The organism is Williamsia sterculiae, from assembly GCF_900156495.1.
Lineage (GTDB): Bacteria > Actinomycetota > Actinomycetes > Mycobacteriales > Mycobacteriaceae > Williamsia_B > Williamsia_B sterculiae.
Genome location: NZ_FTNT01000009.1, coordinates 57,672 through 115,342 on the forward strand (window position 1 = coordinate 57,672; position 57,671 = coordinate 115,342).

General features: G+C 68.4%; 26 protein-coding genes (1 of these 26 only partly in view). 13 read left to right on the forward strand and 13 right to left on the reverse strand.

Going from position 1 to position 57,671, the window contains the following annotated elements:
* The 3 genes from BW971_RS14675 to BW971_RS14685 all read left to right on the forward strand — a co-directional run.
* Positions 1 to 1,128, forward strand: partial view of a carboxylesterase/lipase family protein gene (locus BW971_RS14675; protein WP_076480894.1) — the 3' portion only. The gene continues 342 nt to the left of window position 1, outside the view; only the last 1,128 of its 1,470 coding nucleotides appear in the window; the start codon falls outside the window, past its left edge; its stop codon occupies positions 1,126 to 1,128.
* A 3-nt stretch (positions 1,129 to 1,131) separates the two neighbouring features.
* The gene (locus BW971_RS14680) at positions 1,132 to 2,115 is read left to right on the forward strand and encodes an o-succinylbenzoate synthase (RefSeq protein WP_076480896.1); all 984 of its coding nucleotides are present in this window, start codon (positions 1,132 to 1,134) and stop codon (positions 2,113 to 2,115) included.
* A gap of 71 nt (positions 2,116 to 2,186) precedes the next feature.
* Entirely contained in the window at positions 2,187 to 2,792 is a 606-nt protein-coding gene (locus tag BW971_RS14685; protein ID WP_076480898.1) for a TetR/AcrR family transcriptional regulator, read from the forward strand.
* A gap of 79 nt (positions 2,793 to 2,871) precedes the next feature.
* Here the strand turns inward: BW971_RS14685 and BW971_RS14690 are convergent, their stop codons facing one another.
* The 3 genes from BW971_RS14690 to BW971_RS14700 all read right to left on the reverse strand — a co-directional run bounded on the left by BW971_RS14690 (position 2,872) and on the right by BW971_RS14700 (position 5,841).
* Positions 2,872 to 3,240 carry a helix-turn-helix domain-containing protein gene (locus tag BW971_RS14690; protein ID WP_076480899.1) on the reverse strand — a complete coding sequence of 123 codons (369 nt, stop codon included), beginning with the start codon at positions 3,238 to 3,240 and terminating at the stop codon, positions 2,872 to 2,874.
* Between the two features lie 274 nt (positions 3,241 to 3,514).
* Positions 3,515 to 4,390 (reverse strand): universal stress protein, encoded by an 876-nt coding sequence (locus BW971_RS14695; protein ID WP_076480901.1) that lies wholly within the window; start codon positions 4,388 to 4,390, stop codon positions 3,515 to 3,517.
* Positions 4,387 to 5,841, reverse strand: a complete 1,455-nt coding sequence (locus tag BW971_RS14700; protein WP_083710064.1) for an amino acid permease — start codon at positions 5,839 to 5,841, stop codon at positions 4,387 to 4,389. The genes BW971_RS14695 and BW971_RS14700 overlap by 4 nt, the downstream gene beginning before the upstream one ends.
* A 64-nt stretch (positions 5,842 to 5,905) precedes the next feature.
* Between BW971_RS14700 and BW971_RS14705 the strand changes: the two genes are divergently transcribed.
* Genes BW971_RS14705 through BW971_RS14720 form a run of 4 tightly spaced genes read left to right on the forward strand, consistent with a single transcriptional unit; the run spans position 5,906 to position 8,152 of the window.
* A complete protein-coding gene (locus BW971_RS14705) occupies positions 5,906 to 6,415 on the forward strand; it encodes a hypothetical protein (RefSeq protein WP_076480903.1) in 510 nt (169 codons plus the stop codon).
* The gene (locus BW971_RS21530; RefSeq protein WP_159441870.1) at positions 6,412 to 7,020 is read left to right on the forward strand and encodes a hypothetical protein; all 609 of its coding nucleotides are present in this window, start codon (positions 6,412 to 6,414) and stop codon (positions 7,018 to 7,020) included. Before BW971_RS14705 ends, BW971_RS21530 begins: the two co-directional genes overlap by 4 nt.
* Entirely contained in the window at positions 7,017 to 7,493 is a 477-nt protein-coding gene (locus BW971_RS14715; protein WP_076480907.1) for a hypothetical protein, read from the forward strand. Before BW971_RS21530 ends, BW971_RS14715 begins: the two co-directional genes overlap by 4 nt.
* Positions 7,490 to 8,152 (forward strand): hypothetical protein, encoded by a 663-nt coding sequence (locus BW971_RS14720; protein WP_076480908.1) that lies wholly within the window; start codon positions 7,490 to 7,492, stop codon positions 8,150 to 8,152. Before BW971_RS14715 ends, BW971_RS14720 begins: the two co-directional genes overlap by 4 nt.
* Before the next feature lie 111 nt (positions 8,153 to 8,263).
* On the opposite strand, the gene BW971_RS14725 is transcribed toward BW971_RS14720, so the two are convergent.
* Complete coding sequence (locus BW971_RS14725) at positions 8,264 to 9,316, reverse strand: ferredoxin--NADP reductase (RefSeq protein ID WP_076480910.1); 1,053 nt, start codon at positions 9,314 to 9,316, stop codon at positions 8,264 to 8,266.
* Positions 9,317 to 9,479: 163 nt separating this feature from the next.
* The gene (locus tag BW971_RS14730) at positions 9,480 to 10,595 is read right to left on the reverse strand and encodes a CaiB/BaiF CoA transferase family protein (protein ID WP_076480911.1); all 1,116 of its coding nucleotides are present in this window, start codon (positions 10,593 to 10,595) and stop codon (positions 9,480 to 9,482) included.
* 166 nt (positions 10,596 to 10,761) lie between these two features.
* On the opposite strand from BW971_RS14730, the gene mftF reads away from it, so the two are divergent.
* Together mftF and BW971_RS14740 are read left to right on the forward strand one after the other, a co-directional pair.
* Entirely contained in the window at positions 10,762 to 12,228 is a 1,467-nt protein-coding gene (gene mftF, locus BW971_RS14735; protein WP_076480914.1) for a mycofactocin biosynthesis glycosyltransferase MftF, read from the forward strand.
* A 45-nt stretch (positions 12,229 to 12,273) separates the two neighbouring features.
* Complete coding sequence (locus BW971_RS14740) at positions 12,274 to 12,699, forward strand: PPOX class F420-dependent oxidoreductase (RefSeq protein WP_076480916.1); 426 nt, start codon at positions 12,274 to 12,276, stop codon at positions 12,697 to 12,699.
* A gap of 8 nt (positions 12,700 to 12,707) precedes the next feature.
* Here BW971_RS14740 and BW971_RS14745 read toward each other — a convergent pair whose 3' ends face one another.
* The 4 genes from BW971_RS14745 to BW971_RS14760 form a co-directional block, all read right to left on the reverse strand.
* Positions 12,708 to 14,123: a wax ester/triacylglycerol synthase domain-containing protein gene (locus tag BW971_RS14745; RefSeq protein WP_076480919.1), complete on the reverse strand. Its 1,416-nt coding sequence runs from the start codon at positions 14,121 to 14,123 to the stop codon at positions 12,708 to 12,710.
* An 89-nt stretch (positions 14,124 to 14,212) separates the two neighbouring features.
* Positions 14,213 to 15,463, reverse strand: a complete 1,251-nt coding sequence (locus BW971_RS14750) for an ABC transporter permease (RefSeq protein ID WP_327201534.1) — start codon at positions 15,461 to 15,463, stop codon at positions 14,213 to 14,215.
* Positions 15,460 to 16,278 (reverse strand): ABC transporter permease, encoded by an 819-nt coding sequence (locus BW971_RS14755; protein WP_076480922.1) that lies wholly within the window; start codon positions 16,276 to 16,278, stop codon positions 15,460 to 15,462. Before BW971_RS14755 ends, BW971_RS14750 begins: the two co-directional genes overlap by 4 nt.
* Positions 16,275 to 17,447 carry an ATP-binding cassette domain-containing protein gene (locus BW971_RS14760; RefSeq protein ID WP_083710067.1) on the reverse strand — a complete coding sequence of 391 codons (1,173 nt, stop codon included), beginning with the start codon at positions 17,445 to 17,447 and terminating at the stop codon, positions 16,275 to 16,277. The genes BW971_RS14755 and BW971_RS14760 overlap by 4 nt, the downstream gene beginning before the upstream one ends.
* A 257-nt stretch (positions 17,448 to 17,704) precedes the next feature.
* Here BW971_RS14760 and BW971_RS14765 point away from each other — a divergent pair, with 257 nt between their 5' ends.
* The 4 genes from BW971_RS14765 (at position 17,705) to BW971_RS14780 (ending at position 53,115) form a co-directional block, all read left to right on the forward strand.
* The gene (locus BW971_RS14765; protein ID WP_143690399.1) at positions 17,705 to 18,058 is read left to right on the forward strand and encodes a hypothetical protein; all 354 of its coding nucleotides are present in this window, start codon (positions 17,705 to 17,707) and stop codon (positions 18,056 to 18,058) included.
* Positions 18,059 to 18,087: 29 nt separating this feature from the next.
* Complete coding sequence (locus tag BW971_RS14770; RefSeq protein ID WP_076481184.1) at positions 18,088 to 18,309, forward strand: MbtH family protein; 222 nt, start codon at positions 18,088 to 18,090, stop codon at positions 18,307 to 18,309.
* Between the two features lie 258 nt (positions 18,310 to 18,567).
* A complete protein-coding gene (locus BW971_RS14775; protein ID WP_076480932.1) occupies positions 18,568 to 18,996 on the forward strand; it encodes a hypothetical protein in 429 nt (142 codons plus the stop codon).
* Between the two features lie 369 nt (positions 18,997 to 19,365).
* Complete coding sequence (locus BW971_RS14780) at positions 19,366 to 53,115, forward strand: non-ribosomal peptide synthetase (protein ID WP_076481187.1); 33,750 nt, start codon at positions 19,366 to 19,368, stop codon at positions 53,113 to 53,115.
* Positions 53,116 to 53,159: 44 nt separating this feature from the next.
* Here BW971_RS14780 and BW971_RS14785 read toward each other — a convergent pair whose 3' ends face one another.
* From BW971_RS14785 to BW971_RS14800, 4 genes are all read right to left on the reverse strand, one after another.
* Positions 53,160 to 54,029: a glycosyltransferase family 2 protein gene (locus BW971_RS14785; RefSeq protein ID WP_076480934.1), complete on the reverse strand. Its 870-nt coding sequence runs from the start codon at positions 54,027 to 54,029 to the stop codon at positions 53,160 to 53,162.
* A gap of 87 nt (positions 54,030 to 54,116) precedes the next feature.
* Complete coding sequence (locus BW971_RS14790) at positions 54,117 to 55,046, reverse strand: esterase/lipase family protein (RefSeq protein ID WP_076480936.1); 930 nt, start codon at positions 55,044 to 55,046, stop codon at positions 54,117 to 54,119.
* Between the two features lie 315 nt (positions 55,047 to 55,361).
* Positions 55,362 to 56,099, reverse strand: a complete 738-nt coding sequence (locus BW971_RS14795; RefSeq protein ID WP_076480938.1) for an aspartate/glutamate racemase family protein — start codon at positions 56,097 to 56,099, stop codon at positions 55,362 to 55,364.
* A gap of 13 nt (positions 56,100 to 56,112) precedes the next feature.
* Positions 56,113 to 57,666 (reverse strand): NCS1 family nucleobase:cation symporter-1, encoded by a 1,554-nt coding sequence (locus tag BW971_RS14800; protein ID WP_076480940.1) that lies wholly within the window; start codon positions 57,664 to 57,666, stop codon positions 56,113 to 56,115.
* Positions 57,667 to 57,671 lie beyond the last annotated feature (5 nt).

The window sequence follows — 57,671 nt, forward strand, 5'->3', positions numbered from 1 at the left end:
GTGTGGATCCACGGCGGTGCGTTCGTCCGGGGTGGTCACCGCATCCCCACCTACGACGGATCGGCGTTCGCTCGCGACGGGGTGATCTGCGTGGGCATCAACTACCGGCTCGGCGCCCTGGGGTTCCTCAGCCTGCCCGACGCCCCGGACAATCGCGGACTGCTCGACCAGATCGCCGCGCTGCACTGGGTGCGGGAGAACATCGCCGCCTTCGGGGGCGATCCCGACCGGGTGACCGTGGTCGGCGAGAGCGCAGGGGCGATGAGTATCGCCGCGCTGCTCGCCTCGCCGCTGGCCCAGGGCTTGTTCCGTCGCGCTGTGCTGCAGAGCGGTAACCCGCTGACCGCCGCCGAGGTGCCCGACGCCCGGCTGGTGGCGGCCGAGTACGCGGCGATCGTCGGATGTGACCCGACTGCCGCGGCACTCGGTGAGGTGCCGACCGACGCGCTGTTGGCGGCGCAGGTCGCGATGGCGGCCGCGCTGGTCGCCGAGCCCGACCCCGCACGGTGGGGTGCCACCATCATCGACCGCGGGTTGACCGTGATGAGCATGTTCCCCACCGTGGACGGGACCGTCATCGATGAGGTACCCCGTAACGTCATCCGCGACGGCGGTGGGACCGGGGTGGATGTGCTCGCCGGTGCCACGCGCGACGAGTTCCGGTTCTTCCTGGTGCCCAGCGGCCTGGCCGCGCAGGTCACCGACGACATGGTGCCCGCGCTGCTCGGCCGATTCGGTCTCGACCCGGCGACCGCCACCGACCACGAGCCCCGACAGCCCGGTGCGACACCCGGTGACGTGCTGTGCGAGATCCTCACCGAGCACGCCTTCGGCGCGCCGACCACCGAACTCGTCGAGACGGTGGGCGGCCGCGGTGGGGACCAGGCCTGGCAGTACGAGTTCGCCTGGCCGTCACCGATCGCCGATCTGCGGGCCTGTCACGCACTCGAACTCGGCTTCGTGTTCGACACCCTGGGGACCGCCGCGCCGCTGGCCGGCCCGAACCCGCCCCAGACCCTGGCCGACGAGATGCACGCCGCCTGGGTACGGTTCGCGACCACCGGCGACCCGGGGTGGGCGCCGGTCCGCGCGGGCGGGCCGGTGCGGGTGTTCGGCGAGAGCGTCTGAGGCGTGCTGTTCGACCTGCCAGGCATCGACGACCTGCTCGACACCGCGATCGTGGTCGCGCTGCCCATGCGCGAACGGTTCCGCGGCATCTCCGTCCGCGAGGCACTGCTGGTCCGCGGGCCCGCCGGGTGGGGTGAGTTCGCACCGTTCGTCGAGTACGACGATGCCGAGGCGGCATGGTGGCTGGCCGCTGGCCTCGAGGCCGCGTGGGTCGGCCCGCCGCCGGCGCGACGGGACCGGGTACCGGTGAACGCGACCGTCCCAGCCGTCCCCGCCGACGACGTGGCCGACATCGTCGCCCGCTTCGGCGGTGTGCGGACCGCCAAGGTGAAGGTGGCCGAACCGGGGCAGTCCCTCGACGACGATCTGGCGCGGGTGGCCGCGGTTCGTCAGCTGCTACCGCACGTCCGGGTCGACGCCAACGGGCGGTGGACCGTCGAGCAGGCGGTCGAGGCGATCGGTGCCCTCGGCGCCCTGCAGTACGTCGAACAACCGTGCGCGACCATCGATGAGCTCGCGCGGGTGCGGGCGGCGGTGGACACGCCGATCGCCGCGGACGAGAGCATCCGGCGCGCCGACGACCCGCTGCGTGTGGTGCGCGCCGGAGCGGCCGACGTCGCGGTCCTCAAGGTCGCGCCCCTGGGTGGGATGCGTCGCGTGCTACGCCTCGCCGAGCAGATCGACCTCACCGTGGTGATCTCCAGCGCTCTGGACACGGCGGTCGGGATGTCGGCGGGGGTCGCGACCGCCGCCGCGTTGCCGGTGACGCCGCCCGCCTGCGGACTGGGCACCGGCAGCATGTTCACCGCCGACGTCGCCGCGCCGTTCGTCGCGGTCGACGGGATGCTGACCCCCAGGGTCGTCGAACCGGATCCGGTCACCCCGTCGGCCACCGCCGACCGCCGCGCCTGGTGGGTGGAGCGACTGCGACGCTGTCACGCCCTGCTCGCCCATCACCACCCGGCCGGCCAGGGGTTGGTGTGCTAGACATCACACTCGGCCCGAAGATACGATTTCGATGATCTGTTTCACAGACCGGTCGACAGGAGGCGCAGGGGATGAGCACCACAGCGGAGGTGAACACGCGTAAGGCACGGACGAGTGCATCACCCGCCGACCAGCAGGACGCCATCCTGGACGCCGCCGCCGCCGAGTTCACCGAGGTGGGGGTACGACGCGCCAGCATGGACGATGTCGCCCGTCGTGCGGGGGTCAGCCGCAGCACGCTCTATCGGCGCTTCCCCAACAAGGAGGCACTGCTCGTCGGTGTCGCCGAACGGCTGTACCGCGAAGGCATGGTGCGCCTCGACCAGGCCACCATCGGCCACACCCCCCGCGACGCGGTCGCCGAGGCGTTCTCCGAAGGCGCCCGGATGATCGTCGACGACCCACTGATGCGGCGACTCGTCCTCACCGACGCCGAGATCAAGGGCATCACCGCGTCGGTGACCACGATGTTCATCGACAGTGCCACCGACCGCATCGTGCGCACTCTCCGGCGTGCAGGCGCGGTGCGCCCCGATCCGGAACTGCGCGAGGCGGTGGAGATCCACGTCCGGCTGGTGTTGTCGTTCCTGGAGATCCCGTCCACCGAACCGGGCCGCAACGATCCCGAGCGGGTCCGGCAGTACGCCTTGATGCACCTCGCCCCGATGGTGTGGTGACCGGATAGGTCAGAGCACCCGCACCGGACGGCCGGTCGAGTCGTGGCCCGGCGCCACCCGGGATACGCCCGCCGATCGCTCACCACTCGTCGAGGGTGGTGTGCCCGTCCTGGATGGCCCGGGCGAACAGGCTGGCCTTCGATTTGGCCGGGCGCCCCACGGCGACGTACTTGGCCCGGATCCGGGTCAGATGAGTGTTCACCGTCGATGCCGTGATGAACAATCGTGCCGCCGCCTGTTCCTTGGAGTCGGCCGCGAGCCAGGCGATCAGCACCTCGATCTCACGTCCCGACAACCGGGGCGCAGCGTAGGGCATCGACGGTCCGGCGGGCCCGTGGTCGTGGGGCGCCGAGCCGGTCGCGGCGGGCTGTCCCGGCGCGAGAGGTGGGCGCGACGCCCCTGTCGGATGCAGCGGAATCGCCGGTGCCAATTGTTCGGCAGTGCTCATGGTTGTGGTGCCCCCACTTTCTCTCACCCCGACCTGTCGTGTGCCGCCATTGTTCCGTAACCGCAGCTATGGTGTGGACCGAACGGCGGTGTGATCACGCGGCGATACGCACGTCGATACAACCGACCTGCGAGAACTGGTTTCGGACAAGGGGTGGCGGATGCGGCCGGACGAAGTCGATACCCGGGAGGATCTACGGCAGGCGCTGACCGATCTGCGGGTCGCGGCCGGTCCGACGGTCCGTCACGATTACGTGACGACCTGTCCGGGCACCTCAGCCGGGTAGCACCAGTACCGGCACCGGTGAGGCGGTGACGATCCGGGTAGCGGTGGATCCGAGGAAGATCCGCCGGGTCGCCCACCGTGAGGTGGTCCCGATGACCAGCATCTCACCCCGTGGCCAGTCGATGCTGCCCACCGCGTCGACCCAGGTGCGGCCGGTGGCCACGACCCGCTCGACGTCCGACCCGATCACCCCCTGACCGACCAGACCGTCCTGTTCGACGACCATCTGCTCGCGCCAGGCGTCGAGCATCTGTTGCTCGGCGTCGAAACCCACCGAGGTGGGATACATCTGCGCCGGTGTCACCCCGAATGTCGTCACCCGCAGGCGCACGCCGACCTGGGCGGCGATCTCGCCGGCCTCGGCGATCATCCCGCGCGCCGCGGTCAGACCCGACCACGCACAGGTCAGTCCGGTGATCCCGCCGTCGGGGTAGGTGAAGTCGTTCGGTGCCAACGCGATCGGCAGATCCGCGGAGTGCAGCAATCGGCTGATGGTGGAACCGATCCGGATCTTGCCGGTCTCGCCCGCCGACGAACCCAACACCAGCACCTGCGCCTCCGTCTCCCGGCTCACCCGCATCAGCGCCTCACCGGCCGAACGGTCGGGAACGCTGCGGTACGAGACCGGCACGTCGACATCGATCGTGTGGAGGTGGGCGGCGGCCGCATCGTGCGCCTCGGCGGCGAGTCGTCCCGCATAGGCGGAGAACTCGGCGTCCACCTTCGCCATCGAGGGGGTGGCCCACGGTCGGGGGACCACGGTCATCACCCCGATACCGGTGTGCAGTTCGCGAGCGAGCGCGACCGCCAGTTCGAGGGCGCTGTTCGCACCCGGTCCGGGTAGATACCCGACGGCCACGCTCATGATTCGCCCAGCGGGTCGTCGGTGACATTGAGCAGGGAGTGATGTCGGCCCCAGAACAGGTAGAAGGTCACCACCACCGCCACCCAGACCAGGAAGAACAGATACGTGTACCAGTGCAGTCCGGACAACACGTAGATGCAGGCCGCTATGGCGAGGATCGGGGTCACCGGGTACAGCGGAACCTTGAACGGTCGATGCAGATCCGGCACGCGGACCCGCAGGATGATCACACCCGCGCTGACCACGATGAAGGCCACCAGGGTGCCGATGGACACCATGTCGGCCAGATAGTCCAGCGGGATGAATCCGGCCAGGATCGACACCACCACCGCGACCACGACGGTGTTGTTCACCGGCGTCAGTGTCTGCGGGTTCACCTTGGTGAAGAACTTCGGCAGCATGCCGTCGCGGCCCATCGCGAACAGGATGCGGGTCTGGCCGTACATGGTCACCAGGGTCACCGAGAAGATGGAGATGACCGCGCCGGCGGACAGGATCAGCGACGGCCACGACGCCCCGGTCACGTCGTCGAGGATCTGCGCCAGGCCGGCCTCCTCCTGCCCCTCGAACTTCGACGCCTGCTGTGCGCCGATCGCGGCGAAGGAGACCAGCACGTAGATCGCCACCACGGTGATCAACGCCGCGATCAGGGCGCGCGGCATGGTCTTCTGTGGGTCCTTCACCTCCTCACCGGCGGTCGACACGGAGTCGAGTCCGATGAAGGAGAAGAAGATGGTGCCCGCCGCCAGGGTCACGCCGCTGAATCCCTCGGGGGCGAACGGACTGAGGTTCCCGGCGTCGAAGGCGCTGAACGCGATCGCCGCGAACATCGCCAGCACACCGAGTTTGATGAACACCATCACGGTGTTGACCCGAGCCGACTCGCTTGCCCCGCGGATCAACAGCACCGCGCACATCGCCACCAGGATGATCGCGGGCAGGTTCACCACCCCGGGGTCGGAGTCCCACGGGGCCGCGCTGAGCACGTGCGGGATGGCGGGGATGTGCAGATCTCGGAGCAGTTCGTTGAGGTAACCGCTCCAGCCGACGGCGACCGCGGCCGTCGACACCCCGTACTCCAACAGCAGGCAGGCGGCGACGCCCATCGCCACCACCTCGCCGAGGGTGGCGTAGGCGTAGGAGTAGGTGGACCCCGAGACCGGCACCGCCGACGCCATCTCCGCGTAGCAGATGGCGGCGAGCCCGGCCGCGACGCCTGCGACGAGGAACGAGATGATCACCGCGGGCCCGGCCTCCGGGACGGCTTGCGACATCACGAAGAAGATGCCGGTGCCCACGGTCGCGCCGACGCCGAAGCTGGTCAGTTGCAGGGTCGAGATGTTGCGGTTCAGACCGGTGTCCGCTTCGGCCTGATCACCCTGCGGAAGCGGTTTCAGGCGGAACAGCGTGGCGGGTGTCAGCGGTACACGCGGAGTTCGCGAAGTGGACATGCCTCATCTCACCACCGTTGGTCCTGGACGGCGCGTCGAATGACCCGTCCTATCATGGCGCCACATGGCTACGCTGCGGTTCACTCGGGCGCCCGCCGACCCGGTTCCCGCCCGGGTCGTCTGGGCCGTCGTCGTGCTCGTACTGGCGGTGACGGTGGTGACCGCCGTGTTCGTGGCCCGTTGGGTGTCGTCCTCGCCCGGATACGGCGACGACGCCCGCCGACAGGTCGTCCGCAGGGAAGTGGGGTTGCTCGTCACGCCCGACGCCGCGGATCCGGACCGGTCCCGCGAGATCCTGGCGGGCGCCACCGGGACCTTCCGTGATGCGTTCGCCCAGTCGGCCGACGCGTACACCCGGTTCGTGCGTCAGGTGGGGACGGTGTCGCGGGGCGAGGTCGACGGGATGGGGTTGGAGTCGGTCGACGGCGACGTCACGCGTCATCTGGTCACGGCCTGGGTGGCGACGACCCGCGCGGGCGAGTCCGCGGGCAGCGTGGCGCGGTTCCGGTTGCGCGTGGCCGTGGAACCGGACGGGGCACAGCTGAAGGTGTCCGACCTGCAGTTGCTCTCGTGATGCGGGTGATGGGGATCGCCGCGGCCGTGGCCGCTCTCGTGCTGACGGTCGTCACCGGGGTCGTCGCGGGTTTTCCGATCTGGTGGTTCCCGGCGGTGGGATTGGTCGTCGGCGCGGTCACCGGGGTACCGGTGCTGGGGCGGGCGGTCGGCGGAGCGGGAGTCGCGATCGTGGCCGCGGTGCTGACGGTGGTCGCCACCGCGACGCTGTGCTGTTCGGTGTGCGCGGTGCGATACGTCCAGGTGTCCGGGGTCGCGCAGGCGCGGGCGCAGATCCGCGACACGGCGGGGACCACGGTGTGCCTCGGTCTCACGCGGCGTGCCGACCACCGTGAGGCCGATGCGGCCGCCGCCGACCGGGTGGCCACGGGGGCGTTCGCCGCCCAGTTGACGGCCGCGCGGATCACCGACCCGCGGAGCACGACGTCGGTGACCTGTGTCCCGGTGCGCGCCGGGGTGGTTCGCGCCGACCGCCACAGCGCCGACGCCCTGGTGGCGGTGAACCTCACCGAGTCGGGCAGCGGTGTGCGGGGTGAGGTGGTGACCGCCCATCTGCTGCGAATCGACGGTCGGTGGCGGATCGAGCGTCTGGACACGGTCTCGTGAGGCGGTGGGTCGTCGCGGCGGGCGTGGTGTCGACTGTCGGGCTGGTGGTCGTGGTGGTGGTGCTGTCGGTGCTCGGCAACCGTGCCGACGGTCGGTCACACCGCGCCGACGACGCGCTCCGGGCCGTACGCGCGGGAGTGACCACCCTGCTGACCTCCGACCCCGGTGCGCCGCAGCGGTACGTCGATACCGCCCTGTCGGTCACCGCGGGTGAACTGCACCAGCGCATCTCGTCCTCCCGATCGGAGGTGGTGGCGGCCGTGGCGGCGCAGCGGCAACCCAGTACCGGGGCCGTGCTCACGGCGGCGCTGACGAGTGCCGACGACGCCGGGGACGTCGAGACGCTGGTGGTCGCCGCGGCCTCGGATCCCGAGCTGCTGGGCGGCACCCCGGGCCGCGCGCGACTCGTGCTGTCGGTGACCGTGTCGCCCGTCGGTGGGAGCTGGAAGATCGAACGGGCACAGGCACGATGAACGCGCGTGCGCTGTCGGCGGTGGTGTGGTCGCTGACCGTGGTGTCGGTCGTGGCCGTGGTGGCCGCCGCGGTGATCGTCGACGCGGCGAGCTGGTGGTTGGTCCCCGCGATACCGGCGGTGGTGGTGACGGTCGGCGCGGCGCTGGTGGTCGCCCGGGGCGGTGCGTCGATGTGGCTGCCGGTCGCGGGGATGACGCTGGTGATCTGTGCGGCCACCACCGCGGTGGCGGTGGCGGGGGAGTCCGAGGATCGCCCGCGGACCGACCCCGGGCTGGTGGCCGCGGCGAGTGATGCGGTGGGGGTGGTGTTCACCTTCTCGCCGGACGGCCTGGATCGGGCGCGGGTGTCGGTCGACGCCTGGGTGACCGATCCGCTGCGCACCGACTACCGGGTGCAGGGGCCCGACGTCGTGTTACCGGCGGCGGTGGAGACGCGGGCGACGATGTCCACGACCGTCACCGGCGCGGCGGTCGACCGCCGCGCCGGCGACACCGCGCGAGTGCTGGTCTTCGCCGACCAGACCATCTCGGTGCCGCAGCAGTCGGGCGGTTCCGGCACCGAGCAGGTCGTGCCGATCACCCGCTGGGCGATCATGCGCAGGGTCGACGACCGGTGGCTGCTGGCCGAACTGCAGACCGTCGGCCCCGGCGGTACCTGACCCCCACCCGCCGAGCGGGCCGAAACTCCCGCCGAGCGGGCCGCAACCGCGCAACGACGGCCCACTCGAGCGCAACGACGGCCCACTCGACGGGTGGGAGCGACGCTCGAGTCAGAAGGCGATGTGTACCACCGGTGACGTCGGATGGGCCTGACAGCCGAGGATGTACCCGTCGGCGATGTCCTCCTCGTCCAGCGCACCCGGGTTGTCCATCTCCACCGAACCGTCGGTGACCGTGCATGCGCACGAACCGCATTCGCCTTCGCGGCACGAATACGGCACGTCGATGCCCGCGTCGAGCATGATGTCGACCAGAGTCTGACTCTTCGGCCACGCGAGCTCGTGGACCTCACCGTCGAGCTCCACCTCCGCGGTCGACGCGGAGGCCACCTCGGCCGCGGTGACCTCGACGTGCTCACGCTCGGCGAAGGGGTCGCCCGACAAGGAGGTGAACACCTCGGCGTGCACGGTCGCGTGGGCGAACCCTGCCGCGGCCAACGCGTCGTGCACCGCGGCCATGAACGGCTCGGGGCCGCACATGAAGGTCTCCCGACCGCGGAACGGGGCGAACACCGACGCCAGGGTCTGCGCGGTGGGCAACCCCTGCAACGACTCCAACCAGTGCACCACGAGCACCCGATCGGGATGTGCGGCCTGCAGATGACGCAGCTCCTCGGCGAAGATCACGTCGGTCTCGCCACGGTTGGCGTAGAGCAGGGTCACCGCGGGTGAACCCGCCCGCAGAGCGGACTTCAGGATCGAGATCACCGGGGTGATCCCACTGCCCGCCGCGGCCAGCAGCAGTGGCGCGCTCAGGTCCGCCGGGGTGAAGACGCCCGACGGCGGCAGCGACTCCAGTTCGTCGCCCACCGCGACGTTGTCGCAGAGCCAGTTCGATCCGTACCCGTCCACGGTCCGCTTCACCGTCACCTTCGGGGCGGGATCCAACGACGGTGACGACGCCAGCGAATAGCACCGTGCGACAGATCCGGTGCGGTCGCTCGGGATACGCAGCGTCAGGAACTGCCCGGGTCGGTAGTCGAACGACCCGCGACTCTCCTCGGGGACCGCGAACACCAGCGACTTCGCGTCGACCGACTCCTCGATCACGTCGGTGACGGTCAGGATCACGCTGCGTGGACCGGGTGGGGTCGGCGATGACATCTGCGGAGACCTCTCGAGGTGGTGCGGGCTGGTGTCGGCCCGATGCTCGCGGGGAGTCCGACCGGGACCCCGACGAGGGTACGGACGCCCGCCGCCGACGGCTCGACGAGGTCGGGTCCACCACCGTCGGCGACGAGATTGTCACGCGCCGCTGTCCCGCGACTCAGGTCCAGACGGTGGTCACGTCGGTGGCCTCGCGACTCGGCGGGGTGGGCCGCGCGGTCGCCGTCCTGGAGAACCGCGGCGCGGGCGCGGCCTGCCGCACCCCGTCGATCTCCACCAGGTTGTCGCGGGCGGCCATGTGCGGGTCGTCGGGTGCCTCGGCGAAGGTGAGTACCGGGGTGGTGCAGGCATCGGTGCCCGCGAACACCTCCGCCCACTCGTCGCGGGTGCGGGTCTTGAACACGTCGGTGAACGTCGCACGCAATGTCGGCCACGACGCCACGTCGTTCTGCGCGGGCACGTCGGCATCCGACAACCCGAGGCCGGCCAGTAATTGTGCATAGAACTGCGGCTCGATGGCGCCGACCGCCATGTATTTGCCGTCGGAGGTCTCGTAGACGTCGTAGTACGGCGCGCCGGTGTCGAGCATGTTGGTGCCGCGTTCGTCGGTCCAGAGGTTGATGCCGCGGAAGGCCCAGATCATCTGTCCCAGCACTGATGCGCCGTCCACCATGGCCGCGTCGACCACCTGGCCGCGATCGGACTGTTGACGTTCGACCAACGCGGCGAGCACCCCGAGGACCAGGAACATCGACCCACCGCCGAAGTCGCCGACCATGTTCAGGGGCGGCACCGGGCGTTCCCCCGCTCGACCGATGGCGTGCAGCAGGCCGGTGGACGAGATGTAGTTGATGTCGTGTCCGGCACGCGCGGCCATCGGGCCGTCCTGACCCCAGCCCGTCATCCGGCCGTAGACCAGCCGCGGGTTCACGTCGAGGAGGTCATCGGGTCCGAGACCGAGCCGTTCCATCACCCCGGGACGGAAGCCCTCGAGCAGCACGTCGGCCTTGGCGACCAGTTGGGTGATCTGCGCGCGATCGTCGGGGTTCTTCAGATCCACCTCGATCACGCGTCGGCCGCGGAGCAACTGGTCGGCGGGCAGTCCCGGTGTCGGCAGGGTGCCCGCCCGCTGGACGCGCAACACGTCGGCGCCGAGATCCGCCAGCATCATCGCCGCGTGCGGTCCCGGCCCGATGCCCGCGAACTCCAGGACCCGAATGCCGGACAGCGGTCCGGCGCGTCCGGTGGTGGTGTCGGGTACGGGTTGCTGCGGCATCTTCGTCGACCTCCTGCACGGACCCGGGGACGTGTCCGGGGTCACCTCTGTAGGAACAGCATTTCATATCTGTATCAGCGCGCGGTGGCACGGGTGAGCAGGACGACGGGTTTCGACGTGGCTCGGATCGGCACGTCGCGAGGCCCGGTTGACTACCATCTGTCCGATGACCTGTGCCGCCGCGTCCGATGCCCGGACCCGGCGCGACGACCTCGATCTGCCCGTCGGCTTCCAGGTGCAGGTGGACCTGGCCGCGGTGGTCGGCGGTGATCGGCGTCGGCTACTGGGTGGGTCTCCACCGAAGCTGATGCGGTTGTCCGAACACGCCGCGTCGAGGATCTCGGCCGACGGTCGGTTGCGGGTGGCCGATCCGCAGTCGGCACTGTTGGCCCGCGCGCTGCTCACGGCGGGTGTGGCCCATCCCCGGCCGATGTTCGGGCCGTCCACCGACGAGGTGACGGTGGTGATCCCCGTCCGCGACAACCAGTCCGGGCTCGACCGCCTGCTGGCGGCGTTGTCCGGCCGGTGTCCGGTGATCGTGGTCGACGACGGCTCCGTGACACCCGTGGACACGCCCATCGCTCGAGTCATCCGCGTCGACCGCAGCCTCGGCCCCGCTGCGGCCCGCAACGCTGGTGCGGCAGCGGCGGACACGGCGTTCCTGGCTTTCCTCGACAGCGACGTGGTGCCCACGGCGGGTTGGTTGGACGTCCTGCTCACCCACTTCTCCGATCCCACGGTGGCCCTGGTGGCCCCACGCATCGTGCCGTTGCGGGTCGACGGCGGACCGGCGTTGCGGTACCAGGCGTTGTGTTCGTCGCTGGACATGGGTCGGGTCGAGGCCCCGGTCAGTCCCGGGACCCCGGTGCCGTCGGTCTCTGCCGCGGCGATGGTGGTGCGACGCAGCGCGTTCACCGATGTGGGCGGGTTCGACGAGTCCATGCGGGCCGCCGAGGATGTGGACCTGTGCTGGCGTCTCGCCGCCGTCGGTGCCGCCATGCGATACGAACCGATCGCGACCGCGGCCCACGACCACCGCGACACCCTGGTCGACGCGCTGGTGTGGCGTCGTCACCACGGAACCGGTGCGGCTCTGTTGACCGATCGGCATCGGCGACTGGCCGCACCCGTGGTGCTGTCCCGACCGATGGTCCTGGTGGCCGCGGGGTTGATGAGTCGCTCGACCGTCGGGCTGGTCCTGGCCGTGGGCATGGCGGTCGTCGTCGCGGCTCGGGCGCGCCAGCGCGTCGTCGAACTTCCCGACGCCTGGCGTGCGGCGGCGGTGTCGACCGTCCGATCGATGGGTCTGGGACTGCTGCAACTGGCCTCCGCCCTGTGCCGCGCGTACTGGCCTCTGTCGATCGGGGCGGCCGTGGTGTCCCGCCGAGCCCGCCGGACCCTGATCACGCTGGCCGTCGCCGAGGCCGGGGTGGAATGGGTGCGGACCGAATTGCTGTGCCCGGAGGCGTTGCCGCGTCTGGGCCTGCCGATGTTCTTCGCCGTACGCCGGCTCGACGACCTCGCCTACGGCACCGGCGTCTGGCAGGGCGCACTGCATCGTCGGAGGGTGAACGCATTGCTCCCGTCGACCGGTCCCGGCCTCGTGGGTCTGCCCGTCGGCGGGGGTGCGTGACCGCGCAGCTCGCCACGCCGGTCGATGGCTCACTAGGTTGGGGTGATGACCACTCTCACCGATCGCGATGTGCTCACTTTCCTCACCGAGGGAACCAAGACCGGGCATCTCGGCTACCTCGCCTCCGATGGCCGGCCGTTGGCCGCGCCGGTCTGGTTCGTCGTGGAGGACGATCACATCGCCTTCAACACCGGCGCCGCCACCGCGAAGGGCCGGGCCATCGCCCGGGATCCGCGGGTCGTCTTCACCGTCGACCTGCCCGCGCCGCCCTACGCCTTCGTCCAGGTGCAGGGGATCGCGGAGACCTCCGACGACCTCGCCGAGGTGCGTCGGGTGGCCACGGCCACCGGTGGTCGCTACATGGGCGCCGACCGTGCCGAGGAGTTCGGCGCCCGCAACGGAGTGCCCGGGGAGCTGGTGGTCCGGATCCGGCCGACGAAGGTCATCGCGCAACTCGACGCCACCGCCTGAGCGACGGGTCAGCCGGCCTGTTCGTGCTCCGTCTCGACCAGGGCGGCACGATGCCGTGCGAAGGAGGCGCGGAGCAGATCGCAGTACCGGGCGAGGTCGGGCATCACCGCACCGTCCGTGGTGATCGACATCGCCACCACATCACCACGCGTGACCACGGCGTGGGCCAGCGTGGACAAACCGGTGAGCGGTTGTATGCCGAAGCCGCCGACGATGGGGTGGCCCATCATCGAGCGGGCACTGTTCGGGTTGTAGACATTGGACACGATGATGTGTGCGAAGACCGCCGCGGGCGCGGCGATCTGACGATCCGAACGCCGTCCCAACCAGCGCAGCAGCATCGACGGAGCGTAGTGCAACAGGCCGACGGGTGAGTGCTGCGCCTCGCGAGCCACCCGGGCCTTCTCCCGGTCGCTGTCGGCTCCGATGAGTGCCAACCGAGTGGACAGGTCCCGCTCGCCGACGGCGAGATCGATGAACATCGGGACGAACTGATTCGCGCCTGCGGTGCTGTTCTCGGCGCCGGGCCCACGCAGCGATTTCGGCACCAGTGCCGAGAGCGTGTCGCAGGGCTCGCCGTGGCGGTCGAGGTACTCTGACACGGCCTCGCCGATGATCGACAACATCGTCGTGTTGACCGTCGCACCGGGTACCGACGCCTTCATCACCTGTACGTCCGCCAACGGAAAGCGCACCGCGTCGGTCTCTCGCGGACCGGTGAAGCCGGTGTTGAATCGAGTCCGCGGGACATGTCGCAGTACCGTGCCCGCGCGGGCCGCCCGGCGCTGGTCGCGGATCACCCGGGGGGTCGCACCGAGCAGCCGGAGCCACGCCCCGGGCACTCGCAGCAACCCGGTCATCACCCGGCGACGATGAGCCACGGATACGTCGCCGATCAATCGGTGGACCGGGGCCGCGGGCGGTTCGGCCATCGATAGCGCGCTGATGACCGCCGACATGCTCATCCCGTCGATGGACGCGTGATGGAACCCGATGGCCATCACGGTCACCGGATCGGGCTGGTCGGGATGACCCACCACCTCGGGGATCACGTCCAGCGACCACAGCGGTCGGTCGAAGTCGGTGGGGGCATCGGCGATGGATGCGAGCAGCGAGCGCGTCTCCGGCCAAGTCCGACCCGGCTCGTGCAGGGTGACGTGGTGGTCGAGGTCGATCTCGGTCCGTTCCCAGTAGGGCATGCCGATGTCCCCGGGTAGACGGCGTAGCCGGGAGGTGAACAGATCGGAGATCGCCAGCCTGGGCCGGATCCAGTCGTGTACGTCCGCGCGGGTCATGACGAGCGGTCGTCCGTCGTCGGACGCGACCGCGATGCAGGACACCACGGTGGCGATGGTGGGGGTGCTGCCCCAGTACACGTACGCGGCGTCATGACCCGACAGCTCGCTCGTCGCGGCGACCGACATGGATCAACCCCCTGACACGCCACCGCCCGGTGGGTCGTGTGATCGTACGGCGACGCCGCGGGCGAGTTGTCCGATTTGGGCAGTCTCGCTCAGACGGGGGTCGACGCGGCGCGACGATAGGCGCGCAGAGCCGGGTAGGCGAAGATCGCGACGACCACCATCGCCCAGATCACGGTCTTGATCAGGTTGTCGGTGATCGGGCCGCCCATCGCCAGCGCGCGCATGACCTCGATCGCACAGGTCATCGGCTGGTTGCGCACGATGGGCTGCAGCCAGTTGGGGTAGGCGATGATCGGCGCGAACCCCGAATTGAAGAACATGAGGATCGTCGAAGCCAGGGAGACGAAGCCGACCAGCGGGACGTCCGACGACGTCAGGGCCAGGGCCAGGACGAGGGTGGAGAACGCCGCGCCGTACAGCAGGGCGACCGCATAGATGCCCACCGCGGGCAACACACCCTGGTTGAATCGCCAGCCGATGGCGAAGCCGATGGTGGTCAGCACTAAGGTGGCGAGTAGGATACGTACCATCTCTGCGCACAATCGGGCGCTCAGGTCGGCACCACGATGCACGGGCAACACGTAGAACTTGGTCAGCAGTCCGGTCTTTCTCTCCTGCTGCAGCCGCACGCCCGAGGCCATCGAACCGAACATCGCTCCCACCAGCACCACCAGGGGCACCGTCCCGAACGCGCTGTTCACTCCAGTGAAGCGACTGACCGAATCACCGAGTACGACCTTGAACATGACCATGCTCAGCGCCGGGAAGACCAGGCTCTGGATCAAGGTACCGCGGTCGCGGACCCAGACGGTCAACTGCCTGCGGATGAGGATCCCGAAGTGTCGGAAGTAGGCGCGTACCCCTCGCTCGACCGGCGGGGGAGCATCCGGGAATCCGGTGGCCTTGTCGATCGCCTCGGACGAACCCCATTCCCGGGAGGTGTCCGCGGACGGACCGGTCGGCGTCACATCGGTGGTCCGACGCCATACCGGGGAGCGGGTGTCGGTCTCCGGGTCGGTGATCCGGTGTGGATCGGAGATCGCCGTGGGATGCGCGGACGCACTCGCCGTCACGGGGTCCAGTACGGCGAAGCGGGTGGTCTCGACGTCACCGTCGACATCGTCGGCCTCGTCGGTCGTCCGCCAGGTCCCCATCAGGTTGCGTAGCGAACCGGTGCCCGGGAACTGCACGTCACCCGGGTTGGCCGTATCGGCCTCCAGTGAGCGTCGTCGCCGCGGAGCCACGCCCTCGACCCGCCACGACTGGTCGACGGGGTGTGTCGCGCGGTGGCGCGGCGATCGCAGGGCGAACCTCTCGGTGGCCGGCTCGTCGTGTCTCATCGGTGATTGCTCCGCCACGAGCTGTACGCCGCCGCGACGGCGCCGAGCAGCAACAACCCGACCACCCAGCCCGCCGCGGGCACGATCGAGGTGGCATGTACCGCACCCCGGTCGAATGCACGCAACAGGTCGGTGAGCTGGGAGATGGGCTGATTGCGGACAAACCCCCGTATCCAGTCGGGGAACCGTTGCTCGGGAAGCAACCCGGTGGACAACATGCCCAGGATGAGCTGGGGCAGCGCCATCGCCTGACTGGTCGCGGCGGGGTTGTTGGTCATCGACCCCAGCACGTCCGCGGCGAAACTGAGCACGATCCCCATGAGCATCGCCACCACGACGAAACCGAGGAAGTTGCCCACTCCGTGCTGGGGCCGCCAACCGATGGCCAGGCCGGACAGGAAGGCCCACAACAGGGAGACGGCGAGCAGCACCGCGTTGGCCGAGAGCCGGGACAGGAACGGCACCGCCGGATGGATCGGCATGCTGCGTAGTCGGGTGGTGACGCCGCGCGAGCCGTCGGTCGCCGCGCGCATCGCCGACGAGGTGGCCACGAACCCCACCGACTGCAGGCAGATGATCGGCATCAGATACTGCGAGTAGTCCATCCCCGCATAGATGTTCATGATCTTGCGCAGCGGGACGTAGTAGCAGATGGTCAGCATCGCCGGTGAGGCGATGGCGAGGACGAACTCACCCTGGCGGTACATCGACCGCAGCGCCCGCCCGGTGAGCGCGCGCCATTGTCCCCACGCGGTGACGCGCGCGGCGGCGTCGAATCCGGTGACCAGTCCGATGGTCGAGGAGGTCGCGGTCATTCGGTCCCTGCGTCGGCCGGTCGGTCGGTGAGTTCGAGGAAGACGTCGTCGAGCGAGGGCCTGCGCAGACCCACGTCGCTGAGCGCGATCCCGGCGATGTCCGTACGTCGTACCACCTCGACGAGCACGTCGGTCCCCGCCGCAGGGACGGTCAGCGAGTTCCGGGTGAGGTCCACGCGTATCTGGTCCTCGGCCGCCAGTCCGGCCAGTGCGTCCTGCAGTCGGGGAAGGTCCGCGGGCGAGGTGGGCACGATCTCGCAGAAGGTGCCCGCGACCTGCGCCTTCAATTCGTCTGCCGTGCCCTCGGCGATGACCCGGCCCTTGTCGATGACCACGATGCGATCGCTGAGCAGGTCGGCTTCCTCGAGGTACTGCGTGGTCAACAGGGTGGTGATGTGCAGCCGACTCAGCGACGACACGATGTCCCAGACGTCCTGTCGGCTGCGAGGGTCGAGCCCGGTGGTCGGCTCGTCGAGAAACACCACCTCGGGACGGACCACCAGGCCACAGGCGATGTCGATCCGGCGCCGCATGCCGCCGGAGAACTTGCCCACCCGCCTCGAGGCCGCCTTGGTGAGGTCGAAGGCCTCGAGCAGTTCGTCGGCCCGGGCCCGCGCACCCTTGGGCGACAGACCCATGAGCCTGCCGAACAGGATCAGGTTCTCGCGACCCGTCAAGGCTTCGTCGAGGGCGGCGAACTGCCCGGTGAGCATGATCGACTTGCGCACATCGGCGCGGTCGCGGACCACATCGTGACCCGCGATGGTCGCGGTACCCCCGTCGGGGGTGAGCAGAGTGCAGAGCATGTTCACGGTGGTGGTCTTACCGGCACCGTTGGGGCCGAGGAGCCCGAGCACGCTGCCCGTCGGAACGGTGAAACTGATGCCGTCGACGGCGGTGAAATCACCGAATCGTTTCACCAGGTTGTCGGCGACGACACTGTTGCTGGTCGACGGGGCGCCCTCGGGCGACTCCGCCGGCCGCCGGAACGCGACGGTCTCCGCCGAGGTGGACTCCTCCGACCACGCCGACGCCCGATCCGGATGCCGGTGGACACGGTCGGATTCCCCGTAGGCGACCACCGGGAAGCGGTAGGTGTCGGAGCCGTCTGGGTCGGGGGCTGAGTGTCGGCCATCCCCGTGGGACGGTCGGCCCTGCCTCGGTTGCATGGTGAATCCTGTCGTCCGTCGCGCCTAGGTGAGGTGACCGCGACGTCGGACCGCCGGGCTCAGCCATCGAACCTAGCCTACGAAATCGGGTGTAACGCGGGTCGCCACGTCGCCGATATTGTCTGTACAGACGAATGTGAGCCAATCGGTATTTGCTGGTCGGGAAATGGCTACCATAAACGGGCCCATCCCGACCAATTGGGTCACAACCGAAAATTGCTTCGCCGCCTCGATGAGGTGGAAGAAGGGAGATCACCGTGACGCAGCAGCTGCGCCCTCGCCGTAGGACCACTGTCACGCACGCGGTATGTGGACCCGATCGGGCGAGCACGCTGGCCGACCTCGTGTCGCACGCTGCCGACGCGGCCCATGAACGCCCCGCGTTGACCGGACCCGATTACACGGTGAGTTTCGGTGAGTTGCGGGCGCGGACGGCCGGCGTCGCGTCGGTGATGTCGCCCGGCGACCGATCGGGAGACTCCGCCCTCACGGTCGCGCTGATGACCGCCATCCCGGGGCTGGCCCTTGCCGGACCTCAGCGCCTGGCCGATACGCTGAGTTCGATCCGGACCGAGGCGACGACCGTGCTCGCCCAGAGCCGGCTGCGCTGAGGTCACGCCCAGCGAACCAGGAGGTAGTGGTGACCAATCCATTCGACGACGAGGACGGCCGGTTCTTCGTATTGGTCAACGACGAGAATCAGCACTCGCTGTGGCCCACCTTCGCCGACATCCCGGCGGGTTGGACCAAGGTCTTCGGCGAGGCCTCTCGCAGCGAATGCCTCGACTACGTGAACGAGAACTGGACGGACCTGCGCCCGAAGAGCCTCATCCTGGCCATGAAGGCGGACGAGAAGTCCTGACTGAGCTGGCCGAACGGTACGTGATGTGACGTAGATCACTTTTGAGATTTTGTTAAGGGTGCGTCTTATCACCAAGCCGAAGATCCAGGTCAGGAGGTCGGTCCGATCTCCACCCCATGTCCCGTGTCATACAAATGTGTTACGTCTTCCCGTTTGGTCTTCCGGCAATGCTCCTGGTGGTCCACGATGTCTGCAACGACCAGGAACGCAGGTCGCCAGGGCGGTTCGTCGCACCGTTGACACGGCAAGGGGCAGAAGATGGCAAACGTTGCAGAACGGCATGACACCGACGCGCGGAGAAGCGGTGCGTCACGCACGCCCGACCTTCTCGGCTCCATACGTCGGATCGCCGGCATCACTCCCGATCGCGTGCTCACCGGTTACGGCATCTCGTCGGTCACCTACCGTGAGCTCGCCGCCACCATCGAGCAGATGATCCCGGTGACCCGCAGTCAGCAGATGGACGATCGTGCCGCCGCCGTGGCCGCGGTGTTCGCCTGTCTGCCGCTGCTCGGCTCGGAGAGCAGTACCGCCGTCGTCGCATCCGTCATCGACAGGGCCCTGGCGCAGATCCGGCACGACGCGGTCGAGCTGGACTCGGCGATGGTGCCCCGCACCCGCACCCTCGCCGAGCGCACCGGCGAGATCGATCTGCGGGTCATCGCCAACCGTCTCAGTCCCGCCTGACCGTCACAGATCTTCGCACCCGGCGGGTGCGCACCGGAGTCCGGATCACCCGAGGGTGATCCGGACTCCGTCGTCTGGCGTCTGGGTAAGGTTGGTTAACGGATGCAGTGTTCGGATCGATAAGACTTCGGAGGAATCGCGAAGATGGGTGAATTCGCTCGGCAAATGCGGCGTGCTGCCGAGCGGCCACCTGTGCCGTGTTGAATTGGAACTGTCGTGTCGAATTGGAACTTGGAACACTCGGTCGGGTTAGATTTGAGTCGGGCTGGATTCGAGGCCTACGCAATGTTGAACGGGGCCTGGTCGAGCGAGTGTTCGTGATGGGAGCGGAAGACTTTGGATGCTGACCGCTTCGAGGTACCGGCAAAGGTGTCGGACGAGGCGTTCGAACTGTCGGCGGCGCAGCGCGGGATCTGGTTCGCCCAGCAGGGGCTGGGCGAGATCCCGATCAACATCGCTCAATACGTCGAGGTCGACGGGCACATCGACCACGAGTTGTTGGCGCGCGCCAGCACCCAGGCCGGCCGGGAGCTGGGATCTGCGTATCTGCGCATCGTCGAGACCGAGGGATTGCCGGAGCAGTACGTCGACGGAAGCATCGACGACACCGTCGACCTGATCGACTTCACCGGTGAGACCGATCCCGAGGCCACCGCCCAGGCGTGGATGCGCGCCGATTACAGCCGCCCCATCGACGTGGTCCGCGACCGCCTCACCGTCAGCTCGCTGCTCCGCATCGGTGTCGACCACTACTACTGGTACATCCGTACACATCACATCGCGTTGGACGGATTCGGCGCGATGGCGTCGCTCACCCGCGTCGCCGAGATCTACACGGCTCTGGTGCGGGGGGAGGCTCCCGGACCACACCGGGCTGCCGGACTCGCCGACGTCGTCGCCGAAGAACGCAAGTACCGCGATTCGGCTCGGTTCGCCAAGGATCGTGACTATTGGGCGGAACGTACCCGCGAGCTGCCGGCCCCGCTGTCGCTGTCGCAGCAGCATGCCGCGCCGGGACGATTTTCTCGGCTGTCCTCGGTCACTCTGCCCGACGACACGGCCGCGCTGCTCGACGAGGCGTCGGCGGAGGCATCCGGGGGTAGTACGGCCCCCGCGGTCATCGCCGCATTCGTCGCCTACCTGAGTCGGATGACCGACAGCGACGACGTGGTGCTCAGCCTCCCCGTCTCCGCGCGGAACACCGCCAAACTGCGGCGGGCCGGAGGCATGGTCTCCAACATCGTGCCGCTGCGGCTGACCGTCACCGACGACACCACGATCGACGATCTGATCACCCGCGTGCAGACCGAGCTCACCGGCGCGCTGCGCCGACAGCTCTACCGACATGAGGACATGAGGCGCGACATCGGCCAGGGGTCGGCGCAACGCGGGTTGTTCGGACCGTCGGTCAATCTGATGATGTTCCATCCGGTCATCGCCCTCGGTGACGAGGTCGGACAGTTGCACGTGCTCACCACCGGCCCGGTCGAGGATCTGGCGGTCAACATCTACCCCGGTGTGCACGGTGCGAACCTGCGCATCGATTTCGAGGCCAATCCGCAGCTGTACGGCGACGCCGAGCTGTCGCGTCAGCATCGACGGTTCGTCGATTTTCTCGGGCAGATGCTGCGGGCGTCCCCGGGCACGAGGGTGGGGTCGCTCAACCTGGGATCGCCCGCCGAGATCGCCGCGACCCTGCGGCAGTGGAACGACACCGCGCACGAACTCGTCCTCGATGGTGTCGAGGCGTTGCCCGACACCACTCTGGGGAGTCTGTTCGATGCGCAGGTACGGCGTGCCCCGGACGTCACCGCTCTGGTCTTCGACGGTGAGACGGTCACCTACGACGAGTTCTCCGACCGCGTCAATCGGCTGGCCCGGGAGCTGATCGACCGCGGCGTGGGACCGGAGGTGCACGTCGCCCTCGCGATGCGCCGGTCCTTCGACCTACTCGTCGGGATGTACGCGGTGGTGCAGGCCGGCGGGGCTTATGTGCCCATCGACCTCGACCATCCGGCCGATCGCATCGCCCACGTGCTGGCCAGCAGCCGTCCCGCGTTGGTGCTGACCACGGTTCGCGACGGATTCGACACACCGCCCGACGACGACGGTCGGGTGGCCGAGACGCTGCACGTCGACACCGTCGACCTGTCCGGCCGATCCGGCGAGCCCGTCGCCGACGACGAACGCCGCCATCCGGTCCGGGGGACCACCACCGCGTACGTCATCTACACGTCCGGATCCACCGGGCGTCCCAAGGGGGTCGCCGTCCCGCACGCGGCGATCGTGAACCGCCTCGTGTGGATGCAGGGCGAATACCCCCTCACCGCCGACGACGTGGTTCTGCAGAAGACGCCGGTCACCTTCGACGTGTCGGTGTGGGAGTTCTTCTGGCCGCTCCAGGTGGGTGCGGAACTGGTGATCGCGGTACCCGACGGTCACCGAGACCCGCGGTATCTGACCGACGTCATCGCCGAACGTGGCGTCACCACACTGCATTTCGTTCCGTCGATGCTGTCGGTGTTCCTCGAGGACACCGACCGTGCGTCGCTGACCTCGCTACGTCAGGTCTTCGCCAGCGGAGAGGCGCTGCCGCCCGGCACCGCGGCGCGACTCACGGCCCTGACACCCGCGCGGCTGCACAATCTCTACGGTCCCACCGAGGCAGCTGTCGATGTCACCTACCACGAGTACACGTCCGCCGACGTGTCGGGCGTGCCCATCGGTCGGCCGGTGTGGAACACCCGGGTGTGGGTGCTCGATCGTGCTCTGCGGCCGACCGTGGTCGGTGCGGTGGGAGAGCTCTACCTCAGTGGCCGCCAGCTCGCGCGCGGGTATGTCGGCGATCCCCGTCAGACCGCGGGCCGTTTCGTCGCGTGCTCGTTCGGGGATCCCGGCGAGCGGATGTACCGCACCGGCGATCTCGTCCGCTGGACCGCCGACGGTGAGCTGGAATACGTGGGGCGCAGCGATTTCCAGGTGAAGGTACGTGGGTTGCGTATCGAGCTCGGTGAGATCGAATCGGCGGTCCTCGCAGACGGGTCGGTGCGCGAGACGGTGGTGGCCGTGCACCAGAGTCTGCACGGACAGCGGTTGGTGGCCTATGTGGTCCCCACCGCCGATGCGCAGGTCGATCAGGCGCGGGTACTCGACGCGGTCCGCGACCGGGTGCCGGACTACATGATCCCCGACGCGGTGGTGGTGCTGGACGCGATGCCGCTCGGGGCCAGCGGCAAGGTTGATCGTCGCGCCCTTCCCGAACCCGACTTCTCCGCCCAGGTGGTCGCCTTCCGCGCCCCCAGCAGCGGCACCGAACTCGCACTCACCGAGTTGGTCGGCCAGCTGCTCGGTCGGGATGACATCGGTCTGGACGATTCGTTCTTCGGTCTCGGTGGCGACAGCATCATGTCCATTCAGCTGGTGTCGCGGGCGCGGGCGCGAGGTCTGCACTTCACCTCGCGAGAGGTGTTCGAACACAAGACCATCGGCGAGTTGGCGACCGTTGTCCGTGACGAGGGTTCGGCGATCGTGACCACCGAACTGCCCGGCGGCGGGGTCGGTGAGGTCGACCTGACGCCGATTGTCACGTGGATGCTCGAGAAGCCGGAGGGAGTGGCCGCGTTCTCGCAGTCCGTCGTCGTGCCGTTGCCGACCCCGTACGACGAGGACGCGCTGCGCCGCGCCCTCGCCGGGGTGGTTGCGCGACACGACATCCTGCGCTCGCGCCTGTCCACCGACGCCGACGGAACGGTCACCCATGTGGTGTCACCGGTCGACGACGCCCCCGCGGTGATCGTGGAGGATCTGCTGGTGACCGCGGAGCCGGGTACCGGGTCGTTCGACGAGGCCATGGCCGCGGCCGCGCAGGACGCCACCGATCGGCTCCACCCGGCGAGCGGCGTGGTCGTGAGAGCCGTTGTGGTGCAAGGCCCCTGGGCCGAGCAGTCGGGAACGCGTCTGCTCTTGGTGTTGCACCATCTCGTCGTCGACGGGGTCTCGTGGCGGATTCTGCTACCGGATCTCGCGCTGGGTTGGGCGCAGGCCACGGCAGGTGAGGAGATCACCGTACCCGACGTGGGGACGTCGATGCGTCGGTGGGCACGCGGGCTCACCGACCTCGCCGCCCACGAGGACATCGTCGCCGAGCTCGAGCACTGGACCTCGGTGTTGGCGACCCCGGCACCTGCCTCGTTGCGCATCGATCCCGACCGCGATCGCGTGTCCGGTGTCCGCCACCGGGAGCTCATTCTGGGCGCGGAGCTGACCGAGACCCTGCTGACCCGGGTGCCACAGGCCTTCCACGGTGGTGTCAACGACGGTTTGCTGGCCGCCCTGACTCTGGCGCTGGCCCACTGGCTGCCCGGTCGCGGTGACACCGCAGAACGCATCGCGGTCGCGCTCGAGGCTCATGGCCGTGAGGAGGAGCTGCTTCCCGGGGCCGATCTGTCGCGCACCGTAGGGTGGTTCACCACTCTGTACCCCGTCGCGCTGAGCGCCGAGGGTGTCGACATCGACGCTGCCATCTCGGGCGGTCCGGCGGTGGGCGACCTGCTCAAGTCCGTGAAGGAGCAGCTCGCGGCGGTACCAGGTCGCGGTGTCGGATTCGGCCTGCTGCGTCACCTGAACCCGCAGACCGCAGCCGAGCTCTCGGTGGCTGAGATACCCGTGATCGGGTTCAACTACCTCGGCAGGCTCGCCGGTACCGGCGCCTCGGGTCCGTGGATCCCTGACGGCGACAACGCGATTCGCGGCGTGCGAGGCGGGGACTCGCCGGTGCGCTGGGCGCTGGACATCAACGCCAAGGTCACCGAGTCCCCGGTCGGACCGCAGTTGTCGGCGACCATCGACTTCCCCCCCTCTGCGGTCGACGACGACGCGGTGGACACCCTGATCGGGCTGTGGCGGCGATCGTTGGAGGCGCTCGCCGCGCACGCCGCGTCGGCGGATGCCGGAGGATTCACCTCGTCGGATCTCGACCTCGTGGATCTCGCCCAGCCCCAGATCGATGCCATCGAGCGCCGCTTCGACGTGGTGTCCGACATCTGGCCGTTGACCCCGCTGCAGCGAGGTTTCCTGTTCCATGCCGACCTGTCGGCCGGTGACGTGGACGTGTACGCGGCGCAGATCGTTCTCGACGTGTCCGGGGTGGACGCCGCACGGATGCATCGCAGCGCGCAGACACTGGTCGACCGACACCCGAACCTGCGCAGTGCCTTCGTCGCGGACGACGAGGGCACGGCGGTCGCGGTGGTCGTCGGCTCGATTGCCGTGCCGTGGACCGAGGCCGACGTCCGTGACCTCGAACCCGAGGCCGTCTCGAGGCGTATCGCCGAGCTGACCCATGTCGAGCGGATCACGCCGTTCGCCATGGACGCTCCACCACTGATCCGCTTCGCGTTGATCCGGACGGGAGACGATGCCTACCGCTTCGTCATCACCAACCACCACATCCTCCTGGACGGCTGGTCGATGCCGATCCTGGTCGGTGAGTTGCTGGCGGTCTACCAAGCCGGCGGGAGCGATGCGGGACTGACGTCGCCGCCGCCGTACCGCAGCTACCTCACCTGGTTGTCGGACAACGCCCCGGAGGCCTCGTTGCCGGTCTGGCGGGCTGCGCTCGCCGGATTCGACGAGCCCACCCTGCTGTTCCCCGGGATCGACGCCAGCGGAGCCGGGCAGGTCCCGGCCCAGCTCGACCTCGAGGTGGCCGCGGGCACGCACTCCCGGCTCACCGAGCTGGTCCGCGGCGGTGGTATCACCCTCAACTCGGTGCTGCAGACGGCGTGGGCGGTTGTCCTGCAACGACTCACCGACCGCGACGACGTCGTCTTCGGGACCGCGGTGTCGGGACGTCCGCCGCAGGTGCAGGGCATCGAGTCGATGCTCGGACTGTTCATCAACACCGTCCCGGTGCGGGTGAACGCCGCCCCCGACGTCAGTATCGGCGAGGTCCTCTCGCAGGTGGCCAAGGAGCAGGCAGGCCTGCTCGACCACCACACCACAGGGCTGGCCGAGATCACGGCGGCCAGTGACGTCGACACCCTCTTCGACACGATGATGGTCTACGAGTCCTACCCGTTGGACCGTTCGGCGCTGACCTCTGCGGCCGCGGTGGACGGGTTGTCGGTCGACGCGGCCGATGTCCTCGACGCCACCCACTACCCGTTGACCCTGATCGCGTTCACCGATCCCGAGCTGCGGCTGGTCGCGAAATACCTGCCCGGCATCGTCGACGCGGACCGGGCCTCGGCCATCGTCGCCATGGTCGGTCGCGTCATCGACGCCATCGCGACCGACCCGTCCGCACCCATCGGCAGCATCGACATCCTCGCCGGTTCCGAACGGGCCGAACTGCTCTCGCAGTTCGGGACGGGTGCCACCGTCAGCGCCACCCTGCCGCAACTGTTGGCCGACGCCGCCGCGATGGGCGGCGATCGTGAGGCCGTGGTCTCTCCATTCGGACGACTCACTTACCGCGAACTCGACGAGCGGTCGAACGCGTTGGCGCGCGTGCTGATCGCGCGGGGGATCGGTCCGGAACAGTACGTCGCACTGGGACTGGGACGGTCGTTGGAGTATGTGATCGCGCTGTGGGCGGTTGCCAAGACCGGGGCGGGATATCTGCCCATCGACATGCGTTACCCGACCGACCGAATTCAACACATGTTGTCGGACTCGGGAGCGGTGTTCGGTATCTCCACCGCGCAATGGCGTACGACGCGACCGGCCACGGTGGATTGGCTGGAGATGGATTCGGACGAGGCGCGCGCCACGATCGACACCGAGCGTGTCGACCCGCTCGACGATGCCGAACGGCGGGGCGTGATCCGTACCGCGGACGCCGCCTACATGATCTACACCTCCGGCACCACCGGCGTCCCGAAGGGCGTCGTGGTGACCCACGGCGGTCTGGCCGGCCTGATGCGCGAACAGGCCGAGAGGTTCGGTCTGACCCCCGAATCGCGCACCCTGCAGTTCGCCTCCCCCAGTTTCGACGCGTCGGTGCTCGAGCTGCTCCTCGCAGTGGCGCGTGGCTCCACCATGGTCGTGGCGCCCATCGATGTCCTGGGCGGTCAAGAGCTACACGACTTCCTCGACCAGTACGCCGTGACCCACGCCTTCATCACCCCGACCGCTCTGTCCTCGATCGATCACCGCGGTCTGGAGACCCTGACCACGGTCATCGTCGGAGGCGAGGCCTGTACGGCGGAACTCGTCGAGCGCTGGGGGATGAACCGCGAGTTCTTCAACGGCTACGGACCAACCGAGGCGACCATCCTTGCCGACCTCGCCGGACCGATTCGTCCCGGTGACCCGATCACGATCGGGTCTCCTGTACGCGGCCTGCAGTCGCTCATCCTCGACCATCGTCTGCAACCGGTCCCAGTCGGCGTCGAGGGTGAGCTGTACCTGAGCGGGCCGGCTGTGGCGCGTGGCTATCACGACCGTTCGGCACTGACCTCCGAGCGATTCGTCGCCGATCCGTTCGGTAACGGCGGCGAACGGATGTACCGCACCGGTGACGTGGTCCGGTGGGAGCGTGATCGTGACACCCATCGACTCGAGATCGCGTACCTGGGCCGCAGCGATTTCCAGGTGAAGGTGCGTGGTTTCCGTATCGAGCTCGGCGAGATCGACGCAGCGCTGATGGCGGATGCGAACATCGATTTCGCGACCACGAACGGTGCCGAGCTGCCCTCGGGCGCAACGACGTTGGTGTCCTACGTGCGCACGACAGGGAAGCGCGACGCGCGCGCGATCCGTGATTTCGTCGGCCGGACCCTGCCTCAGCACATGGTGCCGGGGATCGTGGTGTTCCTCGACGAGGTGCCGCTGAACAGTTCCGGCAAGCTCGATCGGCGCGCGTTGCCGGAGCCCGATCTCAGCCAACTGGGCGGGGAGAACGTGGCGCCGCGCACCGCGACCGAGCGTGCGGTGGCCGACGTGCTCGCCGATGTGCTGGGGCTCCCGTCGATCGGGGTGACCGACTCGTTCTTCGACCTGGGCGGCAACTCACTGGTCGCGACCAAGGCCGCGGCCCGGCTGAGTGCTGTGGCCGGCGTGCGAGTTCCGGTGCGCGACATCTTCGACAAGCCCACGGCGGAACTGCTCGCCGCAGGTATGGCCGGTGCCCCGCGTCAGGATGCGCGGCCGGAGCTGGTCGCGGGGCCCGGCGGTGTCGAGGCTCCGTTGTCTCTTGCCCAGCAGTCCATGTGGTTGCTGAACCGCCTGGACGTCAGCTCATCGGTCTACAACATCGTGCTCCCGTTGCGACTGTCCGGGAACCTCGATCTCCCCGCCCTCCGCGCCGCGATCGACGACGTCGTCGACCGTCAGCACTCGCTGCGCACCGTGTATCCCGACACCGTCGACGGCCCGATCCAGCGAGTCGTACCCACCGACGAGTTGCATGTCGATCTGGAACCCGTCGACGTGTCCGGCGTGGACGCGATGTTCGACGCCGCGGCCGGATTCGCGGCCGGTGGATTCGATCTCACGACCGATCTGCCGGTGCGGACGCTGCTCCTGCGATCCGGGACGGACCATCTGCTGATCGTCGTGGCCCACCACATCGCTGCAGACGGCGCGTCGATGGCCCCGCTGGCGCGTGACCTGGTCACCGCGTATCTCGCGCGCAACGCGCAACAGGCTCCCCGGTGGGACGCATTGCCGGTGCAGTACACCGATTTCGCGGTGTGGCAGCGGTCCGTACTGGGCGCGCCGGATGAGCCGGGGACGCCGGCCGCGCAGCAGCTCGAGTACTGGCGGCAGCGTCTGGACGGTGTCGGAGTGCTTGCGCTACCGCTGGACAGACAGCGCACACCGCGCCGCGGCGCGCGCGGTGAGTCGGTGCCAGTGACGTTGGCGGCGGCCGACCTCGTCCGAGTGGCCGAACTTGCTCAGCAGCAACGAGTGTCGACCTTCATGGTGATCCATGCCGGACTGGCCGCCATGCTCGCTCGGCTCACCGGCGAGACCGACATCTGCATCGGTACCCCCGTGGCCGGGCGCACGGATCCGAAACTCGACGATCTGGTCGGGATGTTCGTCAACACTCTCGCCCTGCGTACCAGGGTCGACCTCGACGAGTCGTTCGCGGACTTGGTGCGGCGCATCGGGGACGAGGATCTCGAGGCGTTCGGGCAGCAGGACCTCCCGTTCGAATCCGTGGTCAACTCGCTCGTGCCGGATCGGTCGTCCTCGGTGTCGCCGCTGTTCCAGGTGATGCTGTCCTTCGAGAACAACGAGACCGCCGACGTGACCCTCCCCGGTCTGGACGTGGGTGTGGTCCGATCCGATACCGATGTGGCCAAGTTCGATCTGAGTCTCACACTGGGCGAAGCCGTCGATGACGCCGGCGACACCGTTCTGGTCGGTGAATTCGGCTTCGCGACGGACATCTTCGATCGGGAGACGATCGAGCTGATCTCCGACTTGTTCGTCGGTCTGCTGCTCGACGGGTTGAACCGATCGGATGCGGCGGTCGGGGACCTGGTACTGGCAGGACCGGAGTCGTCGCAGCAGACGGCCGTCGTCGATCCGGTGGACCTGCCCGGGTTGATCTCGGCCGCGGCGGCGATCGACCCCGGTGCCGCCGCCGTGTCCGCCGGCGGGATGACGGTCAGCTATCGGGAGTTCGCCGATCGATATGAGCTGTTGGCGCCGTCGCTGGCCGAGCGCGGGATGGCCGAGGATGCGATCCTGTCCATCGTGGTCGCCGGTCTGGTACCGCAACTCGCCGCGAGTTCCGATTTCTCGGCCACCCTCGATCGGATCGCCACCGATGCGCGGCGTGTGGTCGGCGACGCCGACCCCGCCGATTTCGTGGCACCGACGCCGGCGACGACCACACCGCTGAGCTTGATCGCCGACCGGGTGGCCGAGGATCCCTCGGCTCCGGCGGTGCGCTCCACCCAGGGTGTGCTCACCCGACGCGATCTGAACCGCAGAGCAAATCGACTGGCGCGCCGGTTGATTGATGCCGGAGTCGGACCCGACCAGGTGGTCGGTGTCCTGCTACCTCGTTCTACGGACTGGGTGGTCGCGTTGGTGGCGGTGTGGAAGGCCGGCGCGGCTTATCTGCCGCTCGATCCGACCAGCCCTGGCGAGCGAACCCGTGCGGTGCTCGACGATGTGGGCGCAGCGGTGGTGATCGGTGACCCGACGTCGTTCACCGGCGCCGACGGCGCCACTCGCGGGATCGTGGAGATCGACGTCGAGGACCACCTGTCGCTGGATGAGAGCGACGATCTCGACCCGCCCGACCGCTGGCTCGATGCCGGCAGCGGTGACCGATTGGCGTGGGTGATCACCACGTCCGGGTCGACCGGGCGGCCGAAGCCGACGATGGTCGCCTCGGCGGGGGTGGCCAACACCTTGGCCTGGTTCCGCGATCTACTGCGAATCGAGCCGGGTGAAGGGGTCCTCATCGGATCCTCGCCGCGATTCGATCTGACCCAGAAGAGCGTCTGGACCGCACTGGGCTCCGACGGTGTGCTGCTGGTGCCGGACGAGGGGTTCGACGTTCCGGACATCCTGCGGCTGGCCGGTGCAGGCAACGCCGCCCACTTGAACATCTCGTGCAGTGCCTTCGAGGTGTTGACGGAATTGGACCGCGATCGGGTGCTCGACTCGTTGCGGATAGTCAGCCTCGGCGGTGAGGTGATACGACCGCAGGCGTACCAGCGCCTTGTCGGACGCGACGTGCTGCTGGTCAATTCCTACGGCCCGACCGAGGCGTCGGATGTGACCTCCTGCCTGGAGGTACCCATGCGCGACGTCGCATGGACCGAACGGAATGGACTGGCCGACATCGGCGAATTGTCGCTGGGGTCGCCCATCCCGGGTGTGGATTACCACGTGCTGGACAACCGTCTGCGCCCGACGCCACGCGGTGCGGTCGGCGAGCTGTACATCGGCGGCATCGCGGTGGGTCGCGGCTACGCCGGACAACCGGGACTGACCGCAGCGCGCTTCGTGGCCGATCCGCACGGCGAGCCCGGCTCGCGGCTCTACCGCACCGGCGACGTGGTGCGGTTGACCCGCAAGGGCGAGACCGTCTTCGTCGGGCGCAGCGACTTCCAGGTCAAGATCCGCGGCTTGCGTATCGAGTTGGGCGAGGTGGAGGCGGCCCTGGGTCGGGCACCCGGTACCGGACTGACCGCCGCCAAGGTCTTCGGATCCGGTGAATCGGCGCGCGTCGTCGGCTTCGTCACCGGCGACGCCGACCCGGACGATGTCATGGCGGCGGTGGCCGAGTCGTTGCCGCGGTACATGGTCCCCGAACAGGTCGTCCGACTCGACTCGATGCCGTTGACCGTGAGCGGGAAGATCAATCGGAACGCGCTCCCCGAACCCGCGGTCCGCGAGGTCGCGCAGTACGTGGCACCGCGGACCCCGCTGGAAGAGGTCGTCGCCACCACATTCGCCGGCGTGCTGGGAGTCGACCGCGTCTCGATGACGGAGTCGTTCTTCATGGCCGGCGGAAACTCGTTGGCGGCGACCCGCCTGGCGGCACGGATGTCGGAGGCCGTCGGGGCGGCGATCGGGTTGGCCGACGTGTTCGCGAACCCGACACCGCATGAGATGTCGCGCTTCGTGGACTCGGCCGCCTCGGACATACCCGCGGGAGGGTCGGCACGGCTCCGGTTCGCCAAGCCGATGGGCGAGCGTCCCGTGCACACACCGCTGTCATTGGCACAGCAGCGACTCTGGTTCGTCAACCGGTTCGACGCCGAATCCGGGGCTTACAACATCCCGATGACCTTCGCGTTCCGTGGGGACCTCGACGTGGACGCCCTCGGCGCGGCCCTGGTGGATCTGGTCGACCGGCAGCAGGCGCTGCGGACCATCTACCCGGACGGACCCGACGGTCCCGAGCAGGTGCTCGTTCCCATCATGGATTCACTGCCGCCGTTGCGCGTCGACGTCGTCGACCGTGATGACCTGTGGGACCGGGTTCAGCAGTTCGCACGCACGGGATTCGACGTCACGCGAACGGTCCCGTTCCGCGCTGCGCTCTGGCAGGTCGACACCTCTTCGGCCGATGAACCCGACGAGCACCTGTTGATGGTTGTGGTGCATCACATCTCGGCCGATGGGCTCTCGGTCGCCCCGCTCACGGAGGACCTGCTGACCGCGTACCGTGCGCGCAAGAGCGGGCAATCACCGAACTGGGCCCCGCTGACGGTGCAATACGTCGATTTCGCCGTCTGGCAACAGCAGATGTTCGGTGAGGGTCGGCTCGACGGGCAACTGGAGTTCTGGCGGACCGAGCTCGCCGGGCTGCCCGAGGTCATCGGCATACCCACCGATCGTCCGCGCAGCATCGAACGCTCCGGTACCGGACGCAATCACTTCTTCGCCGTGCCGCCGACTGTGCACCGCGAGATCGTGGACGTGGCGCAGCGCCACGGAATCACCGGTTTCATGGTGCTGCACGCCGCCCTGGCGGTCGCTCTGGCGCGGTCGGGTGCCGAACACGATGTGGCCATCGGTACGCCGATCGGCGGTCGCGACGACGAGGCGCTCGATGCGCTGGTGGGTATGTTCGTCAACACCTTGGTCCTGCGGACCGAGGTCGCGCCACAGACCACCGTCGCCGAACTGCTTCGTGCGGTGCGCGATGGCGACCTCCGGGCGTTCGCCAACGGGGACATCCCGTTCGAACAGGTGGTGGAGGCTGTGGATCACCAGCGCTCGGCCACGCATACCCCGCTGGTGCAGGTGGTGCTGGGTATCAACCAGACCTCCGCCCCGACGTTCGAGGTCGACGGGTTGACGGTGACCCCCGGCGCCGTGGACAACGAGTACAGCAAATTCGACCTGTCCTTCGAGTTCAGCGAGCAGCGGGACGACGACGGATTCCCCGCCGGTATGACCGGTTACATCGGATACGCGTCGGACATCTTCGACGCCGACACCGCGCGCCGTCTTGCCGATCGTGTGGTGGCGGTTCTCGCCGGCATGGTTCGTGACGACACCCCGGTCGGTGACATCCCGCTGCTCACCGAATCCGACGCCGCGGTTGCCCACGGAGTCCGTGGACCGAGGCCACCGGAGCCTGCGACGCTCGTCGAACTGCTCGAGCGTGCCGTCGCAGCGAATCCGGATGGCGTCGCCATCGTCCACGGTGATCGCGCCATGAGCTACCGTGAACTCGACACCCGCTCGAATCAGTTGGCTCGCGAACTGATCTCGCGCGGACTCGGCACCGAAGACCTGGTGGCCGTCAGCATCACGCGCAGTATCGAGTCGGTGTTGTCGGTGTGGGCGGTGGCACGCAGTGGTGCCGCTTTCGTGCCGGTCGATCCGACCTACCCGCCCGAACGTGTCGCGCACATGCTTGCCGATTCGGGTGCGCGAGTGGGGATCACCACCAACTCCGAACTGGCGGGACTGCCGCAGACCGTCGGATGGATCGACGTGGACGACCCCGCCGTGCAACGGCACTCGGCCGAGCCGGTGAGGTCCGCGGAGCGCATGCGTCCGGTCACCGCCGACAACTGCGCATACGTCATCTACACCTCGGGGACCACCGGCAAGCCCAAGGGCGTCGAGGTCACCCACTCCGGTCTGTCCGCGTTCAGTGCTGAACAGCGGGAGCGGTACTCGACCACCGCGACATCGCGAACACTTCATTTCGCATCGCCGAGCTTCGACGCCTCGATCCTGGAGCTGCTGCTCGCTGTCGGGGCGGGGGCGACCATGGTGGTGGTTCCGGTCGGTGTGTACGGCGGTGCCGAACTGTACGAACAGCTCTCCGAACACCGGGTGACGCATGCGTTCATCACCCCGTCGGCGCTGGCGTCGGTGGATCCGGCCGGTCTGCCCGAGTTCGCCGATGTCATCGCCGGGGGAGAGGCGGTGCCCTCGGATCTGGTGGACCGCTGGGCGCCCGGGCGTCGCTTCTACAACGGTTACGGTCCCACCGAGACCACCATCATGACCAACATCAGCCAACCGATGCGTCCGGGCGCTGCGGTGACCATCGGTGGTCCGATCACCGGTGTGCAGGCACTGGTCCTCGACGAGCGGCTGCGGCCGACCCCGATCGGCGTGCCCGGCGAGCTGTACATCAGCGGACCCGGCGTCTCCAGGGGATATCACGATCAGCCCGGCCTGACGTCGCAACGTTTCGTCGCGAATCCGTTGTCGGTCGACGGTGATCGGATGTACCGCACCGGCGACGTCGTGCGCTGGGTCGAGGTGGCCACCGGCGATGACAGTCCGTCGACGCGACTCGAGATCGCCTACCTGGGTCGATCCGATCAGCAGGTCAAGGTTCGCGGCTTCCGCATCGAACTCGGTGAGATCGACGCGGTGCTCACCGGACATCCGGCCGTGGACTTCGCGGTGACCGTGGGTGTAGAGGGTCCCGCGGGTGACACCGTGTTGGCCGCCTATGTGACCGTCCGTCCCGGCAGCAGCGTCGACGCTCGCGACGTCGCCGACTATGCGGGTGGTTTCCTGCCGAAGTTCATGGTGCCGACGTCCATCATCGTCCTCGACGAGATCCCGCTGACTCCGGTGGGTAAGTTGGACACCCGCGCACTACCCGCGCCGGAATTCCTCGGCGTCGCGGCCGAACACCGGGAACCGTCCACACCCATGGAGGCCGCGATCGCCGGTGCCTTCGCCGAGGTGTTGGGTGTCGAGTCGGTCGGTGCCGACGACTCGTTCTTCGATCTGGGTGGTAATTCGCTGGCCGCGACCCGGGCGATCGCGCGTATCAACGAGGTGCTGGGGATCCGACTCGGGGTGCGGATGCTCTTCGAGGCGTCCACGGTGAGCGGACTGGCGGCGTCGATCGCCGCCTCCCCGGATCTCGACGGTCAACCCGTCCGGCCCCTGACCCGGCAGCCGCGTCCGGACCGCATCCCGTTGTCGCTCGCGCAACAGCGGATGTGGTTCGTCAACCGACTGAATCCCGAGGCTGCCGACTACAACATCCCGCTCGGGCTGCGTTTGCGTGGCGCGGTCGACGTCGACGCGATCGGTGTCGCACTGTCCGATCTCGTTGCGCGACAGGAAATTTTACGGACGATCTACCCGGATTCGCTGCGCGGGCCGTATCAGCAGATTCTCGACGTCGAGCAGGCAACCCCCGAGCTCGAGGTGCGACAGGCCGGTTCCGACCAGGAGATGCAGGCGCTGTGCCTGGAGGCGGCGACCGCGGGCTTCGACGTCACGTCGGCGCCGCCGATGCGCGTCCTGCTGATCGAGCTGGCACCCGAGGACCACGTGCTGCTGTTGGTCATCCACCACATCGCAGCGGACGGTTCGTCGTTGATGCCGCTCGCCTCGGACCTGATCGCGGCGTATACGGCCCGACTCGCAGGCGGGGAGCCGACGCTGCGGCCGTTGCACGTGCAGTACGCGGACTATGCGGTCTGGCAGCGCGCGGTGATGGGTTCGGAGTCGGATCCGGAGTCGCTGGCGTCGCGGCAGATCGCATTCTGGCGGCAACACCTGGCAGGCCTGCCCGAGCTGCTGGCGCTCCCCACCGACCGCCCCCGGACCGACCGACGGTCGATCGCCGGTGGCGAGGTGCCCTTCGTGATCCCGGCGGACATCCAGGAACGCCTGCACGCGATCGCCAGGGACAACGAGACGACCATGTTCATGGTGCTACATGCCGCCTACTCGGTGCTGTTGTCTCGGCTCAGCGGCGCGACCGACGTGGCCGTCGGTACTCCCACCGCCGGTCGCAACGCATCGGCCACCGAAGGTCTCGTCGGCATGTTCGTCAACACGCTGGTGTTGCGGAGCACGGTCGATCTCGCCGAGACGTTCCGATCGGTGTTGGCCAAGACCAAGACCTCCGACCTTGCCGCATTCGGCAACTCCGACCTGCCGTTCGAGCAGGTGGTCGAGGTGGTCGCCCCGAACCGGTCGCGTAAGTACGCGCCGTTGGTACAGGCGATGTTGACCATGCAGAACATCGACATCCCCACCGTCACCCTGCCGGGTCTGGAGGTCGGGCAGCTCGAGTCGCCGATACGGTACGTGAAATCTGATCTCGGACTGACGATTTCGGAGAGCTTCGGTACCGACGGTCGCGGTCGCGGGATCGACGCGATCTTCGACTACGCGCTGGACATCTTCGACGAGTCGTCCGTGCGGGCCATGATGGAACGGTTGCTGGCCGTGTTGGAGGCGATCGCCGACGATCCCGACGTCGTCGTCGGTGACATCGACATCCTCACCGGTGATGAACGTGCGGAGATCGTCACCCCGGACTCGCGAGGATTCGGTTCGGCGCTGGCCGATCTGCGTGGCCGCTCCCTGTCGGAGCTGCTCGAGACCGCTGCACGTATCAATCCCGGTGGGATCGCGCTGTCACACAACGGCACCGATGTGACCTATCAGGCACTGCACGACAAGGCCACCGAGCTGTCGGTCGCGCTGAACGCGGTGGGCGTCGGCCCGGAAGCGGCGGTGACGGTGGCCCTGTCGACCATGTTGCCCGGGCTGCTCGACGGCGATGCCGCGGACGGTTTCGGCGAACGCTTCGCCGGCATGCTCGCGTCCGTCATCGCCGAGTCGGGGGAGTCCCCCGATCGGGGCGCGCTGACCTTGCCGCAACTGTTCGACGAGCAGGTGCGCCGGACCCCCGAAGCCACCGCGCTGGTTTTCGGCGACGAGACGATGAGTTACGAGGAGTTCTCGTCGCGCGTGGCGCGCCTCGCCCGACACCTGATCAACGCGGGTGTCGGCCCCGAAGTCCATGTGGCCCTGGCCATGCGGCGGTCGTTCGAGCTGCTGATCGGTATGTATGCGATCGTCGAGGCGGGTGGCACCTACGTTCCCCTGGACCTCGACAATCCCTCCGACCGCATCGCCTACGTACTCGACAGCGCGCGCCCGGTGCTGGTGTTGACCACCGCGCGTGACGGTTTCCGCGTTCCCGACGCCACAGTCGTCGACGTGTCCCTGCTGGCCGTCGACACCGTGGATCTGTCGGCACTGCCGGACACCCCGCCCACCGATGTCGATCGCATCCGTCCGCTGCGCAGCGACGACACCGCATATGTCATCTACACCTCGGGTTCCACCGGACGTCCCAAGGGTGTGGCGATCACCCACCGGGCGATCGTGAACCGGTTGCTCTGGATGCAGTCCGAATACGCGTTGACCGCTGACGACGCGGTGATGCAGAAGACACCCGCCACGTTCGACGTGTCGGTGTGGGAGTTCTTCTGGGCCCTGCAGGTCGGGGCCCGGATCGTCATCGCGATCCCCGACGGTCACCGCGACCCCGTCTATCTGCTCGACCTGATCGATCGCGCGGGCGTGACGACCCTGCATTTCGTTCCCTCGATGCTGTCGGCCTTCGTCGCCGCCCCCGATCGCGCGATCCCGAGGACGCTGCGACTGGTCTTCGCCAGCGGTGAAGCTCTGCCGCCGGCCACCGCCGCGCGGCTCGCGGCACTGAGCGACGCCGAATTGCACAACCTGTACGGACCCACCGAGGCCGCGGTCGACGTGACGTACCACCGCTACACCGCAGACGACGTCGACGCCGTGCCGATCGGTACACCGGTCGCCAACACCGGGGTGCAGGTACTCGATGCCCGTCTGCGGCCGGTGCCACCGAATGTGGCAGGCGAGCTCTACCTGACCGGGGTCCAACTCGCCAGGGGATACGTCGGTCGTCCCGACCTGACCGCGGACCGCTTCGTCGCCGATCCTTCGGGCCGTGGAGATCGCATGTACCGGACCGGTGATCTGGTCCGCAGACGAGCCGACGGCGAACTCGTCTATCTGGGCCGCACCGACTTTCAGGTCAAACTGCGGGGGCTGCGCATCGAGCTCCCGGAGATCGAGTCCGCGCTCACCGACGCAGACAGCGTGGCCGAGTCCGTGGCGCTGGTGGTCGAAGCGGCCGGTGATCAGCACCTCGTGGCCTACGTTGTCGGCGCCGACGACGCCACCCCCGACACCACCGAGCTGGTGCGCACACTACGGGAGCGACTGCCTGCGTACATGGTTCCCGACGTGATCACCGTGCTCGACGCACTCCCGGTCACGGCGAACGGCAAACTCGACCGCACGGCCCTGCCCGCGCCGGAGTTCGCCGATGTGCAGACCGAGTACGTGGAGCCACGAACAGCCGCGGAGCGTGCCGTGGCCGAGATCTTCGCCGACATCGCACGGCGCGAGCGGGTGGGCGTGACCGACTCGTTCTTCGACATCGGGGGAACGTCGCTGGGGGCCACCCGGGTCGCGGCGCGGTTGCAGGCGGCGCTCGGCGCTCCGATCAGCGTGCGCGACGTCTTCGACCGTCCGACCGTCGCCGAGCTGGCCGAGCTGACCGTCGGTCGGGAAGGCGGTCCCACCGGACCGGTGCTGTCGGCGCGAAAGCGTCCGGAACGGATCCCGCTGTCGCCCGCGCAGACCCGGATGTGGTTCATCAACCAGTTCGACACCGCTTCTCCGGCATACAATCTGCCGCTGCCGTTGCGCTTGTCCGGTGAGCTCGACACCGCCGCCCTGCGCGCTGCCGTGCGCGACGTCGTCGCGCGGCACGAGTCGCTCCGCACCACCTTCCCCGACAGCACCGACGGCCCGTATCAGCTGATCCACGACACCGCCGAGGTGATGGACCGGGCCGTCCGCGAGGTGGAGGTCAGAGCCGACTCCGTGCTCGACTTCCTGGCCGCCGATGCGTCGACCGGGTTCGACGTGACCGTGGATTTCCCGCTGCGCGTACAGCTGCTGGAGGTCAGTCCGTCGGAACACGTGTTGATGGTGGTGGCCCACCACATCTCCGCGGACGGGGCGTCGCTGGCACCGCTGTTCCGTGATCTCGTGGTCGCATACGCGGCCCGCGTGGACGGTCACGAGCCCGGGTGGGACGACCTGCCGGTCCAATACGCGGACTACTCCATCTGGCAGCGCGAGACGCTCGGTGCTGAGCAGGACCGGGATTCGTTGGCCGCCCGACAGATTCAGCACTGGCGGGCCGTTCTCGCGGGCCAACCCGAGTCGTTGGACCTACCCACTGACCGCCCCCGGCCCGCGGTGCAGTCCCTGCGTGGCGCCCGCGTCGACTTCGTCGTGCCGGTGGACGTCCGCGAGAAGCTGCAGGAGCTCGCCCGCACCAACGACGTCAGCATGTTCATGGTGGTGCACGCCGCCTTGGCGGTGCTGTTGGAGCGTCTGAGCGGAGCCACCGACATCTCGATCGGCACGCCGATCGCCGGTCGTGGTGAGCAAGCGCTCGACGAGCTCGTCGGCATGTTCGTCAACACCGTGGTGTTGCGCACCGACGTGAACCCTGTGGCCCGGTTCAGCGACCTGCTCGCGCAGATACGCGCGGTGGACATCGACGCGATGGCCAACGGGGACATCCCGTTCGAGCGACTCGTCGAGGTGCTCGACGTGCACCGGTCCACCGCTCATCAGCCGTTGTTCCAGGTCGCGTTGTCGTTCGACAACAACGAGATCCCGGAGCTCAGCCTGCCCGGGCTGTCGGTGAGCCCGATAACCCCCGATTTCGAGGTCGCCAAGTTCGACCTACAGCTGTCGATCGGGGACAACGACCCCGACGGCGAGCCCATGTCGGCGTCGTTCACCTACGCCACCGACTTGTTCGACACCACTTCGGTGCACAACTTCGCCGACCGGCTGAATCGCATCCTGCGCGCGGTGGTCACCGACCCCGACATCCCGGTGATCGACATCTCGGTCCTCGCCGACGCGGAGACGGCGTCGCTACGCACGGTGAGCGGCCCGGATGGCGTCGACCCGCAGACGCTGCCGGAGTTGCTGGCTCGCGGGGTCGCCGAGAATCCGCGTGGTGATGCCCTGGTGTTCCGAGGCGACCACCGGCATCCCGGCCGCACCCTGACGTACACCCAGCTCGATCGGTTGACCAACCGGCTTGCGCGCGAGCTCATCCGTGCTGGTGCAGGGCCGGAGACGGTGGTTGCACTGGGTCTGCGTCGATCTCCGGCGTCGGTGGTAGGGATATGGGCCATCGCCAAGACCGGAGCGGCCTACCTGCCGATCAACCCGGAGTACCCCACCGAACGCATCGTCGACATGCTCACCGATTCCGGTGCGCGACTGGGCCTGACCACCGCCGCGGACGACGCCGATCTTCCGGCGGTGGTCGACTGGATGGACCTGGCCGAACTGGAGCGACGGACTCGCACCGAGTCGGAGGCGCCGATCGAGGCGGCCGAGCTCCGCGGTCCGGTTCATCTCGACCAGCAGGCGTACCTGATCTACACGTCGGGTTCCACCGGTAAGCCCAAGGCGGTGGTGGTGACCCACCGGGGCCTGGCCAACCTGGCGCGAGACGTGCGGGAACACTACGGGGTCGACACCACGTCGCGGTTCATGCACGTCGCGTCACCGAGTTTCGACACCTCGGTGGGTGAGTTGCTCGCCGCCTTCACCGCGGGTGCGGCGCTGGTCGTGTCGCCGCAGGACGTGTTCGGTGGCACCGAGCTCGCCGAACTGATCGTCGCCGAGCGCGTGACCAACCTGGTGATGACGCCGACCGCGTTGATGACCGTGGATCCCCAGGGGCTCGCCACAGTGAGGTCGGTGGTGGTCGGTGGTGACGTCTGCCCGCCGGAACTCGCCGAGCGGTGGTCCGGGGCATTGCGCAATGCCTACGGACCCACGGAGACCACGGTCATCGTCACCATCACGCCTCCGCTCGATGCCGGCGACACGGTGACCGTCGGTGCGCCGTTGAGCGGGGTGACCACCCGCGTCCTGGACGCGCGGATGCGTCTGGTGCCGCGTGGGGTGGTCGGTGAGCTCTACATCTCGGGTCCAGGCCTGGCTCGCGGCTACCATGACCGGCCCGGTGTCACCGCCGAACGTTTCGTCCCCGACCCGTACGGGTCGGCCGGATCCCGGATGTATCGCACCGGAGACCTGGTGCGGTACAGCACCGACCCCAGCGTCGCGCCCCACTCGATCGACTACGTCGGCCGCAGCGACTTCCAGGTCAAGGTACGCGGTTTCCGGGTGGAGCTCGGTGAGATCGACAAGGTGCTCGACGCGCATCCGGACCTCGATTTCGCGGTGACCCTCGGAGTTCCCGGGCCCGGTGGCGACACCGTGCTGGCGTCCTACGTGCTGCCGAAACCGGGTCGTGACGTCGACGGTGAGAACCTGAAGCGGACCGTCGGGGAACATCTGCCGCAACACATGGTGCCCGCGGTGACGATGATCCTCGACGAGATCCCGCTGACGCCGATCGGCAAGCTGGATCGTCGCGCGCTGCCCGAACCCGTCTTCATCGTGGGCGACAAGACGTTCCGCGCGCCGCGGAACCCGTTGGAGGTCACACTCGCCGAGGCCTTCGCCGACGTCCTGGGTGAAGACGAGGTGAGCATCGACGACAGCTTCTTCGACCTCGGTGGCAATTCGTTGAGCGCCACGCGGGTGGTGGCCCGCGCCGGTGGCGCGCTGGACACCAAGATCGCCGTTCGCGAACTGTTCGCCGCCCCCACCGTCGCCGAGCTCGCCGCGCGTCTGTCCGAGTCGACAGGTTGGCGGGCCGACCGGCCGCCGCTGGTGGCTCGACCTCGCCCGGTGCGGATACCATTGTCGCTGGCCCAGACCCGGATGTGGTTCCTCAACCGCTTCGATCCGGAGTCGGTGGCCTACAACATCCCGGCCGCGGTCACGCTCACCGGTGACCTCGACATCGAGGCGTTGCAGCGAGCCATCGTCGACGTCACCGAACGCCACGAATCACTGCGCACCGTGTATCCGGACTCGCCGTCCGGACCCCACCAGGTGATCCTGGACGCCGAGCGGGCCGCTGCGCGACTGCAGCTGCTCGAGGTCGGATCCGGCGGAGTCGTCGAGGAGTTGCGGCGTTTCGTCGCCGTCGGTTTCGACGTCACCACCGAGGTCCCGGTACGGGTCGCGTTGATCGCCGCGGAGCCGGGCGTGCACGTCCTGGCCATGGTGGTGCACCACGTGGCCACCGACGGTCAGTCGATGACCCCGTTCGTGGGTGACCTCGCGATGGCGTACGCCGCGCGAGCCCAGGGGGTCGACCCCGTGTGGACACCCCTGCCCGTGCAGTACGCCGACTACGCGATCTGGCAGCGCGAACTGCTCGGTGACGAGTCGGACCCGACCAGTCTGCTCTCACGCCAGATCGCCTTCTGGCAGCAGGAACTGGCAGGCATTCCCGATCAACTCGAGTTGCCGACGGACCGGCCGCGCCCACCGGTGCAGTCGCTGCGCGGCAAGCAGGTGACCTTCGAGGTTCCCGCCGCGCTGCACAAGCGCGTGGCGGAGTTGGCCCGCTCCCGCGGGGCGAGTCCGTTCATGGCCTTTCATGCGGCCTATGCACTGTTGCTCGCACGACTCAGCGGTGCCCGTGACATCACCGTCGGCACCCCGATGAGTGGCCGTGGTGAGGTCGAACTCGAGGGTGTCATCGGTATGTTCGTCAACACGTTGGCGCTGCGCACCGACGTGGAGCGGGGGCGGGCGTTCACCTCGCTGCTGGACGAGGTCAAGACGCGTGACGCCGAGGCGTTCTCGCACGCCGACGTGCCGTTCGAGCGGCTCGTGGAGGTACTCAACCCGGTCCGCTCCACGGCTCGGCATCCGATCTTCCAGGTGGGACTGTCGTTTCAGAACATCGACCGTGCGGCCCTGGAACTCCAGGGTCTGCGGATCGAGCCGGTGGAGATGCCCGAGGGAGTGGCGCAGTTCGACCTGCACCTGATCCTGTCCGACAACCACGATGCCGATGGCGTGCCCAGCGGTGTCGACGCGGCGTTCACCTACGCCGATGATCTGTTCGACCCGCAGACGGTGGAGACCTTCGCCGATCGGTTCGTCGGACTTCTCGAACAGATCGTCGCCGAACCGCTCCGCGCGGTGGGTGATCTGCCGATGCTCACCGGCCGGCCGCGTCGGGACGTGCTCCGCGGTCGTAACAACACGGTCGTGCCGCTGGCCCCGAGCACACTGGCGGATCTGCTTGGTGCAGCAGTCGAGCGCGACGCCGACGCGACTGCGCTGCAGACGACGGGTGCAGATGCGTTCCGCCTCGACTACGCCGGACTCGCTGCGCGGGTCAACGCGCTCGCGCGCATCCTCATCCAACGTGGAGTCGGTCCGGAAACCGTTGTCGGGCTCGCCATGTCACGGTCGATCGACCTCGTGGTGGGTATGTATGCCACCGCCGTCGCCGGCGGCGCCTACCTGCCCATCGACCCCGACCATCCCGCGGACCGTATCGCCTACATCGTCGAGGACGCGCGCCCGTCGTTGATAGTGGTCAGCGGCGCGACTCCCTCGGCGATCGGCGGAGAGGCCGACGTACTGGACCTCGATTCCGTTGATCTCGACGGGGCCTCCGCCGACCCGGTGACCGACGCCGACCGCATCGCCCCGCTCCGGCCGGAGAACAGTGCGTACCTGATCTACACCTCCGGATCCACGGGTCGCCCGAAGGGCGTCACCGTCTCTCACGGCGCCATCGCCAATCAGCTGGCCTGGATCCAGGTCGAGTACCGGCTGGGCGCGGATGACGCGGTGCTGCTGCGTACGCAGGCCACCTTCGACCTGTCGGTCTGGGAGTTCTGGTGGGCCGTGACCGCGGGGGCGCGTCTGGTCGTGGCCCCGCCGCAGGCGCATCGGGACCCGGCGCAACTCGCGGAGGTCATCGCCGAGACCGCCGTCACCACCGCGACATTCGTGCCGTCGCTACTCGGGGCGTTCCTGGCCGAGGTCGGTGCCGACAGACTCCGTTCGCTGCGACAGGTGCTCTGCATCGGTGAGGCGTTGACCCCCGAGGTGGTCGCTCGGTTCCGGCGGACGAGCCCCGCGCGGTTGGACAACCTGTACGGCCCGACCGAGGCCGCGGTGAGCGTGACCAGTCAGCCGGTGCCCGCCGAGGTGACCACCACGGTGCCGATCGGCAGACCGGAGTGGAACACGGCGGTCTACGTGCTGGACGAGCGGCTACAACCGGTGCCCGACGGTGTCACCGGTGAGTTGTATCTCGGTGGGGTGCAGTTGGCCCGCGGGTACAACGGGCGCCCGGACCTGACGTCCGAACGGTTCGTGGCCGACCCGTTCGGTCGAACCGGATCGCGCCTGTACCGGACGGGTGATCTGGCTCGCTGGTCCACCCTGGACTGTGATACCGCTCCGACCCTGGTGTACATGGGCCGTAGCGACTTCCAGGTCAAGATCCGCGGCTTCCGTATCGAACTCGAGGAGATCGAGCGGGTGCTGACCGGCGTACCGCAGGTGGACGCGGCGGCGGTCACCGTGCACCACGACGACCGGATGGGTGAGCAACTGGTTGCCTATCTGGTGCCCGTCGAGGGTGTGGACCTTGCCGACGCGCGGTCGGTTCTCGCCGCCGCGGCGGCGGACCTACCCGCCTACATGGTCCCCACCCAGACCATGGTGCTGGAGCGTCTGCCGTTGAACATCAACGGCAAACTCGACCGCAAGGCTCTGCCGGAGCCGGTCCTCGACGCCGGAGGCGACGGATATCAGCCGCCCCGCGGCCCGGTGGAGGAGCTCGTGGCCGCCGTCTTCGCCGACATGGTCGGGGCCCCACGGGTGGGGGCGACCGACAGCTTCTTCGCGCTGGGCGGCAACTCGTTGTCGGCGACCCGGGTGGTCGCGCGGATCAACGCCGCCGTCGGATCCGACCTGGCCGTGCGCGACCTGTTCACCGAGCCCACGGTGGCCGGTCTCGCCCAACTGGCCGAACGCGCGGATCGGGCCTCGCGGCCGCCTCTGATGGCCCGACCGCGTCCCGCCCAGGTGCCCCTCTCCCCGGCGCAGACCCGGATGTGGTTCATCAACCAGTTCGACACCTCCTCGGCGGCCTACAACATCCCGGCGGTGATCTCGCTGTCCGGCGATCTCGACGTGGACGCGCTGCGGTCTGCGGTCGGCGACGTCGTCGGCAGGCACGAGATCCTGCGCACCAGGTATCCGGCGGACCGCGGCCAGGGGCCGCGGCAGGTGGTGGCAGACCTGGCCGACGCATCGGTCTCGGGTCTGGATCTGCGGTTGCGTGATGTCGGTGACGACGCGGGGCTGCGCTCTGCTCTCATCGACATCGTCGGCACCGGATTCGACGTCACCACCGAGATCCCGGTTCGGATGGTGCTGTTGCGCCGCTCGGTGACCGAACACGTCCTGGTCGTGGTGGTGCACCACATCAGCGCCGATGGGGCGTCGGTGGCGCCGCTGGCCCGCGACGTGATGGTGGCCTACACGGCGCGCAACGCCGGTGAGGAACCGAACTGGACCCCATTGCCGGTGCAGTACGCGGACTTCGCGCTGTGGCAGCGCGCCGTGCTCGGTGACGAGGCCGATCCGGAGTCGTTGGCCGCGCGGCAACTCGCCTACTGGGGCCGGCAACTCGACGGCCTTCCCGAGGTGCTGGACCTTCCGCTGGATCGTCCGAGACCACCGGTGCAGTCGACCGCTGGTGCCGCATACGGATTCGGTATCGACGGTGAGGTCCGCGAGGCGCTGCAGCAGGTGGCGAACGCTCACGGCGCGACCATGTTCATGGTCGCCCACGCCGCTCTGGCCGTGCTGCTGGCGCGGTCGACCACCACCTCGGACATCGCCGTAGGCACCGCGATCGCGGGTCGTGGAGAGGCAGATCTCGACGACCTGGTCGGCATGTTCGTCAACACCCTGGTGTTGCGCACCGATGTCGACCTCGCGGAGCCGTTCGGCGATCTGCTGGATCGCACCCGTGGTGTCGACGTCGCGGCGTTCACACACACCGAGGTGCCGTTCGAGCGGCTGGTCGAACAGCTCGCGCCCCAACGGGAGACCGCCTACTCGCCCCTCTTCCAGGTTGCGCTGGCGTTCCAGAACAACGAACGAGCCGAGTTGGAGTTGCCCGGTCTGAAGGTGTCGGGACTCGAGTCGCCCATGCCGACCACCAAATTCGACCTGCAGTTGACGCTGTCGGACCGCATCGACGGCAGCGGTGGTTTCGACGCGATGTTCACCTACGCCACAGCACTGTTCGACGAGTCCACGATCGTCGCGCTGGCCGAGCGATTCACCGCCGTCGTGCGCGCGGTGGCCGCCGACGCCGGGATCCGCGTGGGTGACATCGACCTGCTCGGCGCGGTCGAGCGCGATGAGCTCACGCCGGTCACGGGCCCGGCTGACGTGCCTGCGCGCACCTCGGTGGACATCTTCGCCGACGCGGTTGCCGCCGCGCCCGACGGCGTGGCCGTCAGTTACGAGGGCGTGACCCTGACCTATCGAGAACTCGACGAGCGGGCCGAGGTCTACAGTCGGCTGCTGCGCGAGCGTGGGGTGCGCCCCGGTACACCGGTCGCGCTGGCCATCGGCCGGTCGATCACCTCGATGATCGCGTTCTGGGCGATCGTCAAGTCCGGTGGCGCCGTGCTGCCGATCGATCCGAATTATCCGGGTGATCGCATCGAGCACATGATCGGCGACGCCGAGGTCACCATCGGTCTGACCACCGACGAGGTCATCGACGGACTTCCCCAGGTGACGAAATGGGTTCCTGTCGACGCGCACTCGGGCGTCGACACCGACATCCGGGCGACGACGGTACGCCAGGTCGCGGCGCCGTCGGTGTCGGTCGACGACCTGGCATACGTGATCTTCACGTCGGGTTCCACCGGCCGCCCCAAGGGCGTCGGGGTGACCCACCGCGGGCTCGCCGACATCGTCGCGGAGATGGGATTCCGCTTCGGTCTGCAATCGGATTCGCGCGTTCTGCATTTCGCGTCGCCGAGTTTCGACGCGTCGGTGTTCGAGATCCTGATGGCGGTGTCGCGCGCGGCCACCCAGGTGATCGCACCCACATCGATCTTTGGCGGCGACGACCTGGCCCGACTGCTGGCCGACGAGCGGGTGACCCATGCCTTTGTCACCCCGGCCGCCCTGGCCACCGTGCCCGACGCCGGTCTCGACGACCTCCGCATGATCGCCGTCGCCGGTGACGTGTGCCCGCCCGAGCTGGTCCGCCGATGGGCGCCCGGCCGTCGGATGTTCAATCTGTACGGGCCGTCGGAGACCACCATCTGGTCCACCGCGACCACCCCGATGGATCCGGCGGCGCCGGTCACCATCGGCGGCCCCATCACCGGTGCGCGGCTGTTGGTTGCCGACGCCCGCCTGCGGCCGGTGCCGACGGGGGTTCCCGGGGAGCTCTATGTCTCCGGAGAGTCCGTCGCCCGCGGCTATCTCAACCGTATGGGCCTGACCGCCGAGAGATTCGTCGCCGATCCGTACGGCGCACCGGGTGCTCGGATGTACCGGACGGGAGACGTGGTCCGCTGGACCCGCGACGACGAGGGAGCGTTGTCGCTCCAGTTCCTCGGCCGCAGTGACTTCCAGGTCAAGGTGCGTGGATTCCGGATCGAGCTCGGTGAGATCGACGCCGTACTCGGTGAGAGTGATGACATCGACTTCGCCGTCACCGTGGGGTCACCGCACCCGCGGACCGGGCAGACGCAGTTGGTCTCGTATGTCCACCCACGGTCGGGTCGTACGGTGCGGGTATCCGAATTGAGTGAGATGGTGGCGGGACGGCTGCCCGGGCACATGGTCCCGTCCTCGATCGTCGTGCTCGACTCCGTCCCGATCACCCCGGCGGGCAAGCTGGATCGACGAGCGCTGCCCGAGCCGGTGTTCCAGATCGATCAGGACAGCTACCGCGCGCCGGCATCGCCGATGGAGCAGCAGCTGGCTCTGTTGGTCGGCGAGACCCTCGGCGTTGATCGGGTGGGTGTCGACGACTCGTTCTTCGCTCTCGGCGGTGACAGCATCGTCGCCATCACGTTGGTGTCGCGCGCCCGCGCGGCAGGCATCGTGCTGACCCCGCGCGACGTGTTCGACCAGCGCACCGTGGCCCGGCTCGCCGAGGTGGCCCGGTGGGACGCCGACGCCCAGGTCTCGGTGTTGTCCGAATTGCCGGGTGGGGGAGTCGGCGCACTACCGCTCACCCCGATCATGCGGTGGCTGGTGGACACCAGAAAAGAGCACCGCCGGTTCTCGCAGGCCAACTTCCTGACTCTGCCCGCCGATCCGGGCGGGCAGCGCCTGCGCCATGCGGTGCAGGCCGTGCTCGACCGGCACGACGCCCTGCGTGCGCGGCTCGTCGTCGACGCCTCCGATCACGCCCGGTCGCACCTCGACATCCCGCCTGTCGGGACGCTCGACGCGGCGCAGGTGCTGACCCGGGTGGAGTTCACCGCCGAGCCCGGCACCGACGAATTCGTGGATGCCGCGCAGCGGGCGGCCGCCGAGGCCATCGACCGCCTCGACCCCGAGCAGGGTCGGATGATGCAGGTGGTCTGGATGGATCCTGCTGCGACTCTGCCGGATTCGGTCACCGGACGTCTCTACGTCCTGATTCACCACCTGGTGGTGGACGGTGTGTCGTGGCGGATCCTGTTGCCGGACCTCGTGCTCGCCTGGGCCCAGACCGACGACACCGCAGACGGTGTCGTGCCGAGGCTGGCGGACGCAGGCACGTCGTTGCGTACGTGGGCGCATGCGCTCGCCGAGTCCGCGGCCGCGCACGCCGACGAACTCGAGCATTGGACGTCGGTTCTGCAGACCCCGGACCCCGCGCTGGGCGCGCGGCGGATCGATCCGGAACGTGATCTCGCGTCGACCATCGAACGACTGCGGATCGAGATGCCGGTCGAGGTCACCGAGTCCATGCTCACCGGAATCAGTGAGACCTACCGCGGTGGCGTGAACGACGCGTTGCTGACGGCTCTGGCATTGGCGGTCCGGCGGTGGCGCATCCGCCGTGGGGTGCAGGCCGACTCGCTGTTGGTCGACCTCGAGGGTCACGGCCGCGAGGAAGGTGCCGTCGGTGGCGCGGACCTGTCGCGCACCGTCGGCTGGTTCACCACGCTGTACCCCGTCGCGCTGGATCTCACCGGTGTGGACACCGACGATGCGTTCGCGGGTGGGGACGCCGCCGGTGCCGCCTTCAAGGCCGTCAAGGAGCAGTTGAGGACGGTGCCGGACAACGGGATCGGCTTCGGTCTGCTGCGCCATGTGGACACCACGACCGCCGACCGCTTGTCGGGCTTCGACGGCCCGCAGATCGGGTTCAACTACCTGGGTCGCACCGCGGGCGCGGACGACGGTGCCGTCGACGAGAACGCGGTGCACGGATGGCAGCCGGCCACCGACGGTGGCGAACTCGGCGGCGCCCAGGACGACGGCATGGTCGCACCCGCGGTGCTGAGCATCAACGCGATCACCACCGACGGTGCGGACGGCCCGCGGCTCTCGGCGTCCTTCGCCTATGCGTCGGGCATCCTGGACCGACAGGCGGTGGCCGACCTCGCCGACCTCTGGGTCGAGGCGGCGGCCGCACTGGCCACGCACGACCGGGGAGATTCCGCAGGTGGGCTGACCCCGTCCGACGTCGCCGACCTGGTACGGCTCGGTCAGGACGACATCGCCCGATTGGAGGCCGACCACGGCCGGCTCGCCGACATCTGGTCGCTGTCACCGCTGCAGGCGGGCATGTTGTTCCACGCCGAGGTGGCCGGACAGTACGTCACCGACGTCTACACCGCACAGGTGGTGTTGGACCTCCGTGGCCCGGTGGATCCCGAGCGGATGCACGCCGCCGTCGGCGCGCTGGTGGCCCGTAACACCAACCTGCGCGCCGCGTTCACGCACGTCGCCGACGGCTCCCCGGTGCAGGTCATCGTGGACCGGGTCGAGGTGCCCTGGCGGACCGTTGATCTGAGCGGCCGTCCGGACGTCGAGGCCGAGGCGGAACTGCTGTTGCAGGCACATCGCAGCGATCGTTTCGACATGTCCGGCGCACCGCTGATGCGCGCGTTGTTTATCCGCGTCGCCGACGACGACACCGGAGCGCCGCGGCATCTCCTCTCGCTGTCCAACCACCACATCCTGCTCGACGGATGGTCGGGACCGTTGCTGATGGAGCAGCTGTTCCTGCTGTACGCCACCCACGGGGACGACACCCATCTCCCGCGCAGCCGGTCGTACCGGGTCTTCTTGGAGTGGCTGGCTCGGCGTGACACCGAGGCGGCGGTTGCCGCCTGGCGGCATGCGCTGGACGGTCTGGAATCGCCGACCCTGTTGGTGGACAGGGCGTCTGCGGAGACCGCGGACGGCGCGGTCCCGGTCGAACTGGCGTTGCCGATCGGGGACCGCACGGCGGCGGGCCTGGCCGAGCTCTCCCGCGACCGTGGTCTGACGATGAACACGCTGGTGCAGGCCGCGTGGGGTCTGGTGCTGGCTCGCTCTATCGGTTCTGACGACGTGGTGTTCGGTGCCACCGTGTCGGGTAGGCCCGCCGACATCTCCGGCGTGGAATCCGTTCTGGGCCTGTTCATCAACACCATCCCGGTGCGGATCCGTCTGAAACGGGACGAGACCGTCGCCGGACTCCTGGAACGGGTGCAGTCCGAACAGGCCGGTGTGCTGGAGGCCCACCACGTCGGTCTGCCGACCATCCAACGATCGATGGGTCTGCCGGTGTTGTTCGACACCCTGACCGTGTTCGAGTCCTACCCGGTCGATCGCAGCAAACTGCGGGACGGTTCGACCATCGATGGCATGTCGGTTGCGGGTGCACGGATCAACGATTCCTCGCACTACCCGGTGACCGTCCTCGCCCACACCGACCCGCACCTCGCGATGACGGTGAAGTACGTGCGGGCGTTGATCTCCGACGACGAGGCCCGCGAGTTGGCCGATCGCCTGGTGTGGGTACTCGATCGCTTCGCGAACTCGGCGTCGACCCCGGTCCGCGAACTCGACCTCGTCGACGAGGAGGAGCTGCGATCCGAGCTCGACAGGTGGAACGCGACCGCCCACGAGGTGCCGGACGAGACCGCCATGGGTCTGTTCGCGGCGCAGGTCGTCGCCACTCCGGATGCGGTCGCCTTCATCGACGGCGAGCGACGGGTGACCTATGCGGAGTTCGACGCGATCTCCAACCGTAGGGCGCGGGTTCTGCTGGCCCGGGGTATCCGTCCCGACAGCGTGGTCGCCGTGGCGATGCCGAGGTCGCTGGACCAGATGGCCGCCGTATTCGGCATCCTCAAGGCGGGTGGTGCCTACCTGCCGTTGGACATCGACGCCCCGGACGAGCGATTGGTCGCGGTGCTGAAGCAGGCCCGGGTACACAGCGTGGTCGCGGACGCCGACCACATCGGCCGGATGCGCGGTCTGGCGGTCGAGGTGTCGTGCCTGCAGCTGTCGGCGCCGGATCTGCAGTCGGTCGACGACCGGCCGATCCGGGCCGACGAACGCCGCGGTCGGGTGCGACCGGACTCGCTGGCCTATGTGCTGTTCACCTCGGGCTCCACCGGAACTCCGAAGGGCGTGCAGATCACCCAGCACGCATTGGTCAACCAATTGCGTTGGCTGGCCGGCGTCTACGGTCTCGACGAGCAGGACGTGGTACTGCTCAAGACCCCGTTCACCTTCGATGCGTCGGTGTGGGAGATGTTCGCTCCGACCATCAGTGGCGCCGCCACGGTCATCGCCGGACCGCAGGCCCACCGTGATGTCGAGGACATGGTCGCGTCGGTGGCGCGACATCGCGTGACCGTCGTGCAGTTCGTGCCGTCGGTGCTGGCCGTGTTCGCCGACGTCGCGGCCCCCGAGGCGGTGTCGTCACTGCGGGTGGTCTTCAGCGGTGGCGAGGCACTGCCGAGCGGGCTCGCCCGCCGGGTCACCGACCTGTCCGGTGCCACCGTCGTCAACTTGTACGGGCCCACCGAGGTCACGGTCGATGCGACCGCGCAGATCGCGGCCACGCCCGACGGCGCCGTGCAGGCGCCGGGCTCACCACACGACGCGGTCCCCATCGGTACCCCGGTGTGGAACACCCGCGCCTGGGTGTTGGACCGGTGGTTGCGTCCCAGTGTGATCGGTGCGGTCGGTGAGTTGTACCTGTCGGGTGACCAGGTGGCCCGCGGTTACCTGGGCCGACCGGACCTCACCGCGGACCGGTTCGTGCCCGCCGTCTTCGGACCCGCCGGGGCCGTCATGTACCGCACCGGTGACCTGGTCCGTCGGATGGCCGACGGTGCAATGGAATACGTGGGTCGGGTGGACTTCCAGATCAAGGTGCGTGGACTGCGGATCGAGCTCGAGGAGATCGAGAACGCGCTGGAGCAGCACGACGGGGTCGCCCAGGCCGCGGTGGTGCTGCACGGCACGCCGGACGCCGAGGGACTCGAGACCGTGCAGCGGATCGTCGGTTACGTGACGGCCCGCGGTGGCGTGGTGATCGACCCCCGTGAGGTCCGACTCCGTGCGTCTGCGGTGTTGGCGCCGTACATGGTCCCGGACACGATCGTGGTACTCGATGAGTTCCCGCGTAGCCGGTCGGGCAAGATCGCGCGTCGGGAGCTTCCCGTGCCCGAGATCGGGCAGGTCGAGCGCCGTGCGCCGACCACGCCCGCGGAGGCGATTCTCTGCCGCATCGTCGGCGAGTTGGTCGGGGCCGAGGTCGGCGCCGACGACTCGTTCTTCGACGTGGGCGGTGACAGCATCCTGGCCATGCAGCTGGTGAGCCGCAGTCGAGGCGAGGGTCTGCGGTTCACCGCCCGCGACGTTCTCGAGCAACGGACGATCGCGGCGCTGGCCGCGCTGCCGTCGGACACCGCGGGTGCGTTCTCGGACGTGGTGACCGAGAACGGCCCGGCCGAGCTCACCGCGGGCGTCGCGGAGGGGATCGCGCCCCTCGGCCCGGTCGCGGTGAAGATGCTCGAGCGCGGTGGCGATCACAGCCGGTTCATCATGCCCGCGGTGGTCAACCTGCCGGTGGGGGTGACCGAGGAGGACATCGTCGCCGTGATGGCGTCGGTGGTCGACGAGCACGACGTGCTGCGATCGCGGTTGGAGACGTCGTCGCGCACCCTGGTCATCGACGGCCCGGGTTCGGTCGACATACGTTCGCTGATCAGCCGGGTGGAGTTGACCGGTGAGGCCGTGCCCGGTGGCGCCGACTACCAGCGGGTGTTACGTGACGCGCTGTTCGCCGGTGTGGACCGGCTCGATCCCGAATCGGGGACGATGCTGCGACTGGGGTGGTTGGACGCCGGACCGGACCGGCAGGGACGGTTGTTGATCATCCCGCATCACCTGGTGGTCGACGCCGTCTCCTGGCGCATCCTCAGTGCCGACATCGCCACCGCGGGGTCTCAGTTGCTCGGTGGTACGCCGGTGGCGCTGCCGGGTGCGGGAACCAGCTGGACCGAGTGGTCGGTGGCGCAGCATCGGAACGCGACCGCTCATCGCGGCGAACTCGAGCACTGGCTCACCACGCTGTCGGCGGAGGACCCGCCGTTGGGTGCCCGCCGACTGGATGTGGCCACGGACCGGATGGATCAGCTCGGCCGGGTGGAGGTGGAACTCCCTGCCGACGTGGTGGAGCCCTTGGTGGCCGCCGCGGGCGACGGTCTGACCATCGGCGACCAGCTGGTGGCCGGTCTGGCCGCCGCGATCGTCGGATGGCGACGGGACCGGGGATTCATGACCGAGAGTGCTCTGTTGACGTTGGAGAGCCACGGTCGCCACGAGACCGAGATCGCAGGCGTGGACCTGTCCCGCACGGTGGGGTGGTTCACCTCGATGTTCCCGACCCGCATCGATCTGGACGGTATCGGTGTGCAGGAACTCCACGATCGGCCGGAGGTCGCCGCCGAGGTGGTCGCGCGCACGCGGGCCGCGATGGATGCGCACCCTTCCCGTGGCATGGGGTACGGGTTGTTGCGGTATCTCGACCCGGCAGGTGCACCACTGCGTGAGCTACCGGAACCCCAGGTGGTGTTCAACTTCATCGGCACGATCCCCGGTGACACCCTGTCCGACGAGGTCGCGTCGGCGCCGTGGTTCCCGGACGTGCGGGGACCCGAACTCGGCAGCGTGGACGACCCCGAGGTGATCGCACGGGGCAATCGCATGCCGCCGCAGGCTGAGATCGACATCCAGTCGATGGCCACGCCGACGGATCAGGGGACGGTGGTACGAGCGAACATCTCGTTCCTGGCCGACGCCGTCGATCGCGACGACCTGACCGAGTTGGTCGAGCACTGGACGTTGGCGCTGCGAGCGATCGGTGCGCGTGGGTGAGGCGGGCCGACCACCCTCGCGACCCGCTCCCGGAGGGCGGTCGATCAGTGGCGGTCGCCGTACGGTAGGACGCGCTCGGGGCGGCGGCTGAAGGGCTGGCGGACAGAGTACCTGTGCCGCTGCGGATTCCACGCTCGGCTCGGGAGCCAGAACACCAGATGCATGACGCGCATGAAGAGCGCGCTGCCGCGTGCTCTCGACGCCTCCTCGTGCATGCCTCGTGCCTCGAAGGTGGCGGGTAGGTAGTTGGTGAACGTTGCGTAGTTGCTGACATTGGTCAGCATCCTGCGACCCGATGCGCTGATGTCCATTCCCGGGACGAAGGCGCAATACTGTCCGACCTCGGAGACACAGAGCGTGATGTCGAGGTCGTCGAAGATGCCGTCCTGTTCCAGTAACAACGGGCGGATCTTCTCCCACGTCGTCTTCCGGACGGCCATGTTCGCGCCGAACAACGAAGCCAGTGGTGCTCCGTCTCGCATCGCCGATCGCATGCCGAGTCGGAGAAAGCCCTTGTGGACCCACTGCAACGGCATGTCGTACTGGTCGAAGAACCCGGTACCGGCGCCGATGTCGCTGTCCGCGTCGGCGAAGAAGGCGCGGACAGCCGCTGCCCACCCCGGATGGGCCCGGGCGTCGGCATCGATCCTCCCGATGATGTCCCCGTCGGCCACGTCGAATCCGGCATTGCGCGCCGATATCACTCCGGGATTCCGTTCGTCGACGATCCGGAGTTGGGGGAAGTCGTCGATGAACGTCCGCACGACGTCGGCGGTACCGTCGGTGGACGCGTTGTCCACCACAATGATCTCGTGGAGTTCGGAGCTTTCCGACCGCAGGGAATCGAGGAGCCAGCCTATGGTCTCGACCTCGTTGAAGGCCGGAATGATCAGGGACAACGTTGGCCGTGGCATCGGGTCATTCTCGCAGACGCCCCACAGGGGGCTCAGCGCCCCACAGGGGGCTCAGGTGGTCGGTCGGCAGCGTGTGATTCGTACGCGCTAACCGCAGACCCGGGGGTGTCGTACACGGTAGGACGGATCCAACGCGTTCAGGGTGGCCCAGATGGCGTTCGGGTTGCTGGTCATGCCCATGTGGTCTACCTCTAGGCCGGGACAGCCGCTCTGGATCCACTGGTTGTGCACCACAGCGCCGGGACCTGCGGTGAGGAAGGTGCTGGCCGGTGGGGTCACGACGGTGTCGTCCCGGGTACCGAGGGCCGTGTAGACCACGCCGGGCAGGGTGTCGCCGCCGTCGTTGAGTTGGCGGAGGAACGGAGATCCGGCCATTTGCTGGACGAAGGACGGGCCGACGGTGGTGGATGCGAGCCGAACCACGGGGATGCCGATCAGCTGGGCCATGGCGCCCATCTGTTGCTTGCTGTCATAGCTGGTGCCGTGATTGGTCCCCGACAGACTCACCAGATTCTTGACCACGTTGCGCTCGGGGTGGGCGGGGTTCGCACCGCCGTTGAACTTGAGGTACTGGCGCGCCACCAGCGCACCCTGTGAGTGTCCGACCAGGTCGACCTGGGATGCCCCGGTGGACGTGCGGATCGTCGTCACGAAGGCGGCGAGGGTCCGGGCCGATGCCCGGATGTCGTCGCCGCCCAGGAACCCGAGCAGGTTCTCGGTCGACCCGGGTCGGCGACCACCGAAGTCCTGGGCATATACGCAGTATCCCTCGGCCTGCAGGGCTGCCGACATCTTCTCCCACGTGGCGACGGCGCCGCTCCAGGTGCCGTGGATCAGGATCACCGGGCGGGGATGGGCGGCGCTGGGCCGACATCCCAGGTTGTTCGCCCCGGGGAGGTTGGCGGGCGCGGCCGATGCCTCGCCACCGCCCACCGCGCCGACACCGAGAACGGACGCCGCCGAGATCGCCACTGCGATCGCGGCTGTGCGAACCCAGGGCTTTCCCCGTGGACGCATGGTTCACTCCCTTCGCGCTGCCCGGTCGCGGCCGCGTCGACACAGGCACCCCTCCGGCAACCCTGTTGCAGAAGTCTACTTCTGTGTCGCATGTGACTCGTGGGATCGTGTCACATTCGTTGTCGACCACAATTCCGCGCCGACGCAATCTCCGCCGGAGCGTTTCCTTACTCGATACAGGGAGTACCTGTCAGGATCCCAATGGATCCACCCGGGCGTGACGGCTCTCACAACCACGCCGGGGCGACACGCCGTCACGCGGGCTGGACACGGGACGTCGAACAGCCGACAGGCCGTCGGACGGCCGATCCTGACTCAGCCGCGTCCGAACTCGGCCAGTACACCGGTATACCGCTTCGGCGGCGGCGTGCGGAATTCGCCACTTGTCGTGCCGGTCCGTAATCCCAGGGCCGCCATGGACTGCAGCAGCAGGGTGCCCGCGGCGACCCCGTCGATGACCGGCGCGCCGATCTTGTCGGAGATGGTCGCGGCGAGATCGGCCATGCCCGCGCAGCCCAGGACGATCGCGTCGGAACCGTCGGCGGCCAGGGCGTCGCGGCAGGCCTCGGTGAGGATGGCCGCGGTGTCGGGGTTGGTCTCCAACTCCAGCACCGGGATCTCGCAGGCGTGGAATCCGCGGCACCGGGCGGCCATGCCGTAGGTGGCGGCCAGATCCTCGGCGCGACCGATGGTCCGTGACAGCGTGGTGACCACCGAATAACCGCGGCCCAGCATCGTGGCGACATGCATGGCCGCCTCCGCGATCCCGATGACCGGAGCGACGGCGATCTCGCGTGCCGCGTCGAGGCCGGGATCGCCGAAACAGGCGAGCAGATAACCGTCGGCGGGGTCGTCGGCCTCCATCTCCGTGATCACCCGCAACAGCCCGGGCACCGCGAGGGCTTCGTCGTAGTGGCTCTCGATGGATGCCGGACCCATCGGGTTGGTGACCGCGACCACCTCGGTACCCGACGCGGCGACCGACCGTGCCGCGTCGGCGATGGACTCGGTCATCGCCGACGCGGTGTTCGGGTTGATCACACAGATGCGCATGGAGCCGAGAGTGTCAGGCCAGCGCCTTGGCGCGCGCGGCCGGGGTGCCGTAGACGAAACGGTCCGGGACGGTCCGCATCCCGCCCAGGTACACCACGCCACCGAGCGCGGCACCGATGAACCAGGTGAAACTCGACGCGTAGGTGGTGCCCCAGATGACCACGGCGATCGGCGCCAGCGCCCCGATCACCACGGCGACAACAGCGACCGGATTCCAACCGTTGCGGTAGGCGTAGGTGCTCTCCGGGTCCATCGAGAACAGGTCGTCGACCATGATCTTCTGCTTCTTGACCAGATAGAAGTCGGCGATCAGGATGCCGAACAGCGGGCCGATGACCGCCCCGAGGATGTCGAGCGTGTAGTGGATGGCGTCGGCGTTGCTGTAGAGATTCCACGGGGTGATCAGCACCGAACCGACCGCGGCGATCATGCCGCCGGTACGCCAGGTGATCTTGGTGGGCGCGACGTTGGAGAAGTCGAAAGCGGGTGAGACGAAGTTGGCGACGATGTTGATGCCGATGGTCGCGATGGCGAAGGTCAGCACACCCAGCACGGCGGCCGTGGTGTTGTCGATCTTGTCGACGATGTGCACCGGGTCGGTGATGATCTTGCCGCTGTCGTCCTTGCCGATGACCGTCGCACCCGCCGAGACGGTGCACACCACCAACAGCGAGAAGAAGAGGAAGTTCACCGGCAGACCCCAGAAGTTGCCCTTCTTCACCTCGCCGAACGAACTCGCATAGCGCGAGAAGTCACCGAAGTTGAGCATCGGCCCGGAGAAGTACGACACCACCAGAGCGACCGCGCTGATCATCGCGGTCACCGACTCCCAGCCGTGTTTGCCGGGACCCTCGGCGAGGTCGAACGAGACGTGGCTCCATCCGGCCTTGGCGATCAGATAGATCGCCAGGGCGAGCATGACCACATAGACCGCGGGACCACAGAAATCGATGAACCGGCGGATGGTCTCCATCCCGTTCCAGAAGACGATCGCCTGCAGGATCCACATCAGGATGAAGCCGGCCCACCCCAGCAGCGACAGCCCGAGGAACCCGTACCGGCCGACGTCGTCGTATTGCGCCAGACTCGGCCAGAACTTCAGCGCGAGCAGTCCGAACGCCACCGAGGCGAGGTAGGTCTGGATGCCGTACCAGGCCACCGCGATCAGACCGCGGATGATCGCGGCGACGTTGGCGCCCTTGACCCCGAACGCAACCCGGGTGGTCACCGGGTAGGGGACACCCGCCTGCTGCGACGGCTTGGCCACCAGGTTGCAGAGGATGTTGACGCCGACGATGCCGATGATCAGCGCGACCAGCACCTGCCAGGCGGCGATGCCGAGAGCGAAGAGGCTGCCGGCGAACACGTAGCCACCGACGCTGTGGACGTCGGACATCCAGAAGGCGAAGATGTTGTACCAGGTCCAACTCTGCTTGCGCAGCGGTGCGAGATCCTCGTTGGTCAGGTTCTGGTGGTACCCGACCTTGATGACGCTCTCGCCGGCCGCATTGTTCTTGTTGGTCTCGATGACACCGTGCGCGGCGTCCGACTGGGTGGTCTCGGTCATGGGTG

Bases quoted from the DNA above. Each gene is read 5' to 3' on its own strand.
- BW971_RS14685 (WP_076480898.1), top strand. From the start codon at position 2,187: ATGAGCACCACAGCGGAGGTGAACACGCGTAAGGCACGGACGAGTGCA.
- BW971_RS14690 (WP_076480899.1), bottom strand. From the start codon at position 3,240: ATGAGCACTGCCGAACAATTGGCACCGGCGATTCCGCTGCATCCGACA.
- BW971_RS14695 (WP_076480901.1), bottom strand. From the start codon at position 4,390: ATGAGCGTGGCCGTCGGGTATCTACCCGGACCGGGTGCGAACAGCGCC.
- BW971_RS14700 (WP_083710064.1), bottom strand. From the start codon at position 5,841: ATGTCCACTTCGCGAACTCCGCGTGTACCGCTGACACCCGCCACGCTG.
- BW971_RS14705 (WP_076480903.1), top strand. From the start codon at position 5,906: ATGGCTACGCTGCGGTTCACTCGGGCGCCCGCCGACCCGGTTCCCGCC.
- BW971_RS14720 (WP_076480908.1), top strand. From the start codon at position 7,490: ATGAACGCGCGTGCGCTGTCGGCGGTGGTGTGGTCGCTGACCGTGGTG.
- BW971_RS14725 (WP_076480910.1), bottom strand. From the start codon at position 9,316: ATGTCATCGCCGACCCCACCCGGTCCACGCAGCGTGATCCTGACCGTC.
- BW971_RS14730 (WP_076480911.1), bottom strand. From the start codon at position 10,595: ATGCCGCAGCAACCCGTACCCGACACCACCACCGGACGCGCCGGACCG.
- mftF (WP_076480914.1), top strand. From the start codon at position 10,762: ATGACCTGTGCCGCCGCGTCCGATGCCCGGACCCGGCGCGACGACCTC.
- BW971_RS14740 (WP_076480916.1), top strand. From the start codon at position 12,274: ATGACCACTCTCACCGATCGCGATGTGCTCACTTTCCTCACCGAGGGA.
- BW971_RS14745 (WP_076480919.1), bottom strand. From the start codon at position 14,123: ATGTCGGTCGCCGCGACGAGCGAGCTGTCGGGTCATGACGCCGCGTAC.
- BW971_RS14750 (WP_327201534.1), bottom strand. From the start codon at position 15,463: ATGAGACACGACGAGCCGGCCACCGAGAGGTTCGCCCTGCGATCGCCG.
- BW971_RS14755 (WP_076480922.1), bottom strand. From the start codon at position 16,278: ATGACCGCGACCTCCTCGACCATCGGACTGGTCACCGGATTCGACGCC.
- BW971_RS14760 (WP_083710067.1), bottom strand. From the start codon at position 17,447: ATGCAACCGAGGCAGGGCCGACCGTCCCACGGGGATGGCCGACACTCA.
- BW971_RS14775 (WP_076480932.1), top strand. From the start codon at position 18,568: ATGGCAAACGTTGCAGAACGGCATGACACCGACGCGCGGAGAAGCGGT.
- BW971_RS14785 (WP_076480934.1), bottom strand. From the start codon at position 54,029: ATGCCACGGCCAACGTTGTCCCTGATCATTCCGGCCTTCAACGAGGTC.
- BW971_RS14790 (WP_076480936.1), bottom strand. From the start codon at position 55,046: ATGCGTCCACGGGGAAAGCCCTGGGTTCGCACAGCCGCGATCGCAGTG.
- BW971_RS14795 (WP_076480938.1), bottom strand. From the start codon at position 56,099: ATGCGCATCTGTGTGATCAACCCGAACACCGCGTCGGCGATGACCGAG.
- BW971_RS14800 (WP_076480940.1), bottom strand. From the start codon at position 57,666: ATGACCGAGACCACCCAGTCGGACGCCGCGCACGGTGTCATCGAGACC.